Annotated in this window: 55 protein-coding genes (1 of these 55 cut by a window edge); 16 read left to right on the top strand and 39 right to left on the bottom strand. The window is 62.9% G+C overall.

Going from position 1 to position 56875, the window contains the following annotated elements:
• The 21 genes from F3089_RS06660 to tagH form a co-directional block, all read right to left on the bottom strand.
• On the bottom strand, positions 1–334 hold a 334-nt coding region (locus tag F3089_RS06660; RefSeq protein WP_151440053.1), incomplete at its 3' end, for a hypothetical protein.
• A gap of 800 nt (positions 335–1134) precedes the next feature.
• Positions 1135–1785, bottom strand: coding sequence for a hypothetical protein (locus F3089_RS06665; protein WP_151440054.1), 651 nt, complete (start codon positions 1783–1785; stop codon positions 1135–1137).
• Complete coding sequence (locus tag F3089_RS06670) at positions 1782–2819, bottom strand: hypothetical protein (protein ID WP_151440055.1); 1038 nt, start codon at positions 2817–2819, stop codon at positions 1782–1784. The genes F3089_RS06665 and F3089_RS06670 overlap by 4 nt, the downstream gene beginning before the upstream one ends.
• 32 nt (positions 2820–2851) lie before the next feature.
• On the bottom strand, positions 2852–4702 hold the full coding sequence (locus F3089_RS06675) for a type VI secretion system Vgr family protein (RefSeq protein WP_151440056.1): 1851 nt from the start codon (positions 4700–4702) through the stop codon (positions 2852–2854).
• Positions 4703–4784: 82 nt separating this feature from the next.
• Entirely contained in the window at positions 4785–5264 is a 480-nt protein-coding gene (locus tag F3089_RS06680) for an Hcp family type VI secretion system effector (RefSeq protein WP_095616246.1), read from the bottom strand.
• A gap of 164 nt (positions 5265–5428) precedes the next feature.
• Entirely contained in the window at positions 5429–8023 is a 2595-nt protein-coding gene (gene tssH, locus F3089_RS06685; protein WP_225741701.1) for a type VI secretion system ATPase TssH, read from the bottom strand.
• Between the two features lie 6 nt (positions 8024–8029).
• The gene (gene tssG, locus F3089_RS06690) at positions 8030–9004 is read right to left on the bottom strand and encodes a type VI secretion system baseplate subunit TssG (protein ID WP_151440057.1); all 975 of its coding nucleotides are present in this window, start codon (positions 9002–9004) and stop codon (positions 8030–8032) included.
• Positions 9001–10815, bottom strand: a complete 1815-nt coding sequence (tssF, locus tag F3089_RS06695; RefSeq protein WP_151440058.1) for a type VI secretion system baseplate subunit TssF — start codon at positions 10813–10815, stop codon at positions 9001–9003. The genes tssG and tssF overlap by 4 nt, the downstream gene beginning before the upstream one ends.
• Positions 10815–11279 (bottom strand): type VI secretion system baseplate subunit TssE, encoded by a 465-nt coding sequence (tssE, locus tag F3089_RS06700; protein WP_151440059.1) that lies wholly within the window; start codon positions 11277–11279, stop codon positions 10815–10817. Before tssE ends, tssF begins: the two co-directional genes overlap by 1 nt.
• Positions 11266–12075: a type VI secretion system accessory protein TagJ gene (locus F3089_RS06705; RefSeq protein ID WP_151440060.1), complete on the bottom strand. Its 810-nt coding sequence runs from the start codon at positions 12073–12075 to the stop codon at positions 11266–11268. Before F3089_RS06705 ends, tssE begins: the two co-directional genes overlap by 14 nt.
• 48 nt (positions 12076–12123) lie before the next feature.
• Positions 12124–13578, bottom strand: coding sequence for a type VI secretion system contractile sheath large subunit (gene tssC, locus F3089_RS06710; protein WP_151440061.1), 1455 nt, complete (start codon positions 13576–13578; stop codon positions 12124–12126).
• 36 nt (positions 13579–13614) lie between these two features.
• A complete protein-coding gene (gene tssC, locus F3089_RS06715; protein WP_151440062.1) occupies positions 13615–15105 on the bottom strand; it encodes a type VI secretion system contractile sheath large subunit in 1491 nt (496 codons plus the stop codon).
• Positions 15102–15614, bottom strand: a complete 513-nt coding sequence (gene tssB, locus F3089_RS06720) for a type VI secretion system contractile sheath small subunit (protein ID WP_151440063.1) — start codon at positions 15612–15614, stop codon at positions 15102–15104. The genes tssC (F3089_RS06715) and tssB overlap by 4 nt, the downstream gene beginning before the upstream one ends.
• A 63-nt stretch (positions 15615–15677) precedes the next feature.
• The gene (tssA, locus tag F3089_RS06725) at positions 15678–16811 is read right to left on the bottom strand and encodes a type VI secretion system protein TssA (protein WP_192497288.1); all 1134 of its coding nucleotides are present in this window, start codon (positions 16809–16811) and stop codon (positions 15678–15680) included.
• A gap of 14 nt (positions 16812–16825) precedes the next feature.
• Complete coding sequence (locus F3089_RS06730) at positions 16826–17632, bottom strand: PP2C family protein-serine/threonine phosphatase (RefSeq protein WP_151440065.1); 807 nt, start codon at positions 17630–17632, stop codon at positions 16826–16828.
• Between the two features lie 3 nt (positions 17633–17635).
• Entirely contained in the window at positions 17636–18307 is a 672-nt protein-coding gene (tagF, locus tag F3089_RS06735) for a type VI secretion system-associated protein TagF (protein ID WP_151440066.1), read from the bottom strand.
• 10 nt (positions 18308–18317) lie between these two features.
• Complete coding sequence (gene tssM / locus F3089_RS06740; protein WP_192497289.1) at positions 18318–21827, bottom strand: type VI secretion system membrane subunit TssM; 3510 nt, start codon at positions 21825–21827, stop codon at positions 18318–18320.
• 15 nt (positions 21828–21842) lie between these two features.
• Positions 21843–23117 (bottom strand): type IVB secretion system protein IcmH/DotU, encoded by a 1275-nt coding sequence (icmH, locus tag F3089_RS06745; RefSeq protein WP_151440068.1) that lies wholly within the window; start codon positions 23115–23117, stop codon positions 21843–21845.
• Positions 23118–23140: 23 nt separating this feature from the next.
• Entirely contained in the window at positions 23141–24466 is a 1326-nt protein-coding gene (tssK, locus tag F3089_RS06750) for a type VI secretion system baseplate subunit TssK (protein WP_151440069.1), read from the bottom strand.
• Positions 24467–24477: 11 nt separating this feature from the next.
• Positions 24478–24921 carry a type VI secretion system lipoprotein TssJ gene (gene tssJ, locus F3089_RS06755; protein ID WP_151440070.1) on the bottom strand — a complete coding sequence of 148 codons (444 nt, stop codon included), beginning with the start codon at positions 24919–24921 and terminating at the stop codon, positions 24478–24480.
• Entirely contained in the window at positions 24921–26045 is a 1125-nt protein-coding gene (gene tagH / locus F3089_RS06760; protein WP_192497290.1) for a type VI secretion system-associated FHA domain protein TagH, read from the bottom strand. Before tagH ends, tssJ begins: the two co-directional genes overlap by 1 nt.
• Before the next feature lie 242 nt (positions 26046–26287).
• On the opposite strand from tagH, the gene F3089_RS06765 reads away from it, so the two are divergent.
• Positions 26288–28204: a serine/threonine-protein kinase gene (locus F3089_RS06765; protein ID WP_151440072.1), complete on the top strand. Its 1917-nt coding sequence runs from the start codon at positions 26288–26290 to the stop codon at positions 28202–28204.
• A 10-nt stretch (positions 28205–28214) separates the two neighbouring features.
• Here F3089_RS06765 and F3089_RS06770 read toward each other — a convergent pair whose 3' ends face one another.
• From F3089_RS06770 to greB, 3 genes are all read right to left on the bottom strand, one after another.
• On the bottom strand, positions 28215–28487 hold the full coding sequence (locus F3089_RS06770; protein WP_151440073.1) for an acyl-CoA-binding protein: 273 nt from the start codon (positions 28485–28487) through the stop codon (positions 28215–28217).
• Positions 28488–28555: 68 nt separating this feature from the next.
• Entirely contained in the window at positions 28556–28996 is a 441-nt protein-coding gene (locus F3089_RS06775; protein ID WP_151440074.1) for a hypothetical protein, read from the bottom strand.
• Positions 28997–29084: 88 nt separating this feature from the next.
• A complete protein-coding gene (gene greB / locus F3089_RS06780; protein ID WP_151440075.1) occupies positions 29085–29585 on the bottom strand; it encodes a transcription elongation factor GreB in 501 nt (166 codons plus the stop codon).
• 113 nt (positions 29586–29698) lie between these two features.
• Here greB and F3089_RS06785 point away from each other — a divergent pair, with 113 nt between their 5' ends.
• On the top strand, positions 29699–29974 hold the full coding sequence (locus F3089_RS06785) for a hypothetical protein (RefSeq protein ID WP_095616226.1): 276 nt from the start codon (positions 29699–29701) through the stop codon (positions 29972–29974).
• 16 nt (positions 29975–29990) lie between these two features.
• On the opposite strand, the gene F3089_RS06790 is transcribed toward F3089_RS06785, so the two are convergent.
• The 6 genes from F3089_RS06790 to ftsY form a co-directional block, all read right to left on the bottom strand.
• Entirely contained in the window at positions 29991–31409 is a 1419-nt protein-coding gene (locus F3089_RS06790) for a HAMP domain-containing sensor histidine kinase (RefSeq protein ID WP_151440076.1), read from the bottom strand.
• A complete protein-coding gene (locus F3089_RS06795) occupies positions 31396–32076 on the bottom strand; it encodes a response regulator (protein WP_151440077.1) in 681 nt (226 codons plus the stop codon). The genes F3089_RS06790 and F3089_RS06795 overlap by 14 nt, the downstream gene beginning before the upstream one ends.
• 174 nt (positions 32077–32250) lie before the next feature.
• The gene (gene rpoH / locus F3089_RS06800) at positions 32251–33105 is read right to left on the bottom strand and encodes an RNA polymerase sigma factor RpoH (RefSeq protein WP_095616223.1); all 855 of its coding nucleotides are present in this window, start codon (positions 33103–33105) and stop codon (positions 32251–32253) included.
• 111 nt (positions 33106–33216) lie between these two features.
• The gene (ftsX, locus tag F3089_RS06805; RefSeq protein WP_151440078.1) at positions 33217–34197 is read right to left on the bottom strand and encodes a permease-like cell division protein FtsX; all 981 of its coding nucleotides are present in this window, start codon (positions 34195–34197) and stop codon (positions 33217–33219) included.
• Positions 34190–34879 (bottom strand): cell division ATP-binding protein FtsE, encoded by a 690-nt coding sequence (ftsE, locus tag F3089_RS06810; protein ID WP_151440079.1) that lies wholly within the window; start codon positions 34877–34879, stop codon positions 34190–34192. Before ftsE ends, ftsX begins: the two co-directional genes overlap by 8 nt.
• A gap of 25 nt (positions 34880–34904) precedes the next feature.
• Complete coding sequence (gene ftsY / locus F3089_RS06815; RefSeq protein WP_151440080.1) at positions 34905–36062, bottom strand: signal recognition particle-docking protein FtsY; 1158 nt, start codon at positions 36060–36062, stop codon at positions 34905–34907.
• Positions 36063–36186: 124 nt separating this feature from the next.
• Between ftsY and rsmD the strand changes: the two genes are divergently transcribed.
• The 9 genes from rsmD (at position 36187) to F3089_RS06860 (ending at position 44950) form a co-directional block, all read left to right on the top strand.
• Positions 36187–36777: a 16S rRNA (guanine(966)-N(2))-methyltransferase RsmD gene (gene rsmD / locus F3089_RS06820; RefSeq protein ID WP_151440081.1), complete on the top strand. Its 591-nt coding sequence runs from the start codon at positions 36187–36189 to the stop codon at positions 36775–36777.
• 3 nt (positions 36778–36780) lie between these two features.
• Positions 36781–37590 carry a bifunctional DNA-formamidopyrimidine glycosylase/DNA-(apurinic or apyrimidinic site) lyase gene (mutM, locus tag F3089_RS06825; protein WP_151440082.1) on the top strand — a complete coding sequence of 270 codons (810 nt, stop codon included), beginning with the start codon at positions 36781–36783 and terminating at the stop codon, positions 37588–37590.
• A gap of 85 nt (positions 37591–37675) precedes the next feature.
• Complete coding sequence (locus tag F3089_RS06830; RefSeq protein WP_151440083.1) at positions 37676–38008, top strand: hypothetical protein; 333 nt, start codon at positions 37676–37678, stop codon at positions 38006–38008.
• On the top strand, positions 38001–38672 hold the full coding sequence (yrfG, locus tag F3089_RS06835; protein WP_151440084.1) for a GMP/IMP nucleotidase: 672 nt from the start codon (positions 38001–38003) through the stop codon (positions 38670–38672). Before F3089_RS06830 ends, yrfG begins: the two co-directional genes overlap by 8 nt.
• A 7-nt stretch (positions 38673–38679) precedes the next feature.
• Positions 38680–39099: an RNA-binding S4 domain-containing protein gene (locus F3089_RS06840; RefSeq protein ID WP_151440085.1), complete on the top strand. Its 420-nt coding sequence runs from the start codon at positions 38680–38682 to the stop codon at positions 39097–39099.
• Positions 39100–39108: 9 nt separating this feature from the next.
• Positions 39109–39957, top strand: coding sequence for an Hsp33 family molecular chaperone HslO (hslO, locus tag F3089_RS06845; RefSeq protein ID WP_151440086.1), 849 nt, complete (start codon positions 39109–39111; stop codon positions 39955–39957).
• A gap of 62 nt (positions 39958–40019) precedes the next feature.
• Entirely contained in the window at positions 40020–40676 is a 657-nt protein-coding gene (locus tag F3089_RS06850) for an alpha/beta hydrolase (RefSeq protein WP_151440087.1), read from the top strand.
• Positions 40677–40784: 108 nt separating this feature from the next.
• Entirely contained in the window at positions 40785–41912 is a 1128-nt protein-coding gene (locus F3089_RS06855; protein WP_151440088.1) for an efflux RND transporter periplasmic adaptor subunit, read from the top strand.
• Complete coding sequence (locus F3089_RS06860) at positions 41912–44950, top strand: efflux RND transporter permease subunit (protein WP_151440089.1); 3039 nt, start codon at positions 41912–41914, stop codon at positions 44948–44950. Before F3089_RS06855 ends, F3089_RS06860 begins: the two co-directional genes overlap by 1 nt.
• A gap of 64 nt (positions 44951–45014) precedes the next feature.
• Here the strand turns inward: F3089_RS06860 and F3089_RS06865 are convergent, their stop codons facing one another.
• Entirely contained in the window at positions 45015–46115 is a 1101-nt protein-coding gene (locus F3089_RS06865; RefSeq protein WP_151440090.1) for a mandelate racemase/muconate lactonizing enzyme family protein, read from the bottom strand.
• A gap of 53 nt (positions 46116–46168) precedes the next feature.
• Positions 46169–46810 carry a class I SAM-dependent DNA methyltransferase gene (locus F3089_RS06870; protein WP_151440091.1) on the bottom strand — a complete coding sequence of 214 codons (642 nt, stop codon included), beginning with the start codon at positions 46808–46810 and terminating at the stop codon, positions 46169–46171.
• Between the two features lie 111 nt (positions 46811–46921).
• On the opposite strand from F3089_RS06870, the gene F3089_RS06875 reads away from it, so the two are divergent.
• Together F3089_RS06875 and F3089_RS06880 are read left to right on the top strand one after the other, a co-directional pair.
• Positions 46922–47380, top strand: a complete 459-nt coding sequence (locus F3089_RS06875; protein WP_502707328.1) for a MarR family winged helix-turn-helix transcriptional regulator — start codon at positions 46922–46924, stop codon at positions 47378–47380.
• Between the two features lie 77 nt (positions 47381–47457).
• Positions 47458–47886, top strand: a complete 429-nt coding sequence (locus F3089_RS06880) for an organic hydroperoxide resistance protein (RefSeq protein WP_151440093.1) — start codon at positions 47458–47460, stop codon at positions 47884–47886.
• Between the two features lie 39 nt (positions 47887–47925).
• Here the strand turns inward: F3089_RS06880 and F3089_RS06885 are convergent, their stop codons facing one another.
• The 3 genes from F3089_RS06885 to F3089_RS06895 are packed head-to-tail and all read right to left on the bottom strand — an operon-like array spanning position 47926 to position 49398.
• The gene (locus F3089_RS06885; RefSeq protein WP_151440094.1) at positions 47926–48603 is read right to left on the bottom strand and encodes a class I SAM-dependent methyltransferase; all 678 of its coding nucleotides are present in this window, start codon (positions 48601–48603) and stop codon (positions 47926–47928) included.
• Positions 48604–48639: 36 nt separating this feature from the next.
• Positions 48640–48879 (bottom strand): YrhK family protein, encoded by a 240-nt coding sequence (locus tag F3089_RS06890; protein ID WP_225741702.1) that lies wholly within the window; start codon positions 48877–48879, stop codon positions 48640–48642.
• A 54-nt stretch (positions 48880–48933) separates the two neighbouring features.
• Complete coding sequence (locus F3089_RS06895) at positions 48934–49398, bottom strand: Mut7-C RNAse domain-containing protein (protein WP_192497291.1); 465 nt, start codon at positions 49396–49398, stop codon at positions 48934–48936.
• A gap of 84 nt (positions 49399–49482) precedes the next feature.
• On the opposite strand from F3089_RS06895, the gene F3089_RS06900 reads away from it, so the two are divergent.
• Both F3089_RS06900 and F3089_RS06905 read left to right on the top strand, forming a co-directional pair.
• On the top strand, positions 49483–49719 hold the full coding sequence (locus tag F3089_RS06900) for an addiction module protein (RefSeq protein WP_151440096.1): 237 nt from the start codon (positions 49483–49485) through the stop codon (positions 49717–49719).
• A 2-nt stretch (positions 49720–49721) separates the two neighbouring features.
• Positions 49722–50030 carry a hypothetical protein gene (locus F3089_RS06905; RefSeq protein WP_151440097.1) on the top strand — a complete coding sequence of 103 codons (309 nt, stop codon included), beginning with the start codon at positions 49722–49724 and terminating at the stop codon, positions 50028–50030.
• 71 nt (positions 50031–50101) lie between these two features.
• Here F3089_RS06905 and F3089_RS06910 read toward each other — a convergent pair whose 3' ends face one another.
• From F3089_RS06910 to F3089_RS06920, 3 genes are all read right to left on the bottom strand, one after another.
• Positions 50102–51106 (bottom strand): NAD(P)H-dependent flavin oxidoreductase, encoded by a 1005-nt coding sequence (locus tag F3089_RS06910; RefSeq protein WP_151440098.1) that lies wholly within the window; start codon positions 51104–51106, stop codon positions 50102–50104.
• Positions 51107–51151: 45 nt separating this feature from the next.
• Positions 51152–51616, bottom strand: coding sequence for a GNAT family N-acetyltransferase (locus tag F3089_RS06915; protein WP_192497292.1), 465 nt, complete (start codon positions 51614–51616; stop codon positions 51152–51154).
• Between the two features lie 79 nt (positions 51617–51695).
• Positions 51696–52928: a pyridoxal phosphate-dependent decarboxylase family protein gene (locus F3089_RS06920; protein ID WP_192497293.1), complete on the bottom strand. Its 1233-nt coding sequence runs from the start codon at positions 52926–52928 to the stop codon at positions 51696–51698.
• A 334-nt stretch (positions 52929–53262) separates the two neighbouring features.
• Here F3089_RS06920 and F3089_RS06925 point away from each other — a divergent pair, with 334 nt between their 5' ends.
• The gene (locus F3089_RS06925; protein WP_151440101.1) at positions 53263–54801 is read left to right on the top strand and encodes a phosphoenolpyruvate carboxykinase; all 1539 of its coding nucleotides are present in this window, start codon (positions 53263–53265) and stop codon (positions 54799–54801) included.
• A gap of 87 nt (positions 54802–54888) precedes the next feature.
• Here F3089_RS06925 and F3089_RS06930 read toward each other — a convergent pair whose 3' ends face one another.
• Positions 54889–56875, bottom strand: partial view of a TRAP transporter large permease subunit gene (locus F3089_RS06930; RefSeq protein ID WP_151440102.1) — the 3' portion only. It continues 77 nt past the right edge of the window; 1987 of the gene's 2064 nt are visible here — the last part of the coding sequence; the start codon falls outside the window, past its right edge; its stop codon occupies positions 54889–54891.

The following is a 56875-nucleotide window of genomic DNA, read 5'->3' on the forward strand; positions in this document are numbered from 1 at the left end:
ACTCGAGGCTGCGGTAATGGGCCGCCAGCCACCAGGCGATGTCTCCATGGTTGTGTTCATAAACCAGACTGAACTGCACGCTCTCCAATTCGCCTGGCCATACCCGGTTGCGCGCTTCCACCACGCAGAGCTGCCGTTCCGGTTCCTCAGCTAGAAGACCAGCCAGTTCGTAAGCGGGGGTTTCAGGGGAGAGCAGCGCGGGCGAGTTGGGGTCCTCCTTCAGGAGGTGCCCGAGAAGCTGGCGATCATGCGCCTTCAGCTGATCAGGGCTGGCGCTGTCACTGGCAAGCAGTGTGTCGCGGACATCCAGGAAATGTTCGAGTTCGTCTTCCATAACGATTCGTAGTCCAGATTACTCGAGAGTCCACATCTCAATGAATTCCTGATCGTTCTGCTTCGCGGCAATCGATTTAAAGAAGTCTTCGGTTTCCTCGTCCGACCACGGATCCAGCTCGTCAACTGCCGTTGGCGGATACGCGATTCTAAGCACCTCTCGGCCGTGCTCTCGAATGATGAACTGGTTCTCCGAATCGCCTTCCTGAACTTCAGCGGACCACCGGGAATCACGGAATGGATACTGGTGGTCATTAATAAATAGCATCGGACCATGCTTACTACCGATAACCCCCATAAAGTCATTGCCATGCCGTATATAGTTGGCCTTCTTTCGGGGAGGACCGGGCAACGTCTCAGGCCCGACTTCCCTGAGCGGCTTTCCCAGAACAGAATCATATTCCAGATATCTATTCGAACCTCCTCTGTTACGAATGTATCTCAAGGGCATACTCAACTTTCAAGAACTCATTTCATCTGTTTATTCAGGTCGGCCCTGCCCTACGCCCCTGTCAGGCAACAGCATTCCTGGACCAGAGAGCGTACAGATTATCAGCCAACTTTTGGTTTTCCTTCAGCATACAGACAAAAGGTCCCATTTATTTGAATCAACGACCAGCTTCAAAGTGCCGTCTTCGAGAAAGATGACAACGAAGTGGTCATCGCCTTTCCAGAAGAATCCCGACGTTTTCTTATCTCCAACAAACTCAGAGTCTCCCAGAGAACAATGGGTGCCATCATAGAAACGACAAAAAGCCATCTCATTGAAGCATCTGAGACGTAAGGCCCTTTCCAATCGCATCAGAAATTTGTTTCTTGATCAGCTGCTTCCGTGGTTACCCAGCTTTGGGGCCGCCTGCCGTTGAATACGAAATTAGATACCACCCGACTCACCGCTTTCCCTTCCGGTAGATCTTCGATGGTACATTCCCACGGTGCGTAAACTTCCCGAAAATTTGGGTAGTCGTTGCCAATCATGAGTGGAGGTTCGATTTCCTCCCTGGTCAACTTGTCACCAAGTACGTTGAGTTCTCGAATACACCCCTTTTCCTCAGCCGACAATGGACGTGACGCGTTTCTAAGGATACCAATCAATTTGTTAATACAACGTACGACATAGGGATAATATTCACACTTTGCCAGGAAAGAACCGTGTTTCGTGAGACTGAGCAGCCGTTTTTCATAAACCTCCACAGTCCAAACGTATTCCTCTCTGGATGTGGCGAGCCAGCGTAATGAGCCCTCCGTAAAGACGTAGGCCAAGGTAGCGATGTAACGCCGATCCACTGGAAAGTCCAGACTCCCAGCCTCAGCTCGTTCTTTGAGCCACTTCAACTGGGAAATCATCCGCCCCTCGGGCGTTGAGTCGGTCTGAGAATAGTGACTCAGCTTATCCAGAAGAATGTTGCAATTCTCAATAACATCCTCACTACGCTCATCATGAATATTCATGTCTGACTCACTACGCTTTTCAACTTGCTGGGATTCGGAGCGATTTGTTTGCCACCACCGCTCATCATTTTCGGTATCAATCCTGTACTCCCAGACGCGTCGGTGTAACTGATCAACTCAGTCGCTTTCCCGATCTCGGACTCAACCGCAGTCATTGGTTCCGTGACTTCGGCGATATCGATCGCATCAGCCCGGTTAAAACACGGCAGAGCCAACTCATTCTTGACCGCTTCCCGATCCCAGGCCCCCTCGCGATAATGTTTCTGTTTCATTTCTTCAAACCCTGCCTCGTCAAGCCAGTGCGGAGAGCTTTCCAGATCTTTGGCAAATCCTTGCGAGGTTACTCCATAAAGCTTATCACCGGGCTGCAATTCCTTGAGTTCGGGATTAGTCCCGGACTCCAACACCTGCTGGACCTTATCATCGTCCCAGCCTTGTTTTTTTAGCTGAGCGGCCGCTTTCTTATCCGAAGCTGGCAGATCCTCCAAGTCGACTTCGCGGCGAGTCTCAAAACCTTTTGCCTCAATTCCCCCGTCTTTTGGCCATTCCTTATTATGCAATCCTGGGTGTGGTGAATCACCGCTAGAAGGGGCTAATGGTCCGTCCTGGTTTTTATCCCCACCTGTTTTTTGAGTGCGTACCTCATCCGAGTCTTTGGAGACACTTTCTGCAGCGGAACCTATCTTCTGACCACCAGCACTCGATACGTCGAACACACCATCGTTGGGATCATATTCCAGATACACCTTCAGATCCCCACTACCAACCTGGCGCGCAAGGTCGTCCAGCAGTTGGTGAAGGTTCGTCGGTTGATCCCATGGCCGCTGGAAGACATCCAGCCACAGGTCGAGCAACCGGTAGTTGAAGGGGTCGTCCTGGCTCCGGGCGATGTCCTCGAGGGTCTGGCGCGCGTAGATCCGGCAGGCCATGACATCCGGGCGGCGGTAATAGCCATCCTCGTCCATGCGCAGCCCCAGGCTGAACGAGTAGATGCGCCCGAGGTCGGCCTTAAGCTGGTGGTCGCGTCTCAGCATCCCTGAAATCCTGTCCTCGTCCGTCCCTGGTCTCAGTTGAGACTGATGTTGGCGCCCTTGAGGCTGATCGTCGCCCCGTCGAGACTGATCTGCGTGCCCTCGATGGCGATATTGCCGGAACTCTCGAGCGTAATGCTGGCGGCACCGGTCTGCAGCGTGATGCTGGTACCAGCGTCGACGGTGATGGTCTTGCCGGCCTTGATGGTGTCACTGCCGCTGGCCTCGCTGGTTCGGTCCCCGCCGATGGTGGCGCTCTGGTTATTCCCCACCTTGAGATTGTCGTCGTTCCCGACCCTGGCCTGGCGGTTGTTGCCGATATCGTCGGCTTCGTCGTTCTCGACGGTCAGCTCATGGTCCTTCTCCGCGTGAAGGACCAGCAGTTCCTTGCCCTTGTCATCGTCGAAGCGGATCTCGCTATAGTTTTCCTCGCCGCCTTCAAGTGTGGACCGTGAGCGGATGCCCGAGGAGTTCAGCTGCTTGTCGGTCGAGTACGGCAGGGGATTGTCGTCGTTGTAGACGGAGCCGGTAACCAGGGGCTGGTCCGGGTCGCCGTTGATGAACTCGACCACCACCTCCTGACCCTGGCGCGGCAGGAACTGCGCCCCGAAACCAGCGCCGGCCCAGCCCTGGGCCACACGGATCCAGCAGGAGCTGTCCGGGTTGTTCTTTCCTTCCCGGTCCCAGTGGAACTGGACCCGGACGCGACCGTATTCGTCCACGTGCAGTTCCTCGCCGGGCCCGGTAGTCACCGTGGCGGTCTGGACGCCGGGGATGACGGGCTTCGGTTGACGCGCCGGAACGAACGGCTGGTCGGTCGTAATGCACTCAAAGGTGTTGGTGTAATGGGAGGATTCTTCTGAATCCCCATCCTCGCTGTTGAGTGGAACACTGGCGGCGCATTCGAATCGGGTGATGACAAAACCGGTATCCGAGCTGAGCCCGTCCTCATGCTCGCGGAAGCTGAAGGTCAGGCCAGCCCCGAAGGAGAGGTAATCCGAGGCCCCATGGTAGACCTGAGCCTCCCGGTTCAGACCCTTGAGGTGGGTCGCCGCCAGGGGCTCACTGTCGTTGATGAGCAGACGATCCTCGCCGATGTAATGGAAGATCTCCTGCTCCCCGAACGCCTCGCCGGGAACGCTGGCCTTGCCGTTGTCGGCAATGGTCTCGCTTGGCCGCGTGAAATCAAAGCCCTGTTCCACCAGGGCATCCGGCCCGGCTCTGTGGTCCTGGCGCCATTGGTAGACGCGGCTGTCACCGGTGTTCCCCGAACGGTAGACCACACTGTCTTCAAGCGCCGATTGATAGGCGTTCACGTTATCGCCGACCACCATCCGGTGGCCGGATTCGGAATGTTCGAAGAAAAAGAAAAGGCCTTCATGGGCCAGTAACCGGGTCACGAAATCCCAGTCAGTCTCGTTGTACTGAACGCAGTAACGGTAATTGCGCAGCTGCCCTTCAACGCTCCGGACCAGCTCAACCTCGTGCTCTCCCAGCACGGTTTCCGCGATGTCCAGCGCCGTTTCATCCTGGAAGATACGGCAGTTGCTGCGGTTGCGGGCACTCCAGGCACGTGGCACCACCCGGGCCTCGTAACGCTGGCCCTCACTGTTGTGCATGGGCTTGCCCAGTTCCCCGATGCTCGCGATATGACCATGGAAATACCGCGCCTCACTCTGGGACTGGCCACTCAGGGTCAGGCTGATACTGACCGCCTGCCCAACCTGGCCTTCCAGGTCGCTCAGCCGCTTATTGGCGACAAACCGCACATGGATTTCAAACAGGCGCGACAGGCCTTCGCTGACCCGCAGGTGTTCAATCGCCAGCGCGTCCTTTCCCTGTGGGCCCTGGATCTTCAGGTGGTGATGCTGCTGTTCCGTTGCCATGACACTCCGCACCGTCCTGGTCTGTGGGAATAGAGAATGGGGAGGGCATGCCCTCCCCGGTTCCGGGTGGCAGCTGCCACCCTTAGAGCTGCTGGCCCTTCACACCGCTGTAGCCGTAGACCAGCGGCGCGGTTGCCGCATTGGTGTCGTCAGTCGGCGTGACGGACATGGTCATCTCGGTGTAGCTGATGGTGATGGACTCAGTCGGGCGATCGCCTTCAGCGGAAACGCTGTAGTTGGAGATCATGGCGTCCGAGAGTTCGATCTTCATGATTTCTTCGATCTTGTCGCCCTGCTTGGTCAGGTAGAAGGTGGCAGGCTTGCCTTTCCCGATGGTCGCTTCCTTGAAGAGATCCGGGGTAGCCTTGTCCTGCTTCTTGGTAATGGTGATGTCGCCCAGGCGAGTCGCCGAGGCTTCCCGATCCATGGCGGTACCCGTGGGTGCGGCAATGTCCCGGTGAACATTGAAGTCCAGGGTATCCACGGTGATCAGGTCCTTGTATTCCTCGGCGGTTGCTTCGCCTTTCAGGCCACCAAAATCCAGGTAGGTATTGGTCTGCATTGAATCGCTCCTTTTTCATTTTGCGTTACGTCCTGTAACCAGGACATGGCGGTTTGCTCCCCGGTTTCCGGGAAGCGGGCATCCGGGGCCTTTCCATGAAGCGCCCCGGAATCCGGCTCAGGCCCGGACGGAGCCTCTCCACCCGGGCTGAATTCCTTTTCGGTTCATGAGGCGTCATCGCCCGCCAGCTCGATCCTGAACGAACCATCCACAGTGGAGAGCTCGACGGCCTCCGGGCCGCGTTCCCGGCCGAGGCGCTCGAGGATCCGCGTGGACATCTCCGGCAGCACCTCCTGCTGTAGTATCCGAGGGATGTTCCGTGCCCCGGATGTGCTTTCGGTGCAGCGGGCCACGATGGCGTCGACAACATCGTCGCTGTAGTGCAGCGGGGCGTCGTGATGGCGCCGGATGCGGTCGGCCACACGGCCCAGCTGCAGGCGCGCGATCTCCGCCAGTTGCTCCTGGCCCAGCGGCCTATAGGGCAGCACCGTGGTGCGGCCCAGGAAGGCCGGCTTGAAGGTGTTCAGAAGCTCATCCCAGATGGCGTCTTTCAGGGCATGGGGCCTCGGGGCAGTCATCTCGTCCGCGTACAGGTCATTGATCATTTCCGAGCCCGCGTTGGAGGTCATCAGGATGACGGTATTGCGGAAGTCCACGTCCCGGCCTTCCCCGTCCCGGAGCATGCCCTTGTCGAAGACCTGGTAGAAAACGTCCTGAACGCCCGGGTGCGCCTTCTCCATCTCATCCAGGAGGATGACGCTGTAGGGCCGGCGCCGGACCGCCTCGGTCAGGACGCCGCCCTCGCCGTAGCCCACGTAGCCGGGGGGTGAGCCCACCAGCTGGGAGACCTTGTGCTCCTCCTTGAACTCGGACATGTTGATCACGGTCATGTTGTCCTCGCTGCCATAGACCTGCTCCGCCAGCGCCAGTGCGGTCTCGGTTTTGCCCACCCCACTGGGGCCCACCAGCAGGAAGACACCCAACGGCTTACGCTCGTCCGCCAGGTCCGCCCGGGCGATGCGGATGGTCCGGGCAATATCGTCGATGGCGTGATCCTGGCCCCGGACCCGTTCGCGCAGCTGGTCGTCCAGGGAGAGAACGCCAGCCACCTCATCCGCCTGCAGGCGCCCCACGGGAATCCCGGTCCAGTCGGAAATGACTTCCGCCACCAGTGGCTCATCCACCTGCCAGTGCACCATGGGGGTGGCCCGTTCATTGAGTTCCTGTCGGAGATGGTTCAGTTCAGTGACCGGCTCATCATCGCCCTCTTCAGTAATCCGCCGGCCAAGTTCGCGGGCTTCGTGCACCTGCTCGCGTTGGTGGTTCCAGGCGGACTCCAGCTCTTCCAGGGTCTGCTCCAGGTGGTGGAGTTCAGTCCCCAGCTCGTCCTGGCGCTCCCCGTGCTCGACGCCGGTACGTGCCTCGGCCGCCAGCCGGTCCGCTTCCTCCCTGAGACCACGGTGCCGGGCGCGGGCCTGCTCCAGGGCCGCCGGCAGACTGGCCTGGCTCATCGCGACCCGGGCACAGGCGGTATCCAGCAACGCCACCGCCTTGTCCGGCAGCTGGCGGCCGGGCAGATAACGGGTCGAAAGCCGGACGGTAGCCCCCAGAGCCGCGTCGGTCACGGCCACGTCGTGGTGGGCTTCCAGAGTCGGGGCCAGTCCCCGCAGGATCCGCGTGGCGGTCTCCTCATCCGGCTCATCCACGGGAACGACCTGGAAGCGCCTGGTCAGGGCCGCATCCTTTTCGAAGTACTTCTTGTATTCGGACCAGGTGGTGGCCGCAATGGTGCGCAGCTCGCCCCGCGCCAGGGCCGGCTTCAGGAGATTGGCCGCGTCATTCTGGCCCGCCTGGTTACCGGCACCGATCATGTTGTGGGCTTCGTCGATGAACAGGATCACCGGCTGGGTGGCCGCCTTTACCTCATCAATCACGCCTTTCAGCCGGTTCTCGAACTCGCCCTTTACACCCGCTCCCGCCTGGAGCAGCGCGAGATCCAGGGTCAGAAGCCGTGCCCGTGCCAGTGCATCCGGGACCTCGCCGTCGGCGATGCGCCGTGCCAGACCTTCAACCACCGCGGTCTTGCCCACGCCAGCCTCACCGGTGAGGATCGGGTTGTTCTGACGCCGCCGGGTCAGGATGTCGATCATCTGTCGGATTTCGTCATCACGCCCCAGGACCGGGTCAATCTCGCCAGCCCCCGCCTGGGCTGTCAGATCGACAGTGTACTGGGCCAGGTGCTGCTCATTCCCGGAATTCGGCCGGGTCTGGTTACCGGGAGAAGCCTCAAGACGCTCCCTGAGTGTTGGCCAGTCGCCCAGAAGCTGTTGTGCGTCCAGGCCGTCCAGCTCTTTGGCATAGCGGGTGGCGAGCGCAGCCATAGCCGGATCCTGGAGCAGGCTGTAGAGCAGCGTGGCGCCACGGATGGCGGCTTCCCCGAACTCAATGGAGGTATCCAGCCAGCACTGACGCAGCAGGTCCACGAGACGGGGCGACAGGCTGGGAGTCGCGCCGTTGCCGGTGCTGAAGCCTTCCAGCGCCTGATCCAGCTGGCCTTCAAGCCGACCGATGTCCAGCCCGTAATGGGCCAGTACGCCGGTAATGTCCGGGTCCCGTTGCGTGAGCAACGCCCGCAGGAGGTGTTCCACCTCGACGCATTCATGGGTGCGCTGGTGGCTCTGGCCCACCGCCGCCTCCATGGCCTGGCGGGTGGACGGGTTCATGCGCTCCACGAGCGCCTTGAGCGTCATTGATGACATGGCGGGTTACTCCTTCCCTGGCCTGAATCCGATCTCCAGGGGCTGTTCCGGATCATGGAACGCCCCGATGAAACTGTTCTTTCCAATACGTGCGTGGCCATCCAGCCGCGCGCCGGTCACCATGGCTGCACGGGCCTGCACCCGGTAATGCAGGGTCGTCTGCCCATCCACCAGCTTCCGGCTCAACCGCTGCATCACTGGGCTGAGGGTGCCGCCCGGGAGAAGGGAGCGGAGCTGCGTTTCATCCTTTGCATGGAAGGTGACCAGGACCCCGTGATCAGCAATCCATGCCCGGGTTCCGAGCATGGCCTCCCCGAGCCGGGCATGCTGGCCAGCGGGGCGTGACACACCGGGCAGACGGGTCTGGTCCACGGGAGCAACATCGGCCCACTCGCCCTGCAGCGGCGTGACCTCGACCGGCATATCACAGAGATCCTCAAGGCAGTGCCTGAGCATACTGGCGGACCGTGGGCCACGAGCCAGGGCCGCCCCGTAGTGAATATCCAGCTCCGTCTCCGCGCCAGTCAGCGCCCCGAGGACCGTGGTGAACGCATCCGCTTCGGTTCTTTCCTGCTGCACGGCAGGCTGGGTTTTCTCCCAGCTGCGATAGAGCAGCGACAGAAGCCGATGGTTGAACATGTCGAGGAAATCCCGAAGCGCCGGCGAGCGGGAGCGGACCTGCGCCAGCACCATCTCGGTGTAATGGGATGGCAGCGCGCCCCGGGCGCCGGTCAGGCCGAGGCTGTCCACGGTTAGTTCGCCCCGGGTAACCCCCTCTTCCAATTGCTCCTCATGCGCCGCCACCAGGTCCGAGCCCACGAAGCCCATGTGCTGGCTGGTGCGGAAACGGACCAGTTCCTGGCTCGGCCAGCCGTCATGCCCGACGCGCCTGTAGGCGGAACGACGCTCCGGAATCTGGCGCTGCAGACGCCAGACCGTGCGGAAAAAGTCCTGCTCACCGGCCACTGCTTCCACGCTCATAGCAGTGTCTGCTCCCCGGCCCGGGCGGGCCAGACATGGTAATCCTGGTTCTGGCCACTGAGCCTCACCCGCAGCCGGGTGAAGCTGTTCAGCTGGGCGAAATGCGCGAAGAACCGGTCCAGTACCGCGGCGAACAGGTAGATGCTGGTTCCGGCGTAGCTCGGCCGGGAGAAAGTGATCACCACGTCACTGCCACGGCAGACACCCCGTTGCACACCGGTTCCAACCCGTGCCACCGAGGATTCGATGGCAACGTCCTCGATACCCTCGATCAGGGCACGGGTTTCCGGTGTCTTGCGGAAGTCGTGAAGCTGAAGCACCGTCCGCAATCGCTCCAGCGCATCCGGCCCATCGAAATGCGCCAGTGTCAGGTGCTGGATGAACTGCCAACGCCCGGCATTGCCGAGTTCGGACCGGACCGTTTCCGTCGGCGCCACGATCGCCTCCGCCCTTTCCACCCGGGATTCATCCACGGCCCGGAAGCGGGGCGAACCGCCGCCGAACGGCAGGCTGGCGGGTAGATTGCGGTTACAGCAGCGCGCCCTGACGGCGAGGGTTTCATCGCGCGGCAGGGACTCCCGGCCCTGCTCCACGAAACGATGGTCCACCAGGCTCAGCCAGGCCTCGGTCCCCGGTTCATTGCGGCCACCGGCCCATTCCGCCTGTTCACGATGCAGGTGCCAGTAGACGTTCATGGTGTTCTGCCACCTGGGGTGACCGCGGCCGTAGTAGGGCGCCAGCTCACGCGCCTTACCGTCACGCAGCAGGTCCACGCGCTCCAGGTCCACCACTTCGCTCACGTCACTGTCACCATAGCGCGGTGCCAGACGGTGCCGGTATTCGCCTTCATCGGAGCGCACCGGTTCAAGCCGATCGCTGAACAGGTTCACCACCGGCGTGCACCAGAGCCGCATGTGCTCCGCCACAAACCGCTTTTCCTGTTCCTCGGAGCCTTCCCCGAGGTAGATGTACAGATCCACTTCGCGGGTGTCCGGCCACTGGTCTGCAAGCCCGTCCAGATGGACGAACAGGAATTTTTCCGGGAACAGGAAGTACTCGGTCAGTAACCGGTAGCCGGTGAAGCCACGCTGCCCCCAGGGCACCAGCGCCTCCTCATCGTCAAAACCCACCGGACGCAGGGCATCGCCGGGGAAAAAACGCACCTGGCGCTGGTCATCCACCGGCACCATGGCGCAGCCCAGGCCGGTGCGGTGGATCAGGTCGTAGAGTTCATGGCTCTGGTGCGACTGACCGTGCAGGTAGAATCGGAGCCACTGGGGATCAAGGTCCTGGAACGACGTCCGCGCCTGAAGACGAAGCCGGATGATACTGCGGGCCCCCGCCACCCGGGGATGACGTGGTGCCTCGAAGGGGCTGTTCTCGAAGGCGCCCCCGACTACGTCAATCGGCCCCACGGCCTGTTCGCCACGGCCTTCGAAACGGCATTTCGGGTGTTCCCTTGAAACCGTTTCGAAGGCCACGTCCTGTTCCAGCGGCGCAATGGACTTAAGCGCCGGGGCCGGTGTCATCTGCAGGATGCTCATGGACGGGATCGGCGCCTGGTAATCCGGGTACAGTGTGCCCATGAGCACATCCGCCAGCTCCGTGAAGTGGCCGTCCAGACGCTGCCGGATCTGCGCTGAAAGAAAGGCCACACCTTCCAGGAGCCGGGAAACATGCGGATCCTCAACCGACTCCTCGCTCATCCGCAGATGCCCGGCGACACGCGGATAGGCCTCGGCGAACTCGGCGCCCTGGCGCCGGAGATAGGCCAGTTCCCGGTTGTAGTACTGAAGCAGCTCGTCACCCATCACGCGCACTCCCTGAGCGTTACCGAGAGGTTCACCGGTTCCAGTTCCGAATCAAACGCCACGGGCTGCGGTACGGGCTCGACCAGCAGGATGCCCTCGATGCGCAGCCGAAGGTAGCGGTCCATGGGGGTCTCCGTATCCCGCATCACCACGTCGACCCGGGCCAGGCGGGGCTCAAACCGCCGGATCGTCCGCCTGACCTCCTCGCAGAGCCACTGCCGACCGTCCTCGGTGCTGAGTTCCATGACCGTGAAATCCGGCAGGCCGTAGCCCAGCACCGACTGGTCGAGTTCCGACCCGGCCGCCTCGCGCGGCAGCCAGCTGCGCCGGGCGTTCAACAGCCACTCCAGGTCCCGGCGCACGGATTGCCGAATCCGGGCCAGGCTCGGCCGGACCGCGCCGTCCTCCAGCAAGCGGTCGAGCAGACTCAGCTGCAGCCCATTGCGGGCATCAGACGGCTTCATGATCGGCCCCGGCCCGGCTCTGGCGTTCCAGCTCCACCCGACCTTCCAGAGGCACCGCCTCATCGCCGACCAACAGCAGCTTGAGCCCAAGGCCCGTCACAATCCCGGGAGCAGGTTCCACCCAGTCCGTCTCGCGGCCCAGTTTCTGCGCATCCGTTTGGCTGTTTGCATAGGTCAGCGGCAGCAGTACCTCGCCCTGACGCCCGCTGGTCAGGGCCACACGGGCCCGTCGCCATACCCATTCCAGCGGGGAGGCCGGTGCCTCGAAGCGGATGCTCTCCAGCTCATCCCACTGCCAGAGGTAGAAATGGCCGTCTGTCCCCAGTGCCTCGAGATAACCGTTGAGGGTGTCGTCACAGTCGCGTACCGGGCCCGCCTGGTCGCCGCATTGGAAATGGACCGTCGAACGGGCCTCCTCCAGCGCCCTGGCGGCCTCGCTGGCCGCGTCCATGCCACCACTGCGGAGTTCCGCGTGGAGCTTGAGAAGCGCTTCCAGGGATTCGCCGGGCGTGGCCACAACGTCATCCGCAAGCTGACCCTCACGCAACGCGAGGCGCGCCTGCTGGGCCCTGAGCAACTGGCGCAGGTTGGCCGCTCCGGCCAGCCAGTCCGGATGATGGCGTGCCAGGTGCTCCAGAACCTGGTCAGCCCGTTCCAGGTCATTGGCAATGCACAGCAGCTCCACGAGGCAGGCACGCCAGTCACTGGCCGAGGGTGCCTCGCGCAGGTGCGCCTGGATGGCTTCGATGGCCGGCGTCAGTTCACCGGTGGACAGGTACTGCCTGATGGGTTCCATATCCCTGTTCCTGTTCGTCCGTGCATTTCCGGGTCCGTCGCCCGGGCATCAGTTCTGTATCGGCGTCAGTTCCGTAATCAGCCGCATGCTGGTCACCAGCTGGTCCAGCTGGAAATGGGGCTGCAAGCGGATCACCGAGTCGTAGCGCCCCGGCTGCCCCGGCCGGGGGCGGACTTTGACGCTGGCACTGCGCAGCGGGAAGCGTGCGCGCATCTCGTCCGAAGCGCCTTCCGTTGCCATGGTGTAGCGGTGCAGCCAGCGCTGGAGTTGGGTCTCGCACTCCTCCGGCGACTGGTAGCCGCCCACGCGATCCCGGCCCATCACCTTCAGGTAGTGGGCAAACCGCGAGACGCAGAGCGTGTAGTGCAGCATGGCGGCCAGCCGTGCGCTGACCTGGGCCTCGCCCTGGTCGTAATGGGCCGGCTCCTGGATCGACGGGACCGAATGCAGCACCAGCATCTCCGTGTTCACCAGCGGCAACAGCGGAATGAAGCCCTGGTCCGCCAGGATCCGTTCCATCCGGTCGCTGATCTGCCATTCCACCGGACTGCGGGTCGGAAAGATCCGCCCCGCCGAGGACAGTGCCTGGACCTCGGGCAGGTTATCCACCGTGCCGTGAGCCACCCGTCCTTCCCGGTATCCCCGGATCTGGGCGAACCAGCCCGAATGACAGAACGCCCGGATTGCCACGGTGCCCACAGCGAAACAGGCCGGCCCCCACAGGTAGTCCCTGTCCGGCGAATCGCCCTTCTCGCGGAACCGGAAGGCTTCCGGTCCCGGCCCCGCATCCGCATAGGGGCGCCGCATCAGCATGCCGGGCATGGCCAGCCCCAGGAATCGGGCATCCTCGCTGCGCCTCAGCGAGCGCCAGCGCACCAGTTCCGGCTGGTCGAAATGACTCTCCAGATCCATGACGCTTGCCAGCTCGGCGAACCGGTCCACCCCGAAGAAGCTCGGATCCGCGTTCAGTATCAGCGGCGCAAAAGCCGCAGCCGCCACCCGTGCCAGCTCGCCCAGTGTCTCCAGGTTCGCCTGACCACCCTTGACCCGATGGCTCACGCTGTAGGCGCCGAGGAGAAGCCCGAAGGGTTCACCCCCCGGGCTGCCGAACTCCTCGGAATAGAGCCGTGCGAACAGCTGGGACTGGTCGAATTCAATGGCACGGGCGAGATCCCGGCTCAGTTCGCCCCATCCCAGATCCAGCATCCGGATCCGGACCAGTCCTTCGGTATCGTCATGGGCCGCCTGTTCGGTCAACAGCTGAACGCCCCGCCAGTTCGCCTCCAGCGCCTGGAATGCCGCATGATGCAGGATGGCGTTCACCTGCTCGTTGAGACGCGCGTCAAGCTCCTCCAGCGCGCCCACCAGCAGTGCCGTCACCTGATCCCGATCCCAGCGGGTTCCGGGCGCCAGTACCGCAAGGCGTTCCACCAGCCCCGCAACCGTGGTCACCCCGGCCAGCGCTGTTGCCGTCATTCCGGCGTTGAACTCTGCACTACCCATGACACATCCCTGTCACGACTGTGTTACGCGTTGGCCTCAGCCGGCTTCCGGAATCTTCGCCACCATCCGCAGCGAAGTGGACAGTTCCTCCAGCTGCAGCCAGGGCCGGAGCCAGGCGACGGCGTTGTAGGAACCGGGCCGCCCCGGAATCTCGCGCACTTCCACTTTCGCATCCGCCAGCGGATACCGCGCGCGGATGTCCTGGCCGCCGCCCTCGGACCCGTTCACGTAGTTGAGGATCCAGCGGTTGAGCCAGTTCTCCACGTCCTCGGCCTCCATGAAGGAACCGATCTTGTCCCGCGCCATGACCTTCAGGTAGTGCGCGAAGCGCGAGGTCGCCATCAGGTACGGCAGGCGCGCGGAGATCGCCGCGTTGGCGGTGGCGTCCGGGTTATCAAACACCTTCGGCTTCTGGCAGGTCTGGGCCCCGAAGAACACCGCATAGTCCGTGTTCTTGTAGTGGCACAGCGGCAGGAAGCCGAGTTTACTCAGTTCCGCCTCGCGCCGATCGGTGATGCCGATTTCGGTCGGGCACTTCAGATCCGGATCGCCGTCATCGCTCTGGAAGACATGGGTCGGCAGGCCCTCGACCTTACCGCCACCCTCTGCGCCCCGGATGGCGGTGCAGAAGCCATATTTCGCGAACGCCTGGGTCAGGCGGGTGCCCATGACGTAGGCCGCGTTCATCCAGCAGTAGTCGTTGTGGTCGGCCGCCACGGACATGCCGGAATCCGCATCCATGTCGAATTCCTCAAAGTTGAAGGCCTCCACCGGCTGGGTCGCGGAACCGTAGGGCAGACGCGCCAGTACCCGGGGCATGGTCAGGGTCACGAACCGGGAATCGTCGCTCTCGCGGAAGGAGCGCCACTTGGTGTACTCCACGGATTCGAACACCTTCTCGAGGTCCCGGGGCTTGGTCAGCTCAGTCCAGTCATCGAATCCGAAGAGTCCCGGACCGGAAGAGGCAATGAACGGACAGAAGCCGGAAGCCGCCACATTGGACATCAGGCTCAGGGTTTCCATGTCCGTGGGGTGGTTGCTGAACTCATAGTCGCCGATCAGCGCGCCATAGGGCTCGCCGCCCGGGGTGCCGAATTCGGATTCGTAGATCTTCTTGAAGGTCTGGCTCTGGTCGAACTCGACGGCCTTGGAAAGATCCTTGTGCAGTTCCTTCTTGCTCACGTTGAGTACCCGGATCTTGAGGCTGGAGCTGGTCTCCGAGTTCATCACCAGGTGCTGGAGCCCACGCCAGGAGCCTTCCAGCTTCTGGAACTCCTCGTTATGCATGACCTCGGAGAGCTGGCTCGAGATCGCCTCGTCGATGGCGGCAATGGCCTGGTTAAAGGTGACATTCAGGTTCTTGTTCCAGGTCACCGTGCCTTTCATGGCCTCGTCGGTGAGGGTGCGGATCAGCTCCCGCGCACGGTCGCTTTCCGTCTGCTTGGTGGCCCCAATGGCCTGGTCCAGGAGGCTCAGGCTTTCGCCTTCCTCCGCGACCGCTTCCTGGGTCTGTTCTTCAGCACTCATTCCGAATCCTCCCCTTCCCTGGTTCCCAGTTCGCTGTTCAGGCTGTTCAGGTCCTCGGAGTTGCTGAGAACCCGCTCCAGCAGTTCCTCGAGCTCTTCCGAGCGATCCACCTTGGTCATCAGGTCCCGCAGCTTGTTACGGGTTTCCATGAGCTCGCGCAGCGGCTCCACCTGGTTCACGATGGCCTCGGGTTCGAAGTCCTCCATGCGGTTGAACTCAAGCTCCACCGCCATCTGCGAGTCATCATCGGAGAGCTTGTTGTCCACCTTCATCGCGAGTTTCGGGCTCATGCGACGCATGACGTCGTCGAAGTTGTCCCGGTCAATCTGGATGAAGCGGCGGTCCTTGAGCGGCTTCAGATCGGTGTTGTTGTTACCCGAGAAGTCGCCCATGACGCCGACCACGAAGGGCAGCTCTTTCTTGACCATGGCGCCTTCAGTTTCGACGTCGTACGTGATGTGGACCCGCGGTTTGCGGACTCGTGAAAGTTTGTCGTGGACGCTTTCCATGTCGGTATCTCCTTGTCGTCCTTCTGCAATGTCAGCCCGACCTAGTCAGGCCCAATACGGCGTTCAGCCCTCCGCGTCCTGCAACGGTACCCCGGTCATCCTGGCGAAGCCGTCTCGGACGTTCTTGTCCTCTATCAACTCCTGCATCAGTTCCGGCAACGGCAGCTCGCTCCAGCGCACGGCCTGATCAATGGCGTAGGAAACAGGGGAATGGGGCTCAGTCTGGCGGAAGAAAGCGGCGAGTTCCCGCAACTGCTCCAACGCCCGCGCGCGACTGTCGATGGCAACCCGCACGGGGTCCTGTACCGATGTGGCGTGATCACGCCCGGCCTCCGCGTCCGGCATCGGCGCACCGTCATCACCCGTTTCAGAAGCCGCGACAGCCCACGCGCGCTCGAGACGCTCCCCGGCATAATGGGTAAAGATGCTCCGGCAGCGTTCCAGCGCGGAACGGATGTGGCTGGTGGGCTGCGGCTCACCTTCCATAACCCGGTCCATGGCCTCGCTCAGGGCAGTAAAGGCGGAGCATGCCCGCTCAATGGCGTCGGACAGCGCCTGCAGATCGCTCAGGGGCGTCTCCCGAACGGCCCTCGCCACATCCTCCTCCGAGGGCACGCCCGATGCGATCCGTTGCTGAGCTTTCTGTTCATCCAGGCGCGTCATCTCGGCCGCCTGCTCCAGCTGCCAGGCGGCGATCCACCCGGAGTCCGGATGTGCCAGCACCGGGGCCTCCAGAATCGGCTGTATCAGGGTGCCTTCAGCATCCCCGCCGTTGAGCCCAACCAGCGGTGCCATCCGTGTGGTCATGCCCTCTTCATCGGGCAGGGGGTGCAGCTGATCCCAGTGCTGTTCCAGCATGCGACGGGCGAGATCAAACCCGTGGGCCAGACCCTCAAAGCCATGCTCCCGGCAAAGGGCCTCAACGTACCAGGCGACCAGCTCCAGGTCCTTGCTGCGCTCAGCCAGGAGCGCCGGAATACGCTCCGCCAGTTCCCGCCACTGGGTGGGGTCGCCCGTCTCGCCATCGATCTGGCGTTGACGTTCAAGAGCGCGGGCCTGACTGCGCAGGTCTTTCAGATGGAAATAGGGGGCGTCCGGGGCATCATCCTCACGGGTGTCATCACCGCAGGGCTGGGCCTCGGAAATCGGTTTCAGGAGTGCTTCGAAGTCGAAGAGAGGTGTTGCTGTGTCGTCCATAACCTGCACACACATTATCCCTGTGTCGTCTTTTGCGGCACCCGCACCGGAATTGTTGCATCCGGATCCCGCTCTTCCCTGATTGCGCGTGAATGGTAACCGCTCATTTCGGCTTTGACCAGAAGGCAGGTAATATTATCGCTGCATTTGTTAACCAGTGCCGAATACAGGATGGCATCGCTCGCATCCTGCAGGCTGCTGTTGGCCAGAAAACCATGAAGCTCCTGGTCTTCAAACTCGTCACTGACCCCGTCGCTGCAAAGCATGAACAGATCCCCGGGGCGCGCCTGCCCCTCGGCCCGCTCCAGCTTGACACGCGGTTCAACACCGAGGGCCCGTGTCACCACGTGCGCCATGGGATGACCGCGGGCATTATCGGGGCTGAGCATACCCGCCCGGATCAGGTCATTGACCTGGCTGTGGTCCCTGGAGAGCTGCTCAAGATGCTGTGACCGCAGACGGTAACAGCGGCTGTCCCCAGCCCAGAGCACACGATACCGGCCATCGCGGATCTGCAGAGCGACCAGTGTGGCACCGAGTGTCCCGCCACCGAGCGCCTGGGCACCATAGTCGCGCACCGCCTCATTGGCGGCCTGAAGGGATTGTTCCAGGCGCTCAATGTCATAGGCGGCTGCTCCGTGGTACGCCAGATCGCGGCCGACGGTATCGCAGATGATGCGACTGGCCACATCCCCCGCACTGTGACCGCCCATCCCGTCCACGACCAGCCAGAGTCCGGCTTCGGGCCAGGCCCGCCAGGCGTCTTCGTTGTGTTCCCGGGTTCCTCCCTGGTGGGTGAACCCAACCGAGCTCAGTTCCATCACCTACTCCGCCACCACACCCTGTCGCCAGCCATGGTCACGCCACTGGCCGGCGATCATGGCCGCGAACTGACCCACCTGTGGCAGGCCCTCGGTCAGGAGCATGGCCGGCTCCACGAACGCGGAACCCTGGCTCCACCAGAGCATGGGGTTGCGTCCGGCTTCGAGCATGGCCGCGAGCCAGTCCGCCTCCCCGCATTCCGCCGTCATCATCAGATTGCCCTCGCCTTCCGGCCACCGGAGCCGCCTCACGCTCGGCTCCGGGGCACTGATGCCTGCGAGCACCCGGGCCCATTCCGTCTCAGCCCAGTTATCCTCGAGCACCGCCAGCACCGATTCCTCCATTGCACTGAACCATTCAGGCTGACGCCAGGCGTCGATAAGCGCTCCCTCGTGGGCACCAGCCACAAGAAACGGAAAGTGGCGCCCGACCCGGTCCACCGAGGGGATCAGGGTTCCGATCATGCCGGTTTCCGCCACCGCCCCTGGAGCGGCGGCGAAGTGCCATATCGGGCAGGTGAGGTAGGCGTCCAGCCACCGCTCACCCAACTGTTCACGGCTGACCGCGAGTGCCGCCTGACACCATTCGAACCAGCGCTCGCGAAGCTCACCAGGCAAGCCCTGTATGATGAAGTCCCCGCGGCTGGGCACCTTGCCCATGTAACCCCATTCCATGATCGGTCTCCTAGAGCGTGGATGGCAGCCAGAACGGCTTGAACAGGCTTCGACTGAACGGATGGCGGACCGAGTCGGCGGTCAGCTCCAACTGGGCGTGGTAGCCCTCCATCTCGATGGTCACATCACGGCTCCGGCCATTGCCGTTCAGGGCACCGGCAGACTGGAGCAGACGGAACACGGACCAGTCCCCCTGATAACGCCTGCGCAGCGGGTCGACTGTGTCATCAGCGGGTTTCAGGGACAGGCCAGCCACGCTGCCATCCGCCTGCAACGGCCACCGGAAATCCTGGCTGCGTTCCGGACCGTGCCGATAGACGAGGGACTGTTCTCCCAACCCCACGTCCAGGCGGGTAACCTCCGCATCCAACTGGGTAGGACGCAGACTGAACCCGACCTTGAGGCCGCCGCCATCGGGATCAAAGAAGGCGCTGCGAATGCGTTCGGCGTGCTCCAGAAGTCTGAGGGTGCGCGGCTGGATCTCGAGCTCGCCGGTCACCTCCCAGGGAGAACCCGAGCGATCAATCCGGCCGGCCAGGTGCTCTTCGACAAAGGCGTCCAGAGTCCCGCCGTAATCGAAGAAACGGATGAAGTCCTGAAGCGCGATCGACTCCGAGGCATCCAGATCAATGGGATACTGAGCGGAAATGGCCTCGCGATATTCCTGATAGACCTCCGTCTGCCACAGCTCATTGAGATCCCGGGTCCGGGAGGCCCGATCAAGCCGCCGACCGTCCTGGAGGAACCCGCGGAACAGGGCGGCCAGAACATCCGACTCGGTTCCGTCCACGGTTTCATGGAGCGCGGATACCGCCTTGCGGAAATCAGCCCTGGCTGGTCCCGCATCCCCCTGCCCGAGATAGTCCGCAATAGTATCGGCGCTGTCGCGCAACGACTGGTAGGCATCCGAAGACACCTTGTGCAGGTCGCTGAAAGCATTGTCCACGGGCGTGGAAGGGGCTTCACCGTCATCACCGGCCTCCGGCATCAGACTGCTCAGACGCGGACCCCGGTTGCTGGCCCGGTCCGCCATGCGACCGGCCTGCTCAGAGGCGGCATCTGCCAGTTCACCCCCTTTCCCCTTGAGAACGGGTGCAAGCCGGGTATTGTGGGCCACCGCCTTCATCAGCCGCTCGACGGGCGCCTCCGGTCCCGCGAGGTCCGATGCGATGCGGGCACCCGCCGCTTTGTCCTCAAACGAGCGGATCCTCAGATCCATCAGAAGGTCCCGCCAGCGGTACACGTAGTCCCTGAAATAACGATCCCGAACGCCCTGTTTCAGGGCGGCCTCGTCGAGGTTGCGGAAGGGCGCGCTGTCCTCGCCATAAACCCAGGATTCCGCCAGCAGGCGCTCCGCGACCCGCTCCAGTTCAGGCCGGAAGAGCCCCTCAAACCCATTGCGGGTATAGAGCGCCGGAATGGCTTCATCCAGTGGCTTGCCCGAACGGCGCTCAAATACCCGATCCACGACCGACCCCAGAACCAGCGGTAACCGGAAATCCGGGAAACTTGATGCACGGGCACTCAGCCGTATCCGCTCATAGGCCCGTTCATCCACAGGCAGGCGGGCCAGTTGTTCCCTGGCTTTTTGCACCCGCCCAGCATCCAACGGCAGCCTGTGGCCCAGAGCGAGATAACGTTCCAGGTGTTCCTGAAGACGGGAACGGGTGCCCTCATTGATCCGGCCTGAAAGCTTCCGGTTCAGCCGGGTTTTAAACCATTCACGTATCTGTTCCGGATCGAGATGCTTGTGACGATTCAGCATCAGGTAGGTCTTGAGGGTCTCGTACAGATACTCGGTATTGTTCGAATGGTTCGCAAGCGCCTTTTCCAGAGCGTTCTTGAGATGAGCACTGAAATGATGCTGCAGCAACCGGCCATAGGCCCCCTCCCCCAGCTGACTGAGCCTCTCACCCTGATCAAGCCCGACATACCGGGGACCACCTTCGGGGAAGTCACTGCCGGCCACACCGGGCAGGGAGGCAGCCTGTGAGAGCAGCTGTTCCAGGCGAACCCAGTCCTCCGCCCCCTCCTGGCTGGCTTTGGCCACCTCGTCCAGCCCGTGCTCATAGGTGGCGATCAGCTCCTTGTTCCACTGGTAACTGAACGCCCAGGCCACGCCGGTACCCGACAGCACCAGGGCCAGTCCCGCGATGACACCCCGCTGGAGCCAGCGCAGGCGCCAGCGAAGCTGACCGTCCGGGCGAACCAGGCCATGCTCGGAGAACACGATGCTGTCGAACAGACGACGGAGGAAAAAGCCCTGCTGCGAGGCGGTTACCGGCTCCGGTTCCACGCGGGATGGTGTGAGCCCGAACTCATCATCAACCAGCTGCGACACCCGGTCATACCCCTGCCCAGCCTGTTCCGCGGAGACCAGGTAGACCCCGCGCAGCAGTGCGGTGTCCTCATAGGCGGAAGGGCAGAAAACCTCGTTGATCAACGTCCACACCGGGGCACGCAGAAGCGCGACCTGTTTGGGGAAGTGATAGAGACGACGGGTCGCCTCAGTGGTGCGCTCCTGCTGGACCCGGTGGAGGGCGAAATGGCTCAGGCGCTCTATCAGCCCATCAAATGCCTCTTCGAACCGGGTAGCCAGAGCATCACTGTCGGTAACCGGGTCCAGCTCGAAGGTCATGCCCAGAACCTCTTCGCGCTCGGACTCCGTCAGCATGCCGAAGGTTTCCGTGAAACCCTCGAGCAGGTCCGTCTTGGTCAGGACCATATAGACCGGAAAGACCACACCCAGACGGTTCTTGAGTTCCTGGACCCGCTGCTTAAGCGCGCGGGCGTGGAGCGCCCGCTCGGTGGGCGTCTGTTCCAGAAGGTCGGCCACGCTGACCGAGAGAATGACCCCGTTGATCGGCTGGCGGGGGCGGTAGCGGCGAAGCAGCCCCAGAAACGACTCCCAGCCTCTGGCGTCCCGCCGGTCCGCGCTTTCCTGGGCGGTGTAACGCCCGGCGGTATCAATCACAACGGCGCGGTTCGTGAACCACCAGTCACAGTTTCGCGTGCCTCCGACACCCCGGACTGATTCCACGCCCATACGGTCCCGCAACGGGAAATCCAGCCCGGAATTGAGCAGGGCAGTGGATTTGCCGGAGCCAGGCACACCGATCAGGATGTACCAGGGCAGGTCGTACACTGAACGGAAACGCCCGGGGCGCCACCGCCGCACCAGTGCCAGGGCCTCCCGCAGCCGCTCCCGCAGCCGCTCGCGCTGCTCACCGACTTCTTCCTGCAGCTGGTCGTCGCCTTCATTGTCAGCGATCATCTCGCTGACCACCTTTTCGTTGTCCGCCCGCTGCCGGCGTGCGCGCCAGAGTGCAACCCCGAGCGCAGCAACCACCAGGGCCAACAGAAACACCAGCCGCGCAGCGACTGACGCCAACGGCGTCCAGCCCGCAATGGCCACCAGCGGCCCACCGAACCAGACCAGCAGAACAAGCGCCACCACCGCCAGGCCGATCAGAAAGCCCCGCAACGTGATCCACTTGCCGATAGAACGCATCCATGCCATCAAGCGCATACTTACCTACCTTGGTGTCAGGGTGATCACCACCCGTCGATTCCCTGCCCGGTCCTCGGGCGAATCATTACTGAACCTGGGTTCCGCCGCGCCCCGACCTTCGGGCCATAGCCGCCCCTCCAGCGACGCCCGCTCGCTCATGAAGTCAGCAACGGCTGTGGCACGCGCCAGTGACAGATGCCAGTTGGAGGGGTACCGGTCGCTGCTGATCGGGATGTCGTCGGTATGCCCCGTCACCTGGATCAGACTGTCGGTGCCTTCCAGGGCACGGGCAATCTTGCCCAGCAACGGCATGCTGGATTCATGGATGGCAGCGGAACCAGGGGCAAACAGCCCCTCGTTGCCAAGAATCAGACTGGCACGATTACCCTCCGACTCCAGCTGTACCAGGCCCCGTTCCATCTCGGTCCCCAGAATCTGTTCCAGATAGCGCGTATCCGGCCCTTGCGCGTCAGCATCGCCGGCGGGCGGTGCTTCCGGAACACCAATACCGGCAAGCCGCTCGGCAACCGGTTCCGTATACTGCCCCAGGACATGGCTCAGCCCCAGATAGGTGATCAGCAGCACACCACCGGCAATGGCTCCCAGTGACCAGAGCGGTACCCGGTGAACCGGATTGGTCCCGGTAAAAAGGCGTTTCTCCCATTCGGTGTCAAACGGCTGACCCTGGGCCTCATTCTCACGGGTGATTTCCCGGTACAGACCATTGCGCAGGACTTCCAGCTGTTCCGAACCACGCTCCTCCACCCGGAACCGACCCCGGAACCCCAGTGCCAGGCACAGGTACTGGAGGCGCAGCAGTGGCCGGTTGCCCTCGCGCCTCGCCCGGTCCACACGCTCGAAGAAATGCGTCCCTGCCCAGGTCTGGGAATGGAACTCCGAGAGCAGCGAACTGGCCGCCCAGTCGCTGGCCTGCCCCCAGTCACTGTGCAGCACCAGCTCATCGATCAGCGCACACAGGCAGTAGGACGCGGTATCCACCGTGTCCGGCGTGACATCATGGCCGGCAAGCGCCTGCTGGTACTCGGCAACCAGCCCCGTGCACTGGCGTTTGAGTGCGGCCACATCCGCCACACCGGAGGCCCGCCCCAGCCGGTCAGCCAGCGACAGAAGGCGGGAAGCTTCATCGCAGACGGGATCCAGCCGGGTTGAAGGCAGGCGCAGGTCGGAGGATTCCGGCGCGGGCCTGGGAGCCGCCACCCGGGTTCCGTCCCCGTCACCGCCCGGCTGGGGTTGGCTCCTTGCCCCGGGGCGGGGTTTTACAACGGTCTGATCCGTCATGACCCTGTTTCCTCAATCCGTGACTAGCGGCGTATGGCCCAGAGTTCCAGTTCCAGGCCCGGATAATTACCGGAGACGTGCACCGCCAGGCCACCACTGTGCTGCAGCTGGCGCCAGCGCTCACCGCCACTCTCCAGCATGAAATAGTGATAGCCCGCATGGTACGGGATCTGGCGTGGCGCCACCGGCAGAGCACTGACGGGAATACCGGGGAGATGGCTGTTCACCAGTTCGCGGATATGCTCCACGGGCCCGAGCTTGATCTGGGCAGGCAGACGCCGCCGCACTTCCTCCGTGCTGAGATCCGTGCGAACCGCCAATACCAACTGGGCGCTTTCCAGAAGCGACTTGTCGTTCAGCGGCGCGACCCGGATGCCGTAATCCGCCTCCTCGAGCTTGAGCGCCACCGCGGTCTCTTCCAGCACGGTGCTCAGGGACTGGCTGAGCACCGCCCCCAGATCACCAAAGGTCTCAGTGAGGGATTCATGATGGTAGCGCGGCAGTTCCGGGGGCCGTTTTTCGTTGCGGGTGAAGGTCGAGAGCTCTCCCGCCAGGGTAACCAGCGTGCGGTAGAGTTCCTCCGGATGAACACCGGGGCTTTCGGCACAGTGCTCCAGTGCGGGCTGCCAGCGGTTCAGGGTCTGCAGCATCATGATGTCGAAAAGGGTCTTTGACTGCTGGTTACCCTTCTGCATGCGACCAGCCAGCGCATCGCCTCGCTGGCGGATCATGGCGAGGGTTTCATTGAGCAGCGAAGTGAGCGCTGGTATGCGACCAACGTCCAGACAGGGCGGAATGAAGTGGCGGTCCAGGCGAACCTCTTTCTCGTTGGCCACTTCAATGATCCGGGCCACGGGAATCGCCACATAGCCTGCCATGTCTTCACGCCCCAGCCGCAGGCACGGGTTGAGGCGGGCGAGCCCCACCGTTTCCGGCTCATGCTCGGCAAGCGCCTCATCGGTGAGGGCGGCATCCCTGATTACAAAGCGGGCGACCGCCCCCTCGCCCTCTCCGGCGATGTTGGTGCCACTCTGGCGCTCGCTCGGCAGCGCCAGGTAAACCACCTCATCGCGGGCGTCCGCGGGCACCTCAAGGACCAGCCCGGCGTTGTCATCCAGACTGAAGGGCATCCCGTCCGGGAACACCCCGCTGGCGCTGACCACACCCAGCTGCCCCAGGTTCAGTTGCTGCTCATCCAGGCTCAGTTCGCTCACACCGTACCCATACGGCGCCATGTGAAAGTGGCGGAGCCGGGCCGCGTGGTAGAGAAAGCGATCCTGCTGCTGGAAGTGCTGGGGCCGGAGGAGCATGCCCTCCGACCAGGCCACCCTGGCCATTGCATCCGTCATGGTTACTCCGTTCAGTCGTCCCTGTCCCTGATCTCGACTCCGTCCACCCGGAGATCAATCCCGGGTACGAAGAAGATCCCGTCCGTTGGCCGGGTCACGCGCCAGCGGGCATCGTCAATATTGCGAAAAGCGGCGGTTACGCCCAGATATCGGGTTCCCTCCTGCAGCGCCCTCTCGGTTTGCCAGCTCCCACCCGGGCGCAGCATGGTTTCCTCCATCCCCACCAGGTCCTCGCCAAGAGCAGCCTCCGGATCGTCATGCAGAGCATCAAACCCTGCATCCCGGAAGGCGTCCCGGCTCCTGAGCTCATAGACACGAAGCAGCACCGGGGAGGGCCGCTCTCCGGAATCCGGATTGACCGACTCCCCGGCTGTCACACGCACATCAGCCACTGGATGGAAAAAGGCGCATCCACCCAGCATCAGGACCATCGCCAGAATCAAGCCTGAACGCATTATCGATTCCCTTCCGCTTCCTGTTCCCGAATAGCGGCCTCGTAGGCCTCGGCAAACACCGGGCTACGCATCATGCGCTCGGTGTCACCCCATTCCTCGCGTTGCCAGTCACGCCTGGCCATCAGCTCCCCATAGGCCCGGGCACGGCTTACCAGGTCCCATTTCGGCGGGCGTGTCGCGGCGGGCCCCTCGGTCCCGTCCGCCAGCAGTTCCCCGACCACGGCCTCGACGCCCCTGAGCATGGCCCGGTCATGCCCCCGTATGTCGGAGAACGCATCCTCAACCGCGCGCTGTGACGGCATGAAGGCTGCACTGCGACGCACAAGCAACGCCTCAACAGCATCCTCGGGGCTTGCGGAGAACTTCAGGGGATTGTTTTCGCGGCGCTCGAAGAGGGTCTGCTCGACGCGCAGGGACTGTTTCTCACGGGCACGCTGACGCAGCAGCGTCATCAGTTGATCCAGCAGAAGCCGGGTCAGTCCACCCAGCTCCCGCTGAACTTCGTCGGAAAGCGTCTGTCCCGCCATGGACTCCATTCCCAGCGCCTCGAGGAAAGGGCGGAGGTCACCCTGGGGCTCATCGCTTTCGCGGCCGTCGCTCTGCGGGGCAGTGGCACCGTCCTGCCACTGCCAGTCCGAGGGGATTGAAACATCGGGCAGCGTGACATGACTGTCCATGGGGTCTGAGGCGTCTTCGAGATCCGCCATCGGGTTGGAAATGGAGGCGCTGTCCGGAGCCGGTGTCGGTACCGATTCCGGCACGGGGCTTGCCACCGCTGCTGGTTCCGGGGCTACAGCCGGGCGTTCAACCGCCACGCTGATCTCATAATCCCCGAGGGTCATGCAGTCCCCGTCACTCAGGGCGGTCTCCCCGTCCTGACCCAGCGGACTTTCCGAATGATTGAGGAACAGACCGTTGGTGGAGCAGTCGCGCAGGTGAAAGGCTCCGTCACGGAAGACAATTTCCCCGTGAACGGACGACACGACGCGTTCAGGATCCGGCAGGTGCCAGTCGCAGTCTTCGGAACGCCCGAAGGTGTACCGTCGCTCAGCGCCAAAGCGGCACTGGCTGGTAACGGTCGGCGAGAGTCGCTGGTAGCTCGTTATGGCAAGTGCCAATTCCATTGGCCCCTCCTGTCCCTGGACCCGGTTCCCCGGGGTCATCCTGATGTTCTTCCCTGCGTCCGCCCCTGATCGTCTGCTGCCGTTCAGCATTCAGGCACGATTACGATGCGAACAGCGCGAATGCTATTGAGTCCCCATAAGGCTGTCAATGCCCTGCATCACACCTTAAGACTTCCGCATTGACCGCGTAAGTCGCCCTTGGCTAGACTCCTCCGCGCTACTGCAAGGAAAGGGATTCCGGCATGGACGCAACACGGATTCAGCCCCACACGGACAAGATCGGGGCGGACAACCATACCCTCACAGGCACTCCCGAGCGCCACCCGCGGCTGAACCAGCGCCTCAAGGACCGCTACCGGATCGAGGCACTGATCGCCTCGGGCGGCATGAGTGATGTTTACCGGGCCGTGGACGAAAACCTTGAACGGGCCGGTTCCAATGACTGCCAGGTGGCGGTCAAGATCCTTCGCCAGGCCCTGACACACGACCCCGACGCCGTATCGATGCTGGCCCGGGAAGCCGCCCGCTCCATGCGTCTGGCCCACCCCAACATCATCCGGGTCAAGGACCTCGAGCAGGACGGCGAGACCTGGTTCATCGTGATGGAACTTCTGGAAGGAGAACCACTTTCCCGCCTCATCCAGCGCCACCGGCCGAGAGGGCTGCCCTGGAAAGGCTGTCGCTGGATCATCCGCCAGGTTCAGGATGCGCTCCGCTACTCCCATGACCAGGGCATTGTCCATGCCGACCTCAAACCCTCCAACGTCTTCCTGACGCGGGACGGTCAGGTGAAGCTGCTGGATTTCGGGGTGGCCCGCGCCCTCAAGCCCCAGCGCCAGATGGAGGATTACCTCGCGCCACGCCAGCAGGACGAGACCCGGATGTTCGGCTACACCCCGGCCTACGCCTCGCCCTCCCTGATGGCCGGCAACGAGCCCACGGCCCGGGATGACCTGTACGCGCTGGCCTGCATCACCTACGAACTGGTTAGCACCCGCCACCCGTTTGACCGGCGGGAACTGACCGACGCCGAAAGGGCCGATTACCCCCTTAAGCGCCCCAGACACCTCCCCAGGCGCGTCTGGCGCGTTATCCGGCCCCTGCTGCGCCAGAGCAACCCGGACTCAAGCATGGCCACCTGGGCACGCGCGGTCAGCCCCCCGCGCTGGCGGGTCCCCGTGGCCGCGGCCACCGGCGGACTTCTGGCCAGCCTGACCCTGGCCGGCGCCCATGCCGGCCTGGGCATGGGCACCGACAAGAATCTGTCCTTCGAGGACCGTCTCGAGGATCTGGGGTTGCTGTCTGACGAAACCGGGGCCCGCCAGGTCCTGACCACCCTCCCCGCGCTTCCGGAACTGGCACGCCATGCCGTGCTGAGGCAACGCGAACCCATGCTGAGCAACTACTACACCCGGGCCATCGAGCAGGGGACCCAAGCCCTTCAGGAGGGCGAACTTGAACGGATTCCGGAAACGCTCGACACGGTTGCAAAAGCCGAACAGCATTACCCGAATCACGCCACCATCACCGAGTACCGCGAGCAGTTCCTGCAGCGTCGCGCCTCACTGGTGAACGCCCTGCAGGACCAGTGGCGCCAGCAACTGGCCCGGGGTGACTTCATGGCAGGGGACACGCTCCAATCCCTGACAGACCTTCATGACCGCCTTGCCCTGCTGGCAGCGGAAATCCCGGAACCGGGTCCGGACATCAGGGGGAACTATCGAGCCGCGCTTGAGCGTGCCATGGCGCAACACGACACGTCCGGGCTCGCGAACCTGGTGGCGATGGGCGACAGGGTATTCCGGAAGGATCAGAATCTTGCGGCCCTCCTGGCCTGGGCCCGTGTGCAGGCTGGTCTATCGCTGGGCAAGACGGCCCCGGAGGCTGCCACGCGGGCGCCGGAACAGCAATTGAAGAGGCTGGAAGAAGCGATTGCTGAGGCCGGGAGCGTCGCGGAACTGGATGCTGTCTTCAAGCAAGTACAGGCCCTGACCGGTGATACAGAGAACACAGCCGGATTGCGTGAATTGCGCCAGAGCCTAGCGAACCGCTACATGCAGCAGGCACGGGAAAGACTGGATGAGCGGCGGCTGGAATCAGCCGGCCCCCTTCTGGAGCGGGCGACCAACCTGGCGCGGCAGGCCCAGGCATCGCCCTGAATCCCGCGCCTCAGCCGTGTTTCTGCTTCATACTTTCCAGCAGATCCACGTACTGCTGCATGGCATCCTCGGAGCCGGTGCCCTTGAGCTTTTCCCAGGCGCTGTACTTGGCCCGGCCCACCTGATCCAGCATGCCGGGCTTCTTGCCCTTCACATCGCCTTCGGTGGCCTGCTTGTACAGTGCATAGAACTGGAGCTTGAGGTCATTGGAGGGTTTGAAGTCCCCCTCCGCGGTCTGGACGTAGTTGACGGCTTCGTCGAACTGCTGTTTCAGGTCACTCATGCGCTACCTCTTTGTTATCGGTCGTTTTCCCGGAAACTACCAGAAAAACCCATGAATGACACTGGCCGTTACTCCCGCACCTGTGTGCTGGTGGTGGAACCGGGATCGTAGGTACGGTTCTGGAATCCGGGGTACTGGACCTGCGGCGGCGTTGCGGGTCTGTCCATGATGGGCCCGATCAACTGCTCCCACTGGCGTTCCAGCTGGCTCCGCTCCAGATTCAGGGCCCGGCGCAGATCATCACTCAGGTACACAGGCTCCACCAGGACCTCCGTATCCGGGCCTACCAGGCCAGCGGAGGGCGGCCCCAACGCACCCCGGATGGTGGTGTCCCCCAGCTGTTCCTCGCCCACCGGTGTGAACTGGATGCTTTCAGGAGTCGAGCGCTCACGCGGGGTAGCCAGGGTGCTTTCACCATCCTCGGCAGCCTCCTGTGCCCACAGCGCACCTGTAAACGCCATCATGAGGCCGCTGAGCCAGTAAACGTGACTGCGGTGTTGGGCCGGCATACCGGATGCTCCCTATCCAGCGGATTCAGAGCCCCATGATACCGCGCCTGCGGTCAGAAAATCGCCAACACGCTCGCATTCCCGGCATTCAGGGATAATCAATCGCCGTGATGATCCACAGCCGTTCGCCGTCGCTGGTGTTCTGCACTACTTCGTCATCCAGGCGTTTCCGCAACATGGCCCTGGCAAAGGGCGCATCCACGCTCAGCAGCCCCTGGCTCACATCGAACTCATCAGGCCCGACCAGACGGTAGCGTACCTCCTCGCCCGTTTCGTCGTCCTCCAGCGTGACCCAGGCACCGAAGAAGACACGGCTGGTGTCATGGGGAGACTCCCGCACCACCGTCAGCTCGTCCAGGCGTTTGCTGAGAAAGCGCACCCGGCTGTCGATTTCGCGCAGCTGCTTTTTGCCGTAGATGTACTCGGCATTCTCGGAACGGTCCCCCTGAGCGGCCGCCTCCTTGACGGCCTGAGTCACCGCCGGGCGTTTCTCTTTCCAGAGATAGCGCAGCTCCTCTCGCAGGGCCCTTTCGCCCTCGGGTGTGATGTAAAGGGAACCGCGTTCGCGCGGTGGCCGGTAACGCCCCATGACTCCTCCCGTGGATCACTGGCCCATAATGGCGGTTGTTAGGTTGTGCACTCTAATCATTCGCAGTAGTCTTCCGCCAGACTGAAGCAGGAACCCAATCAGAGGTGATTCCCATGGATACCAAGAAACTGACAGCAGTGGCGCTGAACGGCCTTGATCGTGTCGGCTATGAACTCGAAAACTTCGGCATCACCAACCGGGTCAACCGTCATACCCTGGCGGCCCTGATGATGGCTGAAAAGAACCGGTTCGAGGGAGAAATGGACAGCCTGAACGCCCGCACGGCACGCTACCGGGCGATCGCCGAGAATGCGGCCGAACTGGCGTTCCGCCCGGCTCGCGCCGCGACCGAAACAGTCCGCGGCCTGATCAGTGGCAAGAGCGCCTGACCCCGTCAGGCCCCTGTTACTGCTCCCGTTCGCCACTGTCCCCGGACGGTGGCTGAGCCGGGAGATAGAGCGTGACCTTGAGCCCCGGCCTTTCGGCACCGGGCTCGGCATCCGACAGGCCAATATGGCCCTCGTGCAGCTCCACCACGGCACTCACCAGACTGAGCCCGAGTCCGTTACCGGGCTGTGACCGGCTCTTGCCCACCCGGTAGAAGCGACCAAAGATGTTCTCCTTTTCGTGGTCCGGCACGCCATCGCCGCTGTCCGCCACCTCCAGGACCGCCTGACCGCCTTCACGCCGCACCGCCACCCCGATACGCCCCCCTTCGTCGGTGTACTTGATGGCGTTGTCGATCAGGTTGCTGACCGCCTGGAACAGAAGGTCCCGGTCGCCAAGCAGCGACACCTCCTCCCCGACCTCATAGTCAAGAACCTGGTCTTTCTCCTCGGCCAGTGCCTCGTAGAGTTCAACCGCATCCGTTACCAGTGTGCCCAGCTCCAGCGGCTCGCTCTGCAGCGTCTTGCCACCGGTCTCCAGCCGCGCAATGCGCAGCAGGGCGTTGAAGGTCCCGAGCAGCTGGTCCGCTTCGGCCACGGCCTCGCCCACCTGGTCCTGGACATCGGGGTCCTTGAGATTGATCAGGGTATTCTCGAGCTGACTCCGGAGCCGGGTCAGTGGTGTCCGCAGGTCGTGGGCAATGCTGTCTGATACATGCCGGATGCCTTCCATCAGGTACTCGATGCGGTCGAGCATCTGGTTGAGATTGTCCGCCAGCTGGTCAAAGTCGTCCTGAGTCCCGCGCGTGGGCACACGCTGGGAAAGATCGCCGTGCATGATCCGGTAGGCGGTCTGGTTGATCACCTCGATCCGCCGCGTGGTGCTCCGGCTCATGAGGAAACCGCCGATCAGCGCCAGACCCAGGGAAATCCCCATTCCCCAGTTCATGGCCGTCTCGATCAGGCTTTTAACACGGGTGAGTTCGCTGATGTCCTGCCCCACGAGCAGGCGCAGTCCGCCCTGGACCTCGAACACCCGCGCCCTGGCCCGTCGCTCTTCATCCTCATAGCCCATGGACTCATCCAGGGTGAAGTCGATCCAGCCGTTGTCCGTGCGTGCGCTCTCCGGCCACTTGGGCAGGTTGCCGGCAAGCTTGAGATAGTCTTCGGTGGCAAAAAGGTACAGGGACTGGCCGTCCGGATCGCGTGCCACCCGTTCCCGTACCACGTTCATCAGGCCATTGATGCCACGTGACCGGTACTGCTCCGCCAGACCGGCGATTTCCGCCTCAATGGTCTGGTCGGTCTGCTCCATCATGAACCCGGCAGTGCGCCAGTAGATGAACGCCAGCAGTATGAACACGGAGGTGGCGAACACCACCATGTAGAGCATCGCGACCTGGAACGTGGAGGTTCGGAGCTGGCTAAGTATCGTCACGAAGCATGTACCCGGCGCCACGGATGGTCTGCAGCAACGGTTTCTCGAACCCCTTGTCGATCTTGGAACGCAGGCGGCTGATGTGCACATCAATGACGTTGGTCTGCGGGTCGAAGTGGTAGTCCCAGACCTTCTCCAGCAGCATGGTGCGGGTCACCACCTGATCGGCATGGCGCATCAGGTATTCCAGCAGCCGGAACTCGCGGGGCTGGACGTCGATGTTCATGCCATTGCGTTTGACGGTCCTGGCCAGCAGGTCCATCTCCAGGTCCGCCACTTTCAGCACCGTTTCGGTCTCGCCACCGCTGCGGGCCCGCCGCGCGAGCACATCCAGCCGAGCCAGCAGCTCAGTGAAGGAGAACGGCTTGGTGAGGTAGTCATCACCGCCTCCGCGCAGTCCTTCCACCCGGGCGTCCACATCACCCAGCGCGCTCAGGATCAGCACCGGGGTCTGGTTGCCGGTGGCACGGATGGTCTTGATGATGTTGAGGCCATCCATTCCCGGCAGCATCCGGTCGATGATCATCACGTCGTAGTCCCCCGACGCTGCCATGGTCATGCCTTCCTTGCCGTCGGTGGCATGGTCGACCACATAGTCGCTCTCACGGAGCCCCTTGTTCAGATAATCCGCCACATCCTGATCGTCTTCAATCACCAGTACACGCACCCCGAAATCCCCCTTTTCAAAAGGCTATGAAAAACATTAACAGATCGCCTGCAGGTTACGGGCGAGGTACCTTACCGGCAAAGTTACCATGTTTTAAGGCTGATAGGCCCCAAACAGAAAGGCCGCTCCCGGAGGAGCGGCCTTTTTCAACAGATGCGCGACTGACGGCGGCGCTCAGGCCACCATGCTGGTGCGGATCTTCTTCATGGCGTTTTTCTCGAGCTGGCGGATCCTTTCGGCGGAAACGCCATACTCATCGGCCAGCTCATGCAGGGTGGCCTTGTTCTCACCAAGCCAGCGCCGGCGCAGGATATCCTGACTGCGTTCGTCCAGCGCCGACAGAGCGTGGCCGAGCCGTTCACTGGAGTCCTGACTCCAGTCGGCCTGCTCCAGCTGAGTGGCAGGGTCCTGGCGCTTGTCGTCCAGATAGTGAACGGGCGCCTGCCAGCCAGTCTCGTCGTCATCATCCGTCGGCGCATCAAAAGCCATATCGTGGGAGGCCATACGGCCTTCCATCTCACGGACAACCTTCGGTTCAACGCCCAGATCCTTCGCCACGGCCTCGGTCTCATCGTTGTTGAGCCAAGCCAGACGCTTCTTGGAGCTGCGCAGATTGAAGAACAGCTTCCGCTGAGCCTTGGTGGTGGCCACTTTCACGATGCGCCAGTTGCGCAGGATGAACTCGTGGATCTCGGCCTTGATCCAGTGCACGGCAAAGGAAACCAGGCGCACGCCATAGCCCGGATCAAAGCGCTTGACCGCCTTCATCAGGCCAACGTTGCCCTCCTGGATCAGGTCCGCCTGGGCCAGGCCATACCCGGAATAGCTGCGTGCAATGTGAACCACAAACCGCAGATGCGACAGAACCATCTGCCGTGCGGCTTCGATATCCCCGTGCTCCTGAAACCGCTGGGCCAGGTTCTGTTCCTCGTCCACGCTCAGGACCGGAATCTGGCTGACGGTCTGGATGTAGCTCTCCAGGTTGGCACCCGGCACCAGATTGTGACTGAGCTGAAGTTCTGTACCCATGGTGCTCCCCCTCTGTTCATTGTCTCCCGACAAAGAGTCTGAATCCAATATATGATCATTTAATACGTTTTCAAGCCCCGTATGTCTATACGGAGTATCCCGGACAGGGGATCATTCCGGTTCCACGGCCCGGAGATGACGGTGCACCGCCCACCAGGCCCCGAGCCATCCCAGCACAACAGCGCAGCCGAGCAGAAGAACCACTTCATCGATGCCCGGCCTCTGGAGTTCAAACCCACTGTTGTAGAGCTCCGCCAGGCGACCAACCGGACCGCTCAGCCACCAGAATGCCACTTCCACCAGCCACCACGCCAGCAGCCCCCCCAGTGCGCCGTACCAGAGGCCGGTGTAGAGGAAAGGCCGGCGCACGAAACTGTCCGTGCCTCCCACCAGGCGTGCCACGATGATCTCGCGACGACGGCTCTCGATCGCCAGGCGGACGGTATTGGCAATGACCAGAACCACGCCCACCACGAGCAGCAGCGCCAGCGCCTGAGTGGCCCGGCCGAGCACCTCCGCCATGGCGTTGAGACGCTGCAACCAGGCCAGATCCAGCTTTACCTCGTCGACTCCGTCCGCCTGACGCAGGCGTTCCGCCAGGTCTTCCAGAGCAGAGGCTTCCCGGTAGGCACGGTCCGGCGTCAGCACCAGGGTATGCGGCAACGGATTTCCATCCAGAAAGTCCAGCGTGCCGCTGAGTCCTTTGCTGGAGCGCATGGTTTCCATGGCCTCATCCCGCGGGATGACCGTCACATCACCCACCGCGGCGTTCTCAATCCAACGGTCGGCCAGTGCCTCCGCCCGCTCTATGCCCGCGTCCGGGGTGAGATAGACACTCAGGCGGCCAGCCTGCTCCCAGCCGCCACCAATCTGCTGGATGCTGGCCATAATCAGGAACAGGGCCGTGGGCAGGGCCAGCGCAATCCCCATAACAAGCCCTGTCATCAGGCTGGACAGCGGTGCGTTGCGCAGGCGGGCCGCACTGTCGCGCGCTGAGCGCCGGTGGTGGCTGAACCAGCTGCGGAGCTGGTCCCGCCAGGGCGTGCGGGCTTTGGCGGCACCACGGGAGGTCTGCTGGCGTGTTTCAGCCATGCCGGGTCTCCAGCGCCGTCGGCAGACCATCCTGAACCAGTTCACCACCGGAAAGCTCCAGCGTGCGCTGAGCCATGGTCTCAATCAGTCCGATATCATGGGTCGCCACCATCACGCAGACGCCCACCCGACTGAACTCCCGGAACAGGTCCATGATCTCGGAAGAAAGGGCCGGATCCAGGTTACCCGTCGGCTCGTCCGCCAGCAGCAGTGGCGGCTTGTTCACCACCGCCCGGGCAATGCCCACACGCTGCTGCTCGCCGCCAGAGAGGCTGATGGGATTGAGCTGCTCCTTTTTCAGCAGGCCCACCTTGTCCAACGCCGCCCGCACACGCCGGCCAATCTCGTTGGGCGGCACGCCCGTCACCTGCAGGGGCATGGCCACGTTATCGAAGACGGTGCGGTCAAAAAGCAGCTGGTGATCCTGGAAGACAACCCCGATATGGCGGCGGATATAGGGAATGCGCCGGCGCGGGGTCTTCTCCAGCGCCTGCCCACCCACCAGGACCTGGCCAGCAGTGGCGCGCTCCATCAGCATGATAAGCTTGAGCAGGGTGCTCTTGCCGGCGCCGGAATGGCCGGTGAGAAACGCCATTTCACCGCGCCCGAGCGCGAAGCTCACACCCCGCAGCGCCGTGAACTGCTGCTCATAGCGCTTGGTTACCTGGCGGAATTCAATCATCGCGCCTCATCTTCCGGGAGCCGGATCATTCCCGACCGTCGAACAGCGCCTGCACAAACTCGTCCGCGGCGAAGGGGCGCAGGTCGTCGGCCGTCTCACCCACGCCGATGTAGCGTATCGGCAGTCCCAACTGACGCGCAATGGCGAAGATGATGCCACCCTTGGCGGTGCCGTCGAGCTTGGTCAGGGTCACACCGCTCACGCCCACAGCCTCCTGGAACGTCTGGGCCTGGCTGAGCGCGTTCTGGCCGGTGCCCGCATCCAGAACCAGCATGATCTCGTGCGGTGCCTCGGGGTCGAGTTTCTTCATGACCCGAACGACCTTGGCCAGCTCGTTCATCAGGTTGTCCTTGTTCTGGAGCCGGCCGGCGGTATCGGCGATCAGCACGTCCGTGCCCTTGGACTGGGCGGACTCCAGCGCGTCATAGATGACGGAAGCGCTGTCGGAGCCGGTGTGCTGGGCCACCACCGGCACGTTATTACGCTCACCCCAGACCTGGAGCTGCTCCACGGCAGCGGCACGGAAGGTGTCACCGGCCGCCAGCATCACACTCTTGCCATCCCTCTGGTAGCGCTGTGCCAGCTTGCCGATGGTGGTGGTCTTGCCCACACCATTCACGCCGACCATCAGGATCACGAAGGGCTTGTTCTCCGTCTCCGGTTCCAGGGGCGTGGTGCAGGGCTCCAGAATGCCGTGCAGCTCCTCGCGCAGGGCCTGGAAGAGCGCGTCCGAATCCCTGAGTTCGCTGCGTTCGAGCTTTTCCGTGAGGCTGTCGATGATCTCGGTGGTCGCCGTCATCCCCACGTCGGCGGTGAGCAGCAGGTTCTCGATCTCCTCGAGCAGGTCCCGGTCGATCTTCTTGTTGCTGGCAAACAGGCCGGCCAGGCCGTCCGCCAGCTGGCCACGGGTACGGCCCAGGCCCTCGCGCATGCGCTGGAAGAAGCTGACCGGCTCCTCGGGTTCCGGTTCGGGAGCCGGGGCCGGTTCAGCCTCAGCAGGCGCCGGCTCTGCAGGTGCTTCCACCTCGGGAACCTGTGCCGGCGCTTCTGCCGCTGACTCCCGTTGCTGGCGTTCAGGCGGCCTGGGCGGCCTCGGAATCTGCTGCCGGCTTCGCACCAGGTCCACCACAAACCAGGCGACAAGAAGCACGAAGAGGGCGTTGAAAATCAGTTCTGCGTTCATGGCGTTCAATCCTGCCCATGGTTCATCGGTGCCATTGGCCGACCATCGGGGAAACTGGTCGGGCGCGGTCAAGGCGGGTTATTCTACCGGCCCGCAACAGGGCCGTCCAAAAAGCGAACACAGCATGGCATCACGCAACCAGCGCCGGGGCCGGCGTAACGACCAGGGCCAGGTCCGCCTGATCGGCGGTGAATGGCGCCGCCGCACACTCACCTTCCCTGCCGTGGACGGCGTCCGCCCCACGCCGGACCGGGTGCGCGAGACCCTGTTCAACTGGCTCATGCCGGTCCTGCCGGGCAGCCACTGCCTGGACCTGTTCGCCGGCAGCGGGGCCCTTGGGCTCGAGGCCCTGTCACGCGGGGCAGAGAGCGTGACCTTTGTGGAGCAGAGCGCCGACCTGAGCCGTGCACTCCATCAGAACCTGACCACCCTCGAGGCAAGCGGAGGGTCCGTGACCAGGCAGGACGTCCTGAACTGGCTCAGGACGCCGGAACAAACCAGGCCCTACCGGATTGTGTTCATGGACCCGCCCTTCCGGGCCGGCCTGATCGAACCGGTCTGTCAGGCCCTGGCAGCCTCCGGCCTGCTCGCGGACAATGCCCGCGTCTATGTGGAACACGAAAGCGATCACGAACCCTCTGTGCCGCCGGACTGGACTCTGGCCCGGCGCAAACAGGCGGGCCAGGTCGCCTACAGCCTGTTCGAGGTGGCCTGACCCATGCCGGAACTGCCCGAAGTCGAAACCACCCGGCGCGGTGTCGCTCCCTGGCTGGAGGGTGTGACGCCCCCGGAGGTGCGTATCCACAACCCATCCCTGCGCTGGCCTATTCCGGCGGACTTACCGGAGCAGCTGATCGGCACGCCCATCACCGCGGTGGGCCGGCGCGCCAAGTACCTGCTCCTGCGCAATGCACGCGGCACCGCCCTGGTTCACCTGGGCATGTCCGGCAGCCTGCGCCTGAGCCCGCCGGAGGAACCCCGTCGGCCCCACGACCATGTGGAGATACCGCTGGCGGAACGGATTCTGCGGTTCAACGACCCGCGCCGCTTCGGGGCCTGGCTCTGGAGCACGGACCCGGAACAGCACCCATTGCTCGCAAAGCTCGGCCCGGAGCCACTGGAGCCGGACTTTGACGGCGACCACCTGTACCGGCTGAGCCGGGGGCGCCGGGCCTCGGTCAAGGCGTTCATCATGGACGCGGCGATCGTGGTGGGCGTGGGCAACATCTACGCCTCCGAGGCCCTGTTCATGGCCGGCATCCACCCCCAGCGCCCGGCCGGCCGCGTGGGTCGGGCGCGCTACCGCAGGCTGGCGGAGGCCATCCGCGAGGTTCTGGCGAATGCCATTGAGCTGGGTGGCACCACCCTGCGCGACTTTACGGACAGCCAGGGCAACCCCGGTTACTTCCGTCAGTCACTGACTGTCTACGGCCGCGAGGGCGAACCCTGCCACCACTGCGGACAGCCGCTGCGACACCGGGTTATCGGCCAGCGCGGTACAGTCTTCTGCAGCCGCTGTCAGCGCTGAGTCCGCTTCCGATAGCGTCAGGACTTGAAAAAACGCGTATCTGGGCCATAGTGGAGGCAGTATCACACAGTCCCGGAGACACCTGATGAAAAAGCTGAGCACACTGGTTACCGTCGCCCTCCTGAGCGGTTTCATGGCGTTCGCCGGTCCCGCACAGGCCCAGCGCGTTGAGGAGAAACCCTCCGCCCTGGCCATGGTCGGTGACGCCGTCATCGCCCGCCCGCTGCTGCTGGGCGCCACCGTGGTGGGCAGTGTCGTGCATACCGTAACGCTGCCGTTCTCGGCGCTGGGCGGCAATGCCGATGAGGTGGGCGAGACCCTGGTGGTCGGCCCGGCCAAGGCCACCTTCGTGCGCTGCCTGGGCTGCACCCATTCCGGACGCAATGCCGGCGAGGTCGTCAACCCGGGCGATGATTGACTGGGAGCGCATCCAGACCGTCCTGCTCGACATGGACGGCACCCTTCTGGACCTCCACTACGACACGTACTTCTGGCTCACCCATCTCCCGGCCCGCTACGCGGAGACCCGGGGCGTTGAACCGGAGCAGGCCAGCCGGGAAATCCACGAAACCATCCAGAGCCTGAAGGGCTCACTGGAATGGTACTGCCTGGATTTCTGGAGCAACCGCCTGGGCATGGACGTGAGCCAGCTCAAGCACGAGGTGGGGGATCGCATCCGCTTCCGGGCGGACGCGCCGGCCTTCCTGCGCGCGCTGAAAGCGTCCCACTGCCGCACTGTGATCGTTACCAACGCCCACCGTGGCGGACTGGACCTCAAGCGTGAACGCACCGGCCTGGACCAGTGGGTGGATGCCATCCACACCACGCACAGCTTCGGCCGACCCAAGGAAGACCCGGCGTTCTGGCCCGCCCTGCACGCCAGCGAGCCCTTCGACCCGGCGACCACAGTCCTGATCGACGATAACCACACCGCCCTGAGCGCCGCCGAGACCTTCGGCGTCAGGCATCTGTTGAGCATTCACCAGCCTGACAGCCAGCGCGACCCCCTTCCGGAGGGCCGCTGGCCAGCGCTGGAACGCTTCGAGACGCTCCTTCCGATCACACCGCCCCAACCGGTATAATGCTCCCATGAGCAAAAAGGGCGACCAATCCGACTCCAGCTCCGCACGCGTTCGACTCGACAAATGGCTCTGGGCCGCGCGCTTCTTCAAGACCCGCACCCTGGCCCGCGAGGCCATTGAGGGCGGCAAGGTCCGCTACGAGGGCCAACGCCCCAAGGCGGGCAAGTTCGTCACCAGGGGCGCCAGAGTGCAGGTGCACAAGGGCTCGACCACGTTCGAAGTCATCATCGATGAACTCAGCGAGAAGCGCGGCAGCGCCCCCCAGGCCGAGATGCTCTATACCGAGACCGAAGCCAGCAAGGAAAAGCGGGAGGACAACGCCTGGCGCCGTCGCATGATGGTCGCCGCCGAGCACCCACCCGCGCGCCGCCCGAACAAGAAGCAGCGCCGCGAACTGCAGCGCGTGAAAAACCAGATGTCCCATTAGCGAGCCAACATGACCGATACCCTGCAGCGTTTTGTCTTCAACGAGGGCGAGGTCCGTGGCGAGCTCGTGCTGATCGAGGACACCCTCAAGACCGCCCTTGAGGGCCGTGACTACCCAGAGCCCGCCCAGCATCTGCTCGCGCAGAGCCTGAGCGCCGCCGTGCTGCTCGGCGGCGTACTCAAGATGAAGGGCCGCATCAGCCTCCAGGCCAAGGGCCAGGGGCCGGTCACTCTGCTGATGGCGGACTGCAGCAATGAACGCGGCGCGCGCGGGCTCATACACACCGAAGACAGCATCCAGCATGGCTCCATCGGGGAACAGCTCGGCCATGGCCAGCTCGTCATCACCATCGAACCGGAACAGGGCCAGCGCTATCAGGGCATCGTGCCGCTGGAGTCCGAGACCCTGCAGGAATGCCTTCAGGATTACTTCACCCGCTCGGAACAGCTCGACACCCTGATCCTGCTGTTCGCGGACAATGAGCGCGCCGGCGGCCTGATGCTGCAGAAGATGCCCGGCTACGAGACGACCGAGGACGACGATCTCTGGAACCGTCTGACGCACCTGGCCCAGACCACCAGCCAGCAGGAACTGCTCTCGGTGGCGCCAGAGACGCTGCTGCATCGGCTCTTCCACGAGGAATCCATCAGCCTCTACCCCGAGGAGCCGGTTTTCTTCCACTGCCACTGCAGTCGCGAGCGGACCGCCAACGCACTGGAGACCCTGGGCGCCCAGGAGTGCTACGACCTGCTGGCGGAACAGGGCGAGATCAGCGTCGACTGCCAGTTCTGTAACCAGCAGTACCGCTTCGGCCAGGACGACATTGAGGCCCTCTTCGGCCCCCACCAGCGCCACTGACACTGGCCCGGGCACCGCCCGGCACGCTAGAGTAACGCCCTCACTGAACAGCGGAGGGGACCATGGAATACCTGGAATGCGTGGAAAAGACCACCGGCGAGAACCCGGACGCCAGCGTCATCTGGCTGCACGGGCTGGGCGCCAGCGGGCATGACTTCGAGCCCGTAATCCCGCACCTGGGGCTGCCCCAGGACGCGCACGTGCGCTTCGTCTTCCCACACGCCCCACAGATCCCGGTCACCCTCAACGGCGGCATGGTCATGCCCGCCTGGTACGACATCCGTTCACTGGACCGCCACAACGATACCGACGAACAGGGCATTCTCGCCTCCGCCGGCCGCATCCGGGATCTAATCCATCGCGAGATGGAGCGTGGCGTGCCCAGCAACCGCATTGTCATCGCCGGTTTCTCCCAGGGCGGCGCCGTGGCCTACCACACGGCCCTGACCTTCGAGCAGCCCCTGGCCGGGCTTATGGTCCTTTCAGGCTACTTCGCCAGCATCAACCTGACCACGCCCTCCGGGGCCAACAGACAGCTGCCGATCTTCATGGCCCACGGCACCAACGACCCCATGCTGCCCGAATTCCTCGGCCAGGAGGCCCTGGAGCATCTTCGGAAGCTGGGTTACGAGCCCGAGTACCGTACCTACCCCATGGAACATGAGGTATGCCTGGAAGAAATCCAGGCGATCGGGGCCTGGCTGCGGTCCGTGCTCTGAACCGCACGAATGCCGGCGCTATCACTTCCGACAGATTGCCAGAGCCCACGCAGGCGCTCAGAATAGACTGATCGCCTGATCACCTCCTCTGCAGCAGGGACCTGTTTCATGACTCATTCTTTCTCATCCCTTGGCCGCTACCTCTGGATCCCAGCCATCGCACTGTTGATGAGCGGTTGTGACGGGGATCCCGGCAAGAGCTCCGAAACCGCTGAAGCCCAGCCCTTGCGGCCCGCCCGGATGATGACGCTTGAAACGCCCACCGGCCTGGCCTCGCGCCGGTTCAGCGGGCGTGTGGAACCCGCCGAGACCACCACCCTGAGTTTCCGCGTGCCCGGCAAGATCGAAACACTCAGCGCGGATGTGGGTGATGAGGTCGCCGAGGGCGAGGTGCTGGGGAAACTGGATCAGCGGGATTTCCGCCTCAAGGTGAACGAAACCGAGAGCAAACTGGAATCCATCCAGGCCACCCTGAACGAAGCGCGCAAGAACTGGGAACGGGGCAAAGAACTGGTGGATTCCAACGCCATCAGCGACGCCAGGTTCGATCGCCTCGAAAGTGCCTATGAGCAGGCCCGCGCCAAGCGCAACGCCACGCGTGAAGCCCTGGAAACAGCCCGCTCAGCGCTGGATGACACCGTTCTGGAGGCGCCTTTTGATGGGGTGATCAACCGCCGCATGGCGGAGCCGTTCGAGCAGGTCAGCCCGCAGCGCCCAGTGTTCTCGATCGACAACATTGAAACCGTGGAAGTCGAGGTCAGCATCCCGGAACGGCTGATGCAGTTCCGCGACCATCTTAAAGACGTTCATGTATTCATGCCCGTTATGGACAACAAGCGCTTCGACGCACGGGTGGAGAATGTCCGCCTTGATGTCTCGCCGGCCACCCAGGCGTACCCCGTACGGGTTGCGGTCGAGAACCCGGAGCAAGAGCTGCTCCCGGGAATGACCGCCGAAGTCTCGTTCAAGGCCAGTCTCAGGAATACCCCCTGGGATGACAGCTTCCTGGTGCCGGTGGAAGCCATCTTCGAAAAAGCGGACCAACCCCATGTCTGGGTCTGGAATCCGGACTCCGGTAAGGTCACGTCACGCCCGGTCACCACCGAGTCACTGGAGACGGACAGCGTCCGGATCACCGGCCAGCTCGAATCCGGTGAGCAGATCGTGGTGGCCGGCGCGCAACACCTGCAGGAAGGCCAGAAGGTCAAGCGGCTTGAAGGCGGGGTAATTCAGTGATGCTGGCGCAACTGGTGCGCGGCGCGATCAGCCGCAATCGCTTTGTGGGATTCCTGATTCTCCTGATCACCCTGCTCGGGGTCATCGCCTTCACCCGGCTCGGGCAGCTCGAGGACCCTGAGTTCACCATCCGAACCGCCATCGTGATGACCGGCTACCCCGGTGCGGACGCGGAACGGGTGGAACAGCAAGTGACCGAACCACTTGAGAAGCAGATCCAGCAGCTTGGTGAGCTGGAGAGCATTGAGTCGCTGAGCCGCAATGGCACCTCCATTATCTACGTTGAGGTTAAGGACCAGTACGGCGGCCAGCAACTGCGCCAGATCTGGGACGAGCTCAACAAGAAGGTTATAGCAGCCCGCGCCAGCCTGCCCGATTCCGTGCGTGGCCCGCGTGTTGATGACGACTACGGCGACGTTTACAGCATGCTGCTTTCCGTGGAAGGCGCCGACTACAGCTACGCCGAACTCAACGACATTGCAGACCACCTCCAGCAACGCCTGCTGCGGGTTGATGACGTTGCCAAGGTCGACCTGTTCGGCGACCAGGGCGAACGGGTTTTCATTGAAACCAGCCGTTCCAAGATCGCCGAACTGGGCCTGACCCCAGCGCTGGTCGTGAACGCCCTTAACAAGCAGAACGTGGTCGCTCCCAGTGGTTTCACCGAGATGGGATCACGCCGGTTGCGGATCAATACCACTGGCACCTTTGAGGCCGTGGACGACTTGGCCAGGCTGAACATCCGCAGCCCCGTGACCGGTGAACTCGTCCAGCTGCGTGACTTCGCGGAAGTCAGGCGCGGGTACGCCAGCCCGCCCGATGCCAGCCTGCGCCATCAGGGCGAATCCGCCCTGGCTCTGGGCGTCGTGCCGGCCGAGGGGGCCAATGTGGTCGAGCTCACCGAAAGGGTCCAGGCCGAGCTGGACCGTATCGAGGCCAGGATGCCGGTGGGCATTGAGTTCGGTGGCATCGCGCTGCAGTCCGAGGAAGTCGAGCAGGCCGTCGGCGAATTCCTGATCAACCTGGTCACGGCAGTAGCCATTGTGCTGGCAGTCCTGATGGTCTCGCTGGGCCTGCGCACCGGCTTCGTCGTCGGACTGGGGGTGCCCCTGACCATTCTGGGCACCTTTGTGGGCATGTACCTGATGGGCTTTGAACTCCACCGGGTATCACTCGGGGCCCTGGTGATCGTGCTCGGTATGATTGTGGACAATGCCATTGTCATCTCCGAGCTGATGCAGGTAAAAATGCAGCGCGGCACGGAGCGTCTGAAAGCAGCCGCGGAATCCGTGCAGGAAACCGCCTGGCCCCTGCTGGCAGCCACCGCCATAGCGGTCCTCGCATTCGCCCCGATCGCCCTGACCAACACCGCCACGGGCGAGTTCACCCGCTCGCTGTTCTGGGTGGTGGCCATCAGCCTGGCCATTTCCTGGTTGCTCGCGGTTTTTGCCACACCACTGATGAACTACTGGCTACTGGACAGCAAAAGCGGGCTCGGAAACCCCGAGGACCGCGCCTTCTACCAGTGGGTGCACCGTTTGATAACCGCCACACTCCGGCGTCCCTGGATCCTGACAAGCAGTGCCATCATTATCTTTGCCGCCAGTGCTGTGGCGTTCAGCTTCGTGCCACAGACCTTTTTCCCACCGGCCGAACGCTCCCAGTTCATGGTGGATTACTGGCTCCCGGAAGGCAGCCGCATTGAGCAGACCAGCGAGGACATGGCCCGGATTGAGCAACGGCTGATGGAGATGGAACCGGTGACGGACGTCACCGCCTTCATCGGTGAAGGCGCGCCAAGATTCTATCTGCCCATGATCCCGCGAACCCCCAACCCCGCCTTCGGGCAGATCCTGGTTAACGTGGAGACCAAGGAGGACGTTGACCCTGTGATGGCTAAGGTCCGGGAGCATCTGGAAGATGGTTACCCGCAAGCCGAACCCCGGGTGCGAGCGATGCAGCTGGGCGAACCCGTTCGCTTCCCGCTCCAGCTGCGGATCACCGGGCCGGAACGGGAGGAGCTCGTGGATACGGCCGGAAAACTGCAGGCCATCATGGCCGAGCACCCGGGCGTCACGAACCTGCGGCACAACTGGCGCCAGACCCAGCCCCGGGTCACCATCAACGTGGACCAGGACCGGGCCCGTCGCGCCGGGATCACCACCAACAGCATCAACCTGGCCCTGAACACCGCCTTTGCCGGGCAAGGGGTTGGCGTGTTCCGTGAGGGCGATGAGCGTATTCCCATTGTCTGGCGCTTTCCTCTGCCCGAGCGGACCGACCCCTCCGAGCTTGAAACCATGGTTGTCTGGCCGGAAAGCGGCGGCAAGCCTGTCCCGCTCACACAAGTCGCCGATATCGAGCTCGACTGGGAGCGCCCCGTGATCTGGCGGCACAACCGGGAACGGGCGATTACACTGCAAGCAGACCTGGCAAAGGGGTATACCGCGTCCGAGGTGCGCGCCGCCCTGGCACCCGAAATCCAGAAGGTCACGCTTCCCTCTGGGTATGACGCCCAGTGGGACGGCCAGGTTCACCAGTCCGCTGAAGCCCGCGCGGGTGTGCTGAAACCCGTGCCGGTCATCCTTGGGCTGATGGTGCTGGTGCTCATGGCCCAGTTCAACTCGTTCCGGCGCACCCTGCTGGTCATGTTGATGGTGCCGCTGGGGCTGGTGGGCGTCAGTGTCGGGCTTCTGCTGTTCCAGCAGCCCTTTGGTTTCATGGCGCTTCTGGGAACCATGAGCCTGTCCGGCATGATCATCCGCAACGCCGTGGTCATGGTTCAGAAAATGGATATGGCGCTGGCCGAGAGCGGCACGCTGGAAGCCATTGGCGAGGCCGCGACAAGCCGCGTGCGCCCCATCCTTCTGACCGCCGCAACAACCATGCTCGGCATGCTGCCGCTGGCGCTGTCCGGGCCCTTCTGGGCACCCATGGCACTGGCGATCATGTTCGGGCTCGCCTTTGCGGCGATCCTGACCATTCTAGTGCTGCCAGCAGGCTACGTGCGCCTCATGGGAATCCGTCCCCAGGGATGAGGGAGCTGGTCCTTGGGGTGGTTCACGCCGTCCAGGCGGCGGATATCCTCCAGAATGATGGCCTTTACGAATATAGAGCATCACGCCGTAGATGACTGAAATCGGGTTCAACGCCAAGTCCCGGGCGTTCGCTCAGCGTCATCCGGCCGTTGGCCACCTCTGGCGCGCCCCGGGCAAGTTGAACCGTATTGTAGTTGTGCAGGTCCGTGGTGTTGAGCAGGCAGGCCGGCGGTGTGCTGGCCGCCAGGTGGGCATAGGCAGCTGTCGCGATGCCGCTTCCCCAAGCGTCCTCGATTGTCATCGGAATGCCCGAAGCCACGCACAGATCACGGATCACCCGTGAATGGGTCAGGCCGCCGAACTTGCTGACCTTGAGCGACATCGCATCCATGGCGTCATCGCGCAGCGCCCGCTGGACATCCGACACCGAGGTCAGGCTTTCATCCAGCTTCATCGGATGCCGAGCATGGCCACGGACGGACAGGCATTCCTCGTAGCTCGCACAGGGCTGCTCCAGGTACAGATCAAGTCCCTCAGCCGAACGGGAAAAGCGTACCGCCTCGTCCCGGCGCCACGCACCGTTCACGTCGCCCACCCAGATCTCGCCCGACTCCCGCAGGTCCATCAGGGCGTGCACGAGATCCCGGTCAGCCTCGATATCATGGCCCAGCTTGATCTGGAAGCTGTGAAAGCCCCGTTCCCGGAAGTCCCGGAAACTCGCCCTCATCTCAGCCGGCTCCGCCAGCGACACAATCCGGTGCAACGGCATGGACACATTCAGAAGCCCGCCCAGCAGGGTATACACCGGCAGCCCGCTCGACTTGCCCAGCAGATCCCAGCACGCCAGATCAATCGCCGCCTTGGCCACCGCCTGCCCATTAAGCGCCTGGTCCATCTTCCGCATAAGCCGGGTAGTGTGGCGGGGATCCTCGCCGATCACAGTCGGCGCCAACGCCTCCAGACAGGATGGTAAGCCACCTGCAAACGCCGGCATGTAGCTGGGGCCGCAGGGGCAGACCTCACCATAGCCCTCCAGCCCGGTATCCGTGGTGAGAACGACCACCGTACTGGTGAACTCCGTATAGGAGCGGCCGCCAGCAAACGAATAGGCGGGACCGTTATAGGGGAGTTCACCAGTGTAGACCGAAAGGGTTTCAACGCGCATTCCAGCCTCCGTAACCGGCCATTGAAACCCTCAGTGTAACCGCGAAGCAGACCTTACGCAGTCGGCAGCCGATACGTACACATCTTGCAGGTATTGCCTTCCTCGATCTGGTAGGGCGTGTCATAGAAGCTGACCAGCTCCCATTCACCCTTCACCTCGAGATCCAGCATCTTCTTCCGGTAGCCGTATTCCTCGTAGGCGCCTTCGCGCACGGTGAACACGATCGTGCCACCCGGGCGGGTGACGCGGATCAGCTCATCAAAGCCCTCAGCGCTTATGTGGCCATAGGTGAAGGTGCCCGTGCAGACCACCGCGTCATAGGCGTTGTCATCCAGCGGCAGGCGTTCCTTCATGTCCGCCTGGATCAGCTTACGGTAGACGTTCTTGGTTTCCGCCTGGTCCAGCATGTCCTGGGAGTAGTCCAGCGCGTCCATGGTGCGGTAACCCAGCCTGGCCAGCTCCTCCCCTACCAGGCCCGTACCGCTGCCGGCGTCCAGGATCACTGCATCATGATTCCCGCCAAGCGCCTGATCCAGGGCCCTGGCGCTGGTGATGTGAGCCACATAGCCCAGCTCTTCCAGATCGCTGTCGTAATCGGCCGCCCAGTCCTTGTAGGCGTCCATCAGCTTTTCGTGGTCATCCGCCGTGTAGACCTTGTTGAGGATCTCGGTCTTGGTGATGGTCCTGTCCGTCATAGGGTCGGGTTCCTTATTCTCGTTCAAGCATGTCTCTGACCGAGCCACTATAGCAGGGTCGACCTGTACCGGCTTAAACCATGCTTGCGATTAAATCGCGCGCTATATAAGATGCGTGGCATGACTGATCGCAACGACTCACAGGAAAGCCTGCTGGCACTGGACCGACAGGTCTGCTTTGCCCTGTACTCGGCGCAGCTGGCCATGAGTAAGGTGTACCGGAAACTGCTGCGGGAACTGGACCTGACCTACCCGCAGTACCTGGTCATGCTCGTGCTGTGGGAACAGGACGGCCAGACCGTCTCCGGCATCGGTGAGCGGCTCTTCCTGGACTCGGCCACCCTCACCCCCCTGCTCAAGCGGCTGGAAGGGGCGGGCCTGCTGCAACGCCAGCGCAGCCGCCAGGATGAGCGGCAGGTGGCCGTCGTGCTTACGGAACAGGGCCACAAACTGCGCGAGAAAGCCGAAGCGGTGCCGGAGTCCGTCATGTGTGCCACGCAGTGCAGCCCGGATGAGCTGGAACGGCTGCGCGACGACCTGCACAACCTGCGAGAGCGTCTGGCCAGCTGAGGCATTTTTTTGGATTATTTAAATCGTGCACGATTTAATAGCGTGCTATCAAAGCGAAAGAGAGAGGAGAAATCATCATGGGTGCAGAAAAAATCCTTTATCAGGCCCAGGCAACCGCCAGCGGCGGCCGTGACGGCAAGGCCACGAGCGACGATGGCCAGCTCAGCGTCAAGCTCACCACGCCCAAGGAACTTGGCGGTGCCGGTGGTGAAGGTACCAACCCCGAGCAGCTCTTTGCTGCCGGCTACTCCGCCTGCTTTATCGGCGCCCTGAAACTGGTCGCCGGCAAGGCCAAGGTCGAGCTGCCGGAAGAAACCGCCATCACCGGTCAGGTGGGCATCGGCCCGGAGGGCGAAGGCTTCGGCCTGGCGGTTACCCTGAACGTGCACGTACCGGGCTTCGAGCAGCAACAGGCCGAGGAGCTCGTGCACAAGGCGCACCAGGTGTGCCCCTACTCCAACGCCACCCGGAACAACGTGCCGGTGGAGCTGGTGGTAACGGTCTGAAGCACCGATACCCCGGCTCAGGGTCGCCGCAAGGCGGCCCTATGCCCTCGTCGCCACCAGCATCTCGGTTGCCCCCTTCTGGAACCGGTAATCCACCGGCTCGAGCGACGTCCGTATTCCCTCATCAGCCAGCGCCGCCATGACGGCGTCCAGATGCCTGGAGTGATGCCCGTCCAGGGCCACCAGCGGAAAGACCCGCACTTCCTTCGCCACCCGACAGAGCTCCCGCATGCCCTGCAAATGCCCTTCTTCATCCAGATGGTCGCTGTAGAGAAACAGGTAATGGGAACAGAGCGCGAGGTCGAAGGCCGCATCCTCAAACGGGAGATCAGGCAGCGCCGCATCACAGTAACGCCCCTGCTCACACCCCTCGGTAAAATCGGCAAGGAAGTCCGTCATCGCCGCCATCCGGACCTCGCCGAGCTGCTCCACGGTACCGAGTTCATCCCACAGGTAATTCGAAGCGTTGGCCCACACCTTCGCCATGATCTCCGGATAGACCGCATCCACCCGACGGCGGATCGCTTCCGGGCTGAAACGGTAAACCGGGTCGCAGGACACCACCCGGCAACCCCGGGCCGTGAGCGTGGCATTGAAGCTGGCAGAGCCATCTCCGCAGCCGAGGATGCGCTTATCCAGGTCGGCGGGTGCCAGGTTGAACATCCGCTGGTATTCCTCGAAAGAGCGCCCCCAGGGGACGACATGATCCAGTTCCACAACAACGCTCCCTGTTTCCGACCAACATGAATAGGATCAGGTCTCTTCCTCCCAGATATCCACCAGGAATCGCCCGATGGAGCCTATCAGCATGAGGAAGGAACCAATGATGAACAGCCAGACCCCCAGCACTTTGTACGCCTCCAGTGACGGGAGGAAGAGGGCACTGCCAATGAAAAACGTCAGGTTGCCGAGCAGGCCCAGCGTCAGGTGAACCCAGCTGTAGTCCTGCACCAGGACCTTGATGGCGTTTCGCGTATCACGCTCGATATCCAAAAATCCGCCTCCTGCGTCGTCTGCCTGGCGCCAATCATGCCTAAATCCATGCCCTCACCGCCAACGGTTCATGGCTTCCAGCTGGGCTCGCATCCGCCGCACATGGCTGCCCTCCCAGAACAGCTGGCAGCAACTCGAACAGGCCCAGACACTCTGCCCGTCCAGCCAGATGGAACCGGGGTAGTAATGCGCCACCTCCCATTCGCTCGCCTCGTGCAATGGCGTGTTGCAGTTCTTGCAGCGGGTGAACGGCGCCCGGCACCAGTCCAGGTCCAGACGCAGGGTCAACTCCCGGAGACGGGCCCCGTCATCCTGACCCTGCAGATAGATGACATAGCGGGCCGCATCGGCGAACGCCAGAAGATCGGAATCAGCGGTAAGCAGCCAGCGCCCTTCGGCACGCGCCTGAGCCATCAGCTGATCGTCCGGAAGCCCTGGCGTGGGCACCGCGGTATCGTACCCCGCAACGCGCAGCCATTGGGCGATGCCATTGAGCATTTCGTCGCAGAGTATTCGCAAAGGCACCCACCCCGCTTGTGGATACAGCTTGTCCGGGTTGTTCAATCCGGATAGCATTAAAGTACTGCGGTTCATGGAGTCAACATGACAACTGAAGCATTGAGCCACCTCCGCTCCCAGATCTCGAACCTTTCTGAGTCAGAGCGTGCCGAATTGGCCCGTGAGCTCATTATGAGCCTGGATGGCCCGCGCGATGACTCGGCTGAACAGGCGTGGAACGAGGAAGTCGTTCAGCGTGCGTCCCGTGTCCGAGAGGGTAATGCCCGGTTGCTGACCCGTGATGAATTCCGGCAAACAATGAGGGGCAGGCTGGGCGAATAACAGTGAGAACAGTAAGGATACTGGAAGAGGCCTCGCAGGAAGCAGAAGAGGCAGCCGCATGGTATGAATCCGAACAGCCAGGCCTTGGCGCCGAGTTTTTCACGGCTATCGACAGGGCTCTGGATATTATTGAAGAAAACTACCTTCCTTTATCAGCCCTTCCTGGCGAAGCGGGTAATTCGGGTGCGAAGCGACTCATGCTCGACCGCTTTCCCTATGATCTCGTTGTTATCGAGATGGTGACGGAGGCGGTTGTGATTGCCATAGCCCACCATTCCAGAAAACCGGGATATTGGCGCAACAGAGACTAGTTCCACGTCCGCCGCTTCAACAATGTAATTGCCCCTGTGGCATCCAGGCCAGAAATCGCCCATTCATCCTATCAAGCGCCCCCGGAATGCAATGAGACATTCGGCGCTCCCTTCTGAAGCAACGCGGTCGTTTCAGCAACCACACCTTCGACGACTTCCTGAGCCGACTGCACCCGATCAACCAGATCCACCGCTTCACCCACGATCAGCGGCGCGAGTTCGAAATCCGCATTCTCTATCGCGGCCTGGAAGCGTTCGCGTTCCTCGGTAAGGTTGTCTTCCAGGTGGGACAGATCGCCATGCCATTGGTCGGTCATGCGGTTGCGCAGGCTGCGCAACGTGTAGGGTTCCGGCCAACCGTAGCCCCTTAACCGATCGAATACGGAACCGCGAACCGTGTCGTCACCATGGGCGTCAGCCGCGCCCGCCTTGGCGATGGGATGCGCCAGGGATTCCTCGGTGGCGTAGAAGCGGCTGCCCATCAGGACCCCACTTGCCCCGAGCATCATGGCCGCCGCTGCGCCGCGCCCGTCCGCGATACCGCCGGCGGCGACCACGGGGACAGAGCCAACGGCATCGACCACCGCAGGAACCAGGGGCAGCGTGGCCCGGTTCGCGCCGTGCCCACCGGCCTCGGTGCCCTGGGCGATGATGACGTCCGCCCCTTCATCGACGGCCTTCTTTGCTTGCTCCACGGTCTGGACCTGTGCCAGCAGGCAGCAATTGGCTTCCCTGATCCGCTGGGCAAACCCGGCTAGTTCCCCGAACGACAGCATCATGGCCCCGGGCTGATGCGCCAGCACCTGGTCGAGCAGTTCCGGCTTCTGCTTCAAGCTCCAGGTGATGAAGCCAACGCCAACGGGCGTGTCAGCCGCGTTGGCCAGCTCCCGCTCAAGCCACTCCGCATCACCGTAGCCACCCCCGATCAGGCCCAGCCCACCGGCCTCCGAGACCGCCGAGGCCAAGTGCCCACCAGCGACCCACGCCATTGGCGCGGACAGGATGGGGTGGCGGATGCCGAGAAGGCGCGTAAGCGGTGTTTCAAGGGTTTGTTCGTTCATGGACATATCAGTCATCAGTGGATTCAACCAACCTTACCGCGACACCGGAGAATCTCATCGTCACTCCCCTTCCTTTCGGGTTTTTACCATGGCCAGCACCCCTGAATCGCCCCTCTCTTTTATCTCAAATCCCAACGCTTGATAAAGCCGAACCGCCGCTCTGTTCGATTCATACACATTAAGCGTGAAGTATTCGGCAGGCTGGCTCGCGTAACCAATATCCACAAGAGCCGCGCAAAGGTCCCGGCCAACACCCTGGCCCCGGAGCCTGGGCTCAACAATCAGGCGCGCCAGATGAAGGGCGTTGCCTCCTCTGGATAAAACCTGGCCAAACCCAACGACTTTGGAAGCAGGATCAACCAGAACATAAGCGTTCTCGTCAAAGGCCTCCATATCTCGCCATGCCGTTTCAGGCGTTGCGGGATACCGTATATTGGGCCCCGCCCACATAAGGCACTCATGTTCACCATTGACCCAGCCAAGCACCGTTAAAAGATCTGATTGCTGAGCGGCACGCACTTCCATGAAAACCATCTCTGCTAGCCCCAGTCTGGAGTGATATGGGCACTACAGGCCGCCTCCTAACGAATTCCTGTAAGCGAGACTACTCCGACTTCAAGACTGCAAGCGCACTATCCACCACCCGGTCCGGGTCTGCATTGGGGTTGGCGGCCACCGAGCGGAACCAGTACTCGTCGCCCACCTGCGTGAGAGACACAAAGGCGCCCTGCATATGCTCCCGAACCGTTTCGGCCGAGCTATGGCGGGGGCGCCACAGCACAACGCCGGTTTCAGGCTGCCCGAAAAGTGCCAGCTCCGGTTCCTCAGCAATGCGAGACGCCAGCTGTTCCGCCAGTTCCATGCAGTGCTCAATCCGCTCCGCGATACCTTCCCTGCCCCAGGCCAGCAGTGTTGCCGCCAGGGGCAACGCCGTTGCCCCGTGTGAGCCCAGCAGGCCTACATTGGGAACAGCCAGGTAACCCCCACCGAAGCTCATCGCCTGATGCGCTTCTTCCGGTTTCTGAAACAGCACGAGCGCGCTTTCCTTTGGCTGAAAAAGCCATTTGTGGGCAGACACCGCTACGGAATCAGCATCCTGGATACCTTCAAGCAGCCCCGCATGACGGGTCAGGCGAAGCGGACCGGCCCAGGCAGCATCCACATGGCGCCACGCCGCCTCCGGGAACGCATCCAGTGGATCGATCGCCCCGGCCGCAGCCGTGCCAGCTGTAATAACCACGGCCGCCTCGCCCAGGTCGATCCCGTTGAGCGCCTCCGACCGTAACCGCTGCTCACTGTCCACAGGCACTTCATGAAAAGCCAGGTTCAGCAGCGACGCCGCCTTCCGGATGCTCAGGTGCACCACCTCACTGGCAACAACCCTGCGCACCCCCTTGAGCTCCCGCGCCGCCCACAGGGCCGTCAGATTGGCCAGGGTGGAACCGGGGACCAGATGTCCACCGTTCATGCCGAAGAAGGGAGCGAGCCATCCAACCACTATCTCTTCCAGGTCGCGCGCGCCACTGCCGGTATCCTGATGCAGAAGATTCTGGTTACAGGACGCGGCCCAGAGCGCCCCTACCCAGGAGACCCAGGGCGTCGGCGGGTCCATGTGCGCGAAATAGCCCGCATGGCCCAACCGGGCTGCCGGGGGGAAGAAGCCATCCGCCAGTTGCATCAGGGCTGGCTCGCCTCCAACCCCCTGTGCGGGGAGTTCGGAGGGCAGGTTGAAAGAAGGTGAAGCGGCTGATACGGACTGCCCTGATGCAACGCGCTCCCCGAGCAGGGACAACGACCTGGTCAGCTCGTCCGACTGAAATGCGAAATCACCGTCCATTGGTTTACCTTCGGCCATAAAGCGGTTATCTATCTGTTCCTGTTACGACTTCTGCTCTAACAAGATAGCTCTACAGGGGACAGCAGGAAAGGCCCCAACGCCCCCCACACCCCGCCCAATGGTCGTAATTACCGAAACGTTCTGGCATACTGTCGCGCCTGTAGACGACAGGAATGCTTTCCCGCACCCCGGCACGCCGCGAGCGTGGCGGGGTGCTACCGCTTAGAGGGGTGCGCCCCGAACAACCATCCGCACCCCCGGGCCGCCTCGCTGCCCTTTCATCCCGGCAGCCGCGCGCCGCAACCGATTTGAAACATCTGAAAGTGAGGTCATCGTGAGTAAAACCTACACGGATCTGTGCCCGGCCCGGCTTGTTGAGCTGGCGCTGGAAAGGAATGAGGGCAAACTCGCCTCCAATGGCTCACTGGTGGTGACCACCGGCGAACGCACCGGTCGCTCCCCGGTGGACCGCTTCATTGTTGAAGAGCCCAGCACCGTTAACCAGATCGACTGGGGCAAGATCAATCACCCCTTCGATGCGGACCGATTCGATGCGCTCTGGGAGCGCGTGAAGACATACCTGGGTGAGCATGAGCACTTCACCTCGCACGTGCACGTGGGCTCGGACCCGAACTACTACCTGCCGGTGAAGATGACCACCGAGACGGCCTGGCAGAATCTGTTCGGCCTGAACCTCTTCATCCGCCCTGATCAGTACAACCCCATCGACAACCCGGAATGGGAAATCCTGAACGCGGCGAACTTCGAGTGCGTGCCCGAACGCGACGGCACCAACAGTAACGCCACCGTCATCATCAACTTCGCGCGCAAGCGCGTGCTGATCGCGGGCATGCACTACGCCGGCGAGATGAAGAAGGCCATGTTCTCGGTGCAGAACTTCCTGCTGCCGGACCATGACGTGCTGCCCATGCACTGCTCCGCCAACGTGGGCGATGACGGCGACGTGTGCCTGTTCTTCGGTCTTTCCGGTACCGGCAAGACCACCCTCTCGGCCGACCAGAGCCGCCACCTGATCGGTGACGACGAGCACGGCTGGGGAGAAGGCACCGTCTTCAATCTGGAGGGTGGCTGCTACGCCAAGACCATCGACCTGACGCGCAAGAACGAGCCCATCATCTGGGACGCGATCAAGTTCGGCGCTCTGGTTGAGAACGTGGTGGTGGATGAGGCGACCCGTGAGCCGGACTACACGGACACCTCCCTTACCGAGAACGGCCGCTGCGCCTACCCGCTGGACCATGTTGAAAAGCGGGTGGTGGAGAATCGTGCCGGCGAGCCCAAGCACATCATCTTCCTGACCTGCGACATGACCGGCGTGCTGCCGCCCGTGTCCATACTCTCGCGCGAATCCGCGGCCTACCACTTCCTCAGTGGCTACACCGCACTGGTGGGCTCCACGGAGATGGGGTCCGGCGAGGGGCTGCAGTCCACCTTTTCCACCTGCTTCGGAGCGCCCTTCTTCCCGCGCCCGGCCGGCGTCTACGCCGAACTGCTGATGAAGCGGATGGACGCGTTCGACAGCAAGGTCTTCCTCGTGAACACCGGCTGGACCGGCGGCCCCTACGGTGTGGGCAAGCGCTTCTCCATTCCCACCACGCGGGCCATCATCAATGGCATCCAGGATGGTGAGCTGGACGACGTCGAGACCGAGCATCTGGAAGACCTGAACCTGGACGTGCCGACGTCGGTACCGGGCGTTGAGACCAAGCTGCTCAACCCACGCAACACCTGGGATGACCCGGCCGAGTACGACAAAAAGGCTCAGGAGTTGATCAGCCAGTTCGTCGAGAACTTCAGCAAGTTCGACGTGCCGGATTCGATCGTCAACGCCGGCCCGAAGCTGCGTCAGTAAGCCCGCCTCCGCGCCCTGTCGGGCGCTCAAGCGGAAAGGCCCCGGTCGTGTGATCACGCCGGGGCCTTTTTCATTCAGGCGAACCTGTCACAGGGCGTAGAGAAGCAGGGGCACGAACGCCACCAGCACCAGCGCTGTCCCCATCACCACCATGGGCATGACGATGCGTTCATGACGCTGGTAGAAGCTGCCACCACTGGCCTCCGTGCGCGCCAGGCGCACCTCCTCGTCACCCACCACCTGCCGCGTAAGCAGGTGATTGAGGGAAACGGGCGGCGTCAGGTAGCCCAGCTCGAACGCCACCAGCGTCACCATCCAGAAGTGTACCGGGTCGATTCCGCTCTGGTAGGCGAAGCTCGCCACCGTGGCGCTCACCAGGATGACGGCGCCGAAGGCATCCATGATCATGCCCAGACCCACCAGCAGCAGCACCATAAGGCCCATGGCCATCCAGGGGCTCGCCACGCTGTCCGGGAACAGGTCCATGAGTTCGGCGCGCTCAATCACGCCGCCCAGGCTGATGGAGAGCCCGAACAGCAACAGCAGTGCCCCGATCTCGGCGGTGGTATCACTGGTGGCGTGGCGCAGGCTTGGCTCAAAGCCGCTGTGCGCCTGGCCGCCGGCGGTCTGCGGCAGCTCCCGGCCCCGGAAGCGGATGGCCTCGAACACCAGGATGCTGAGCAGCATGACGGGCAGGATCCGTGGCGCTGAGAATTCGTCCAGGCCAACGCCCAGCCCCCAGCTGTAAGCCAGAACCACCGCGGCGACCACCAGAGCATAGGGAATCAGCGGCCGCAGGGCCTGGAGCATCTCTGGAATGGCTTCACCCAAAGGCGCCAGCTTCATCTCGCTCTGGCGGTTGAACAGCATGGTCACCAGGAAGAACAGAACCGCCGAGAGCGCGAAGACAATTGCCCCCCAGCTGAAAAGCTCATCCGTTGTGACTTCGCGGTTGAGCATCGCAATGACCACAACCAGCAGGCAGGGCCGCAGCACAACGCCCATGGAGCCGGACATCGCGGTGGCGGCCAGGGCCAGCTGACGGCGGGCACCAGCGGAACGCAGTTCGTGGTAGATCACGGCACCGGCAGCGATCACGAAGATACCGGAGGCACCGGTATAGGCGGTTGGGATGGCGGCAACCACAACGGCCACTGTCGCCAGTAGCTCCGGCGGCATGCGCAGGGGCCGGAAAATGTCGAACACCAGGGTAGCCACCCGTGTCTGCTTGAGCATCATGCCCGCCCAGACGTAGAGCGCTACGTTCACGAAGATTTCCGCGTGCTCCATCAGCGCGCCCAGGTAGACACCGATGCCCTGCATGTAGCCGAAACTCAGGAAGTAGGCCCCGGAGATGAAACACATCACCGAATACAGCGGAATGGTGGGCAGCGCCTGCAGGATGCTGCCGCCGGTGCGCAGATCTGTTGGTTCACGCAGCAGCCGGTAGACACTGGCCATACTCAGTACGGCAAAACACAGCACCCAGAGCAGGTTCAGCATGTCTCGCGCCGCCGGCACCACATCCATGGCCTGCTGCACGTGGTTGCGGTAGATCCAGCTGGAGGCCAGCAGCATCATGTTGGCGATGGTCTGGGCGCTGTAGGAGACCCGGTAGTCCGTACGGGTCTCGATGCCCCGGATGGCGATCTGGTGCCGCCCCAGGGTGGCCGTGGCCGCGCAGATGGCGACCAGCAGGATCAGCAACGGCCGCTGCCAGTTGAGCCCGACCGCCGTCAGTTCCGCCAGACCCTGCTCCATGCTGCGGTACAGGCGCACCGGGGTCGTGATCCGTTCCTTCGTTGCCTGGTACTGGAGATGGTCAGCCTCACAGGCCCGCTGGGCCGCGATCACCGAGCGCCGAATGGCCTCGCGATCCACCTCGGACTCGCCGAGCAGGCCCGCGATCTCGTCGTCCATCCTGCGTTCCGCCAGACGATCCACTTCGGACTCGACGTCCACCATGGGGTTGCAGTCCGGGCGCTCCGGGTCCTCCCTCAGCTGGTAGTAGCCGGACCAGAAATACTCCCCAAGCTGGAGCGCCTTGTTGTGGAAGTCCGTGGTCGTGGCGAAG

It is taken from the genome of Halospina sp. K52047b (genome assembly GCF_008709855.1).
Lineage (GTDB): Bacteria > Pseudomonadota > Gammaproteobacteria > Pseudomonadales > Oleiphilaceae > Halospina > Halospina utahensis_B.

Coding starts and splice junctions, on each gene's coding strand:
- F3089_RS06665 (WP_151440054.1), bottom strand. CDS start 1,785: ATGAATATTCATGATGAGCGTAGTGAGGATGTTATTGAGAATTGCAAC.
- F3089_RS06670 (WP_151440055.1), bottom strand. CDS start 2,819: ATGCTGAGACGCGACCACCAGCTTAAGGCCGACCTCGGGCGCATCTAC.
- F3089_RS06675 (WP_151440056.1), bottom strand. CDS start 4,702: ATGGCAACGGAACAGCAGCATCACCACCTGAAGATCCAGGGCCCACAG.
- F3089_RS06680 (WP_095616246.1), bottom strand. CDS start 5,264: ATGCAGACCAATACCTACCTGGATTTTGGTGGCCTGAAAGGCGAAGCA.
- tssH (WP_225741701.1), bottom strand. CDS start 8,023: ATGTCATCAATGACGCTCAAGGCGCTCGTGGAGCGCATGAACCCGTCC.
- tssG (WP_151440057.1), bottom strand. CDS start 9,004: ATGAGCGTGGAAGCAGTGGCCGGTGAGCAGGACTTTTTCCGCACGGTC.
- tssF (WP_151440058.1), bottom strand. CDS start 10,815: ATGGGTGACGAGCTGCTTCAGTACTACAACCGGGAACTGGCCTATCTC.
- tssE (WP_151440059.1), bottom strand. CDS start 11,279: ATGAAGCCGTCTGATGCCCGCAATGGGCTGCAGCTGAGTCTGCTCGAC.
- F3089_RS06705 (WP_151440060.1), bottom strand. CDS start 12,075: ATGGAACCCATCAGGCAGTACCTGTCCACCGGTGAACTGACGCCGGCC.
- tssC (WP_151440061.1), bottom strand. CDS start 13,578: ATGGGTAGTGCAGAGTTCAACGCCGGAATGACGGCAACAGCGCTGGCC.
- tssC (WP_151440062.1), bottom strand. CDS start 15,105: ATGAGTGCTGAAGAACAGACCCAGGAAGCGGTCGCGGAGGAAGGCGAA.
- tssB (WP_151440063.1), bottom strand. CDS start 15,614: ATGGAAAGCGTCCACGACAAACTTTCACGAGTCCGCAAACCGCGGGTC.
- tssA (WP_192497288.1), bottom strand. CDS start 16,811: ATGGACGACACAGCAACACCTCTCTTCGACTTCGAAGCACTCCTGAAA.
- F3089_RS06730 (WP_151440065.1), bottom strand. CDS start 17,632: ATGGAACTGAGCTCGGTTGGGTTCACCCACCAGGGAGGAACCCGGGAA.
- tagF (WP_151440066.1), bottom strand. CDS start 18,307: ATGGAATGGGGTTACATGGGCAAGGTGCCCAGCCGCGGGGACTTCATC.
- tssM (WP_192497289.1), bottom strand. CDS start 21,827: ATGGCATGGATGCGTTCTATCGGCAAGTGGATCACGTTGCGGGGCTTT.
- icmH (WP_151440068.1), bottom strand. CDS start 23,117: ATGACGGATCAGACCGTTGTAAAACCCCGCCCCGGGGCAAGGAGCCAA.
- tssK (WP_151440069.1), bottom strand. CDS start 24,466: ATGACGGATGCAATGGCCAGGGTGGCCTGGTCGGAGGGCATGCTCCTC.
- tssJ (WP_151440070.1), bottom strand. CDS start 24,921: ATGCGTTCAGGCTTGATTCTGGCGATGGTCCTGATGCTGGGTGGATGC.
- tagH (WP_192497290.1), bottom strand. CDS start 26,045: ATGGAATTGGCACTTGCCATAACGAGCTACCAGCGACTCTCGCCGACC.
- F3089_RS06765 (WP_151440072.1), top strand. CDS start 26,288: ATGGACGCAACACGGATTCAGCCCCACACGGACAAGATCGGGGCGGAC.
- F3089_RS06770 (WP_151440073.1), bottom strand. CDS start 28,487: ATGAGTGACCTGAAACAGCAGTTCGACGAAGCCGTCAACTACGTCCAG.
- F3089_RS06775 (WP_151440074.1), bottom strand. CDS start 28,996: ATGCCGGCCCAACACCGCAGTCACGTTTACTGGCTCAGCGGCCTCATG.
- greB (WP_151440075.1), bottom strand. CDS start 29,585: ATGGGGCGTTACCGGCCACCGCGCGAACGCGGTTCCCTTTACATCACA.
- F3089_RS06785 (WP_095616226.1), top strand. CDS start 29,699: ATGGATACCAAGAAACTGACAGCAGTGGCGCTGAACGGCCTTGATCGT.
- rpoH (WP_095616223.1), bottom strand. CDS start 33,105: ATGGGTACAGAACTTCAGCTCAGTCACAATCTGGTGCCGGGTGCCAAC.
- ftsX (WP_151440078.1), bottom strand. CDS start 34,197: ATGGCTGAAACACGCCAGCAGACCTCCCGTGGTGCCGCCAAAGCCCGC.
- ftsE (WP_151440079.1), bottom strand. CDS start 34,879: ATGATTGAATTCCGCCAGGTAACCAAGCGCTATGAGCAGCAGTTCACG.
- ftsY (WP_151440080.1), bottom strand. CDS start 36,062: ATGAACGCAGAACTGATTTTCAACGCCCTCTTCGTGCTTCTTGTCGCC.
- rsmD (WP_151440081.1), top strand. CDS start 36,187: ATGGCATCACGCAACCAGCGCCGGGGCCGGCGTAACGACCAGGGCCAG.
- mutM (WP_151440082.1), top strand. CDS start 36,781: ATGCCGGAACTGCCCGAAGTCGAAACCACCCGGCGCGGTGTCGCTCCC.
- F3089_RS06830 (WP_151440083.1), top strand. CDS start 37,676: ATGAAAAAGCTGAGCACACTGGTTACCGTCGCCCTCCTGAGCGGTTTC.
- yrfG (WP_151440084.1), top strand. CDS start 38,001: ATGATTGACTGGGAGCGCATCCAGACCGTCCTGCTCGACATGGACGGC.
- F3089_RS06840 (WP_151440085.1), top strand. CDS start 38,680: ATGAGCAAAAAGGGCGACCAATCCGACTCCAGCTCCGCACGCGTTCGA.
- hslO (WP_151440086.1), top strand. CDS start 39,109: ATGACCGATACCCTGCAGCGTTTTGTCTTCAACGAGGGCGAGGTCCGT.
- F3089_RS06850 (WP_151440087.1), top strand. CDS start 40,020: ATGGAATACCTGGAATGCGTGGAAAAGACCACCGGCGAGAACCCGGAC.
- F3089_RS06855 (WP_151440088.1), top strand. CDS start 40,785: ATGACTCATTCTTTCTCATCCCTTGGCCGCTACCTCTGGATCCCAGCC.
- F3089_RS06860 (WP_151440089.1), top strand. CDS start 41,912: ATGCTGGCGCAACTGGTGCGCGGCGCGATCAGCCGCAATCGCTTTGTG.
- F3089_RS06865 (WP_151440090.1), bottom strand. CDS start 46,115: ATGCGCGTTGAAACCCTTTCGGTCTACACTGGTGAACTCCCCTATAAC.
- F3089_RS06870 (WP_151440091.1), bottom strand. CDS start 46,810: ATGACGGACAGGACCATCACCAAGACCGAGATCCTCAACAAGGTCTAC.
- F3089_RS06875 (WP_502707328.1), top strand. CDS start 46,922: ATGCGTGGCATGACTGATCGCAACGACTCACAGGAAAGCCTGCTGGCA.
- F3089_RS06880 (WP_151440093.1), top strand. CDS start 47,458: ATGGGTGCAGAAAAAATCCTTTATCAGGCCCAGGCAACCGCCAGCGGC.
- F3089_RS06900 (WP_151440096.1), top strand. CDS start 49,483: ATGACAACTGAAGCATTGAGCCACCTCCGCTCCCAGATCTCGAACCTT.
- F3089_RS06910 (WP_151440098.1), bottom strand. CDS start 51,106: ATGACTGATATGTCCATGAACGAACAAACCCTTGAAACACCGCTTACG.
- F3089_RS06915 (WP_192497292.1), bottom strand. CDS start 51,616: ATGGAAGTGCGTGCCGCTCAGCAATCAGATCTTTTAACGGTGCTTGGC.
- F3089_RS06920 (WP_192497293.1), bottom strand. CDS start 52,928: ATGGACGGTGATTTCGCATTTCAGTCGGACGAGCTGACCAGGTCGTTG.